Annotated in this window: 47 protein-coding genes (2 of these 47 only partly in view); 21 read left to right on the top strand and 26 right to left on the bottom strand. The window is 54.2% G+C overall.

Annotation, left to right across the window (positions count from 1 at the left end):
- Positions 1-1,196: the 3' portion of an NADH-quinone oxidoreductase subunit NuoN gene (gene nuoN, locus FDW98_RS12240; protein WP_096756378.1), read on the top strand. Its footprint begins 262 nt before the window's first position; only the last 1,196 of its 1,458 coding nucleotides appear in the window; its start codon lies off the left edge, out of view; its stop codon occupies positions 1,194-1,196.
- Between the two features lie 58 nt (positions 1,197-1,254).
- Here nuoN and FDW98_RS12235 read toward each other — a convergent pair whose 3' ends face one another.
- Both FDW98_RS12235 and rbn read right to left on the bottom strand, forming a co-directional pair.
- Positions 1,255-2,259: a chemotaxis protein gene (locus FDW98_RS12235; protein ID WP_096756379.1), complete on the bottom strand. Its 1,005-nt coding sequence runs from the start codon at positions 2,257-2,259 to the stop codon at positions 1,255-1,257.
- A 64-nt stretch (positions 2,260-2,323) separates the two neighbouring features.
- Positions 2,324-3,241: a ribonuclease BN gene (gene rbn / locus FDW98_RS12230; RefSeq protein ID WP_096756380.1), complete on the bottom strand. Its 918-nt coding sequence runs from the start codon at positions 3,239-3,241 to the stop codon at positions 2,324-2,326.
- 67 nt (positions 3,242-3,308) lie between these two features.
- On the opposite strand from rbn, the gene FDW98_RS12225 reads away from it, so the two are divergent.
- The 8 genes from FDW98_RS12225 (at position 3,309) to menE (ending at position 11,285) form a co-directional block, all read left to right on the top strand.
- Positions 3,309-3,770 (top strand): GNAT family N-acetyltransferase, encoded by a 462-nt coding sequence (locus FDW98_RS12225; protein ID WP_096756381.1) that lies wholly within the window; start codon positions 3,309-3,311, stop codon positions 3,768-3,770.
- A gap of 53 nt (positions 3,771-3,823) precedes the next feature.
- Entirely contained in the window at positions 3,824-4,129 is a 306-nt protein-coding gene (gene elaB, locus FDW98_RS12220; protein WP_096756382.1) for a stress response protein ElaB, read from the top strand.
- A 104-nt stretch (positions 4,130-4,233) separates the two neighbouring features.
- Positions 4,234-5,532 carry an isochorismate synthase MenF gene (gene menF / locus FDW98_RS12215; RefSeq protein ID WP_096756383.1) on the top strand — a complete coding sequence of 433 codons (1,299 nt, stop codon included), beginning with the start codon at positions 4,234-4,236 and terminating at the stop codon, positions 5,530-5,532.
- A gap of 84 nt (positions 5,533-5,616) precedes the next feature.
- On the top strand, positions 5,617-7,287 hold the full coding sequence (gene menD / locus FDW98_RS12210) for a 2-succinyl-5-enolpyruvyl-6-hydroxy-3-cyclohexene-1-carboxylic-acid synthase (protein ID WP_096756384.1): 1,671 nt from the start codon (positions 5,617-5,619) through the stop codon (positions 7,285-7,287).
- Positions 7,284-8,042: a 2-succinyl-6-hydroxy-2,4-cyclohexadiene-1-carboxylate synthase gene (menH, locus tag FDW98_RS12205; protein ID WP_096756385.1), complete on the top strand. Its 759-nt coding sequence runs from the start codon at positions 7,284-7,286 to the stop codon at positions 8,040-8,042. The genes menD and menH overlap by 4 nt, the downstream gene beginning before the upstream one ends.
- A gap of 14 nt (positions 8,043-8,056) precedes the next feature.
- On the top strand, positions 8,057-8,914 hold the full coding sequence (gene menB / locus FDW98_RS12200; protein WP_096756386.1) for a 1,4-dihydroxy-2-naphthoyl-CoA synthase: 858 nt from the start codon (positions 8,057-8,059) through the stop codon (positions 8,912-8,914).
- Positions 8,914-9,876, top strand: coding sequence for an o-succinylbenzoate synthase (gene menC / locus FDW98_RS12195; RefSeq protein WP_096756387.1), 963 nt, complete (start codon positions 8,914-8,916; stop codon positions 9,874-9,876). Before menB ends, menC begins: the two co-directional genes overlap by 1 nt.
- Positions 9,873-11,285, top strand: coding sequence for an o-succinylbenzoate--CoA ligase (gene menE, locus FDW98_RS12190; protein WP_096756388.1), 1,413 nt, complete (start codon positions 9,873-9,875; stop codon positions 11,283-11,285). The genes menC and menE overlap by 4 nt, the downstream gene beginning before the upstream one ends.
- On the opposite strand, the gene arnF is transcribed toward menE, so the two are convergent.
- The 8 genes from arnF to nudI form a co-directional block, all read right to left on the bottom strand.
- Positions 11,233-11,631 carry a 4-amino-4-deoxy-L-arabinose-phosphoundecaprenol flippase subunit ArnF gene (gene arnF / locus FDW98_RS12185; protein ID WP_096756389.1) on the bottom strand — a complete coding sequence of 133 codons (399 nt, stop codon included), beginning with the start codon at positions 11,629-11,631 and terminating at the stop codon, positions 11,233-11,235. The genes menE and arnF overlap by 53 nt on opposite strands.
- Positions 11,631-11,966 (bottom strand): 4-amino-4-deoxy-L-arabinose-phosphoundecaprenol flippase subunit ArnE, encoded by a 336-nt coding sequence (gene arnE, locus FDW98_RS12180; protein WP_096756390.1) that lies wholly within the window; start codon positions 11,964-11,966, stop codon positions 11,631-11,633. Before arnE ends, arnF begins: the two co-directional genes overlap by 1 nt.
- Complete coding sequence (arnT, locus tag FDW98_RS12175; RefSeq protein WP_096756391.1) at positions 11,963-13,618, bottom strand: lipid IV(A) 4-amino-4-deoxy-L-arabinosyltransferase; 1,656 nt, start codon at positions 13,616-13,618, stop codon at positions 11,963-11,965. The genes arnE and arnT overlap by 4 nt, the downstream gene beginning before the upstream one ends.
- A complete protein-coding gene (gene arnD / locus FDW98_RS12170; protein WP_096756392.1) occupies positions 13,615-14,517 on the bottom strand; it encodes a 4-deoxy-4-formamido-L-arabinose-phosphoundecaprenol deformylase in 903 nt (300 codons plus the stop codon). Before arnD ends, arnT begins: the two co-directional genes overlap by 4 nt.
- A complete protein-coding gene (gene arnA, locus FDW98_RS12165; RefSeq protein ID WP_096756393.1) occupies positions 14,514-16,496 on the bottom strand; it encodes a bifunctional UDP-4-amino-4-deoxy-L-arabinose formyltransferase/UDP-glucuronic acid oxidase ArnA in 1,983 nt (660 codons plus the stop codon). Before arnA ends, arnD begins: the two co-directional genes overlap by 4 nt.
- Positions 16,493-17,476, bottom strand: coding sequence for an undecaprenyl-phosphate 4-deoxy-4-formamido-L-arabinose transferase (gene arnC / locus FDW98_RS12160; RefSeq protein WP_096756394.1), 984 nt, complete (start codon positions 17,474-17,476; stop codon positions 16,493-16,495). The genes arnA and arnC overlap by 4 nt, the downstream gene beginning before the upstream one ends.
- 2 nt (positions 17,477-17,478) lie before the next feature.
- Positions 17,479-18,618, bottom strand: coding sequence for a UDP-4-amino-4-deoxy-L-arabinose aminotransferase (gene arnB / locus FDW98_RS12155; RefSeq protein ID WP_096756395.1), 1,140 nt, complete (start codon positions 18,616-18,618; stop codon positions 17,479-17,481).
- A 263-nt stretch (positions 18,619-18,881) separates the two neighbouring features.
- Entirely contained in the window at positions 18,882-19,322 is a 441-nt protein-coding gene (gene nudI / locus FDW98_RS12150) for a nucleoside triphosphatase NudI (RefSeq protein WP_096756396.1), read from the bottom strand.
- A 228-nt stretch (positions 19,323-19,550) separates the two neighbouring features.
- Between nudI and FDW98_RS12145 the strand changes: the two genes are divergently transcribed.
- Both FDW98_RS12145 and FDW98_RS12140 read left to right on the top strand, forming a co-directional pair.
- Positions 19,551-20,093: a YfaZ family protein gene (locus FDW98_RS12145; protein WP_096756397.1), complete on the top strand. Its 543-nt coding sequence runs from the start codon at positions 19,551-19,553 to the stop codon at positions 20,091-20,093.
- 124 nt (positions 20,094-20,217) lie between these two features.
- Positions 20,218-21,414 carry a nicotinamide mononucleotide deamidase-related protein YfaY gene (locus FDW98_RS12140; RefSeq protein WP_096756398.1) on the top strand — a complete coding sequence of 399 codons (1,197 nt, stop codon included), beginning with the start codon at positions 20,218-20,220 and terminating at the stop codon, positions 21,412-21,414.
- 125 nt (positions 21,415-21,539) lie between these two features.
- On the opposite strand, the gene glpC is transcribed toward FDW98_RS12140, so the two are convergent.
- The 3 genes from glpC to glpA are packed head-to-tail and all read right to left on the bottom strand — an operon-like array spanning position 21,540 to position 25,604.
- Positions 21,540-22,730 carry an anaerobic glycerol-3-phosphate dehydrogenase subunit GlpC gene (gene glpC / locus FDW98_RS12135; RefSeq protein WP_096756399.1) on the bottom strand — a complete coding sequence of 397 codons (1,191 nt, stop codon included), beginning with the start codon at positions 22,728-22,730 and terminating at the stop codon, positions 21,540-21,542.
- Positions 22,727-23,986 (bottom strand): glycerol-3-phosphate dehydrogenase subunit GlpB, encoded by a 1,260-nt coding sequence (glpB, locus tag FDW98_RS12130; protein ID WP_096756400.1) that lies wholly within the window; start codon positions 23,984-23,986, stop codon positions 22,727-22,729. The genes glpC and glpB overlap by 4 nt, the downstream gene beginning before the upstream one ends.
- Positions 23,976-25,604, bottom strand: coding sequence for an anaerobic glycerol-3-phosphate dehydrogenase subunit A (gene glpA, locus FDW98_RS12125; RefSeq protein ID WP_096756401.1), 1,629 nt, complete (start codon positions 25,602-25,604; stop codon positions 23,976-23,978). The genes glpB and glpA overlap by 11 nt, the downstream gene beginning before the upstream one ends.
- 274 nt (positions 25,605-25,878) lie before the next feature.
- On the opposite strand from glpA, the gene glpT reads away from it, so the two are divergent.
- Both glpT and glpQ read left to right on the top strand, forming a co-directional pair.
- Positions 25,879-27,237: a glycerol-3-phosphate transporter gene (gene glpT, locus FDW98_RS12120; RefSeq protein ID WP_096756402.1), complete on the top strand. Its 1,359-nt coding sequence runs from the start codon at positions 25,879-25,881 to the stop codon at positions 27,235-27,237.
- 3 nt (positions 27,238-27,240) lie between these two features.
- Positions 27,241-28,308, top strand: coding sequence for a glycerophosphodiester phosphodiesterase (gene glpQ, locus FDW98_RS12115; protein ID WP_096756403.1), 1,068 nt, complete (start codon positions 27,241-27,243; stop codon positions 28,306-28,308).
- A 60-nt stretch (positions 28,309-28,368) separates the two neighbouring features.
- On the opposite strand, the gene FDW98_RS12110 is transcribed toward glpQ, so the two are convergent.
- Positions 28,369-29,247 (bottom strand): LysR family transcriptional regulator, encoded by an 879-nt coding sequence (locus FDW98_RS12110; protein ID WP_096756404.1) that lies wholly within the window; start codon positions 29,245-29,247, stop codon positions 28,369-28,371.
- Positions 29,248-29,408: 161 nt separating this feature from the next.
- On the opposite strand from FDW98_RS12110, the gene FDW98_RS12105 reads away from it, so the two are divergent.
- Positions 29,409-30,599, top strand: coding sequence for an MFS transporter (locus FDW98_RS12105; RefSeq protein ID WP_137398853.1), 1,191 nt, complete (start codon positions 29,409-29,411; stop codon positions 30,597-30,599).
- A gap of 3 nt (positions 30,600-30,602) precedes the next feature.
- On the opposite strand, the gene yfaE is transcribed toward FDW98_RS12105, so the two are convergent.
- The 4 genes from yfaE to ubiG all read right to left on the bottom strand — a co-directional run bounded on the left by yfaE (position 30,603) and on the right by ubiG (position 35,483).
- A complete protein-coding gene (yfaE, locus tag FDW98_RS12100) occupies positions 30,603-30,857 on the bottom strand; it encodes a ferredoxin-like diferric-tyrosyl radical cofactor maintenance protein YfaE (RefSeq protein ID WP_096756406.1) in 255 nt (84 codons plus the stop codon).
- Positions 30,857-31,987 carry a class Ia ribonucleoside-diphosphate reductase subunit beta gene (gene nrdB, locus FDW98_RS12095; RefSeq protein WP_096756407.1) on the bottom strand — a complete coding sequence of 377 codons (1,131 nt, stop codon included), beginning with the start codon at positions 31,985-31,987 and terminating at the stop codon, positions 30,857-30,859. Before nrdB ends, yfaE begins: the two co-directional genes overlap by 1 nt.
- 112 nt (positions 31,988-32,099) lie before the next feature.
- A complete protein-coding gene (gene nrdA, locus FDW98_RS12090; protein ID WP_096756408.1) occupies positions 32,100-34,385 on the bottom strand; it encodes a class 1a ribonucleoside-diphosphate reductase subunit alpha in 2,286 nt (761 codons plus the stop codon).
- 369 nt (positions 34,386-34,754) lie between these two features.
- On the bottom strand, positions 34,755-35,483 hold the full coding sequence (ubiG, locus tag FDW98_RS12085; RefSeq protein WP_096756409.1) for a bifunctional 2-polyprenyl-6-hydroxyphenol methylase/3-demethylubiquinol 3-O-methyltransferase UbiG: 729 nt from the start codon (positions 35,481-35,483) through the stop codon (positions 34,755-34,757).
- A gap of 158 nt (positions 35,484-35,641) precedes the next feature.
- Between ubiG and gyrA the strand changes: the two genes are divergently transcribed.
- Positions 35,642-38,278 carry a DNA topoisomerase (ATP-hydrolyzing) subunit A gene (gene gyrA / locus FDW98_RS12080; protein ID WP_096756410.1) on the top strand — a complete coding sequence of 879 codons (2,637 nt, stop codon included), beginning with the start codon at positions 35,642-35,644 and terminating at the stop codon, positions 38,276-38,278.
- 44 nt (positions 38,279-38,322) lie between these two features.
- On the opposite strand, the gene FDW98_RS12075 is transcribed toward gyrA, so the two are convergent.
- The 6 genes from FDW98_RS12075 to atoS all read right to left on the bottom strand — a co-directional run bounded on the left by FDW98_RS12075 (position 38,323) and on the right by atoS (position 45,587).
- Entirely contained in the window at positions 38,323-39,507 is a 1,185-nt protein-coding gene (locus FDW98_RS12075; protein ID WP_096756411.1) for an acetyl-CoA C-acetyltransferase, read from the bottom strand.
- Between the two features lie 30 nt (positions 39,508-39,537).
- Positions 39,538-40,860 (bottom strand): TIGR00366 family protein, encoded by a 1,323-nt coding sequence (locus FDW98_RS12070; RefSeq protein ID WP_096756412.1) that lies wholly within the window; start codon positions 40,858-40,860, stop codon positions 39,538-39,540.
- Positions 40,857-41,507 (bottom strand): 3-oxoacid CoA-transferase subunit B, encoded by a 651-nt coding sequence (locus FDW98_RS12065; protein ID WP_096756413.1) that lies wholly within the window; start codon positions 41,505-41,507, stop codon positions 40,857-40,859. Before FDW98_RS12065 ends, FDW98_RS12070 begins: the two co-directional genes overlap by 4 nt.
- Positions 41,508-41,509: 2 nt before the next feature.
- A complete protein-coding gene (gene atoD, locus FDW98_RS12060; RefSeq protein ID WP_096756414.1) occupies positions 41,510-42,169 on the bottom strand; it encodes an acetate CoA-transferase subunit alpha in 660 nt (219 codons plus the stop codon).
- Positions 42,170-42,366: 197 nt separating this feature from the next.
- A complete protein-coding gene (gene atoC, locus FDW98_RS12055) occupies positions 42,367-43,752 on the bottom strand; it encodes an acetoacetate metabolism transcriptional regulator AtoC (RefSeq protein ID WP_096756415.1) in 1,386 nt (461 codons plus the stop codon).
- Positions 43,749-45,587 carry a two-component system sensor histidine kinase AtoS gene (atoS, locus tag FDW98_RS12050; RefSeq protein ID WP_096756416.1) on the bottom strand — a complete coding sequence of 613 codons (1,839 nt, stop codon included), beginning with the start codon at positions 45,585-45,587 and terminating at the stop codon, positions 43,749-43,751. Before atoS ends, atoC begins: the two co-directional genes overlap by 4 nt.
- 167 nt (positions 45,588-45,754) lie before the next feature.
- Here atoS and rcsC point away from each other — a divergent pair, with 167 nt between their 5' ends.
- Positions 45,755-48,601: a two-component system sensor histidine kinase RcsC gene (gene rcsC / locus FDW98_RS12045; RefSeq protein WP_096756417.1), complete on the top strand. Its 2,847-nt coding sequence runs from the start codon at positions 45,755-45,757 to the stop codon at positions 48,599-48,601.
- A 114-nt stretch (positions 48,602-48,715) separates the two neighbouring features.
- Here rcsC and rcsB read toward each other — a convergent pair whose 3' ends face one another.
- Both rcsB and rcsD read right to left on the bottom strand, forming a co-directional pair.
- Positions 48,716-49,366, bottom strand: coding sequence for a response regulator transcription factor RcsB (gene rcsB, locus FDW98_RS12040; RefSeq protein WP_096756418.1), 651 nt, complete (start codon positions 49,364-49,366; stop codon positions 48,716-48,718).
- Positions 49,367-49,382: 16 nt separating this feature from the next.
- Positions 49,383-52,052 (bottom strand): phosphotransferase RcsD, encoded by a 2,670-nt coding sequence (gene rcsD / locus FDW98_RS12035; RefSeq protein ID WP_096756419.1) that lies wholly within the window; start codon positions 52,050-52,052, stop codon positions 49,383-49,385.
- Between the two features lie 740 nt (positions 52,053-52,792).
- On the opposite strand from rcsD, the gene FDW98_RS12030 reads away from it, so the two are divergent.
- From FDW98_RS12030 to FDW98_RS12005, 5 genes are all read left to right on the top strand, one after another.
- Positions 52,793-53,893, top strand: coding sequence for a porin OmpC (locus FDW98_RS12030; protein ID WP_096756420.1), 1,101 nt, complete (start codon positions 52,793-52,795; stop codon positions 53,891-53,893).
- A gap of 115 nt (positions 53,894-54,008) precedes the next feature.
- A complete protein-coding gene (apbE, locus tag FDW98_RS12020) occupies positions 54,009-55,064 on the top strand; it encodes an FAD:protein FMN transferase ApbE (protein ID WP_096756421.1) in 1,056 nt (351 codons plus the stop codon).
- 79 nt (positions 55,065-55,143) lie between these two features.
- Positions 55,144-56,208, top strand: a complete 1,065-nt coding sequence (gene ada / locus FDW98_RS12015; protein WP_096756422.1) for a bifunctional DNA-binding transcriptional regulator/O6-methylguanine-DNA methyltransferase Ada — start codon at positions 55,144-55,146, stop codon at positions 56,206-56,208.
- Positions 56,208-56,858 carry a DNA oxidative demethylase AlkB gene (gene alkB, locus FDW98_RS12010; protein ID WP_096756423.1) on the top strand — a complete coding sequence of 217 codons (651 nt, stop codon included), beginning with the start codon at positions 56,208-56,210 and terminating at the stop codon, positions 56,856-56,858. The genes ada and alkB overlap by 1 nt, the downstream gene beginning before the upstream one ends.
- Before the next feature lie 75 nt (positions 56,859-56,933).
- Positions 56,934-57,671, top strand: partial view of a multidrug ABC transporter permease/ATP-binding protein gene (locus FDW98_RS12005; protein WP_096756424.1) — the 5' portion only. Its footprint extends 906 nt past the window's final position; only the first 738 of its 1,644 coding nucleotides appear in the window; the start codon lies at positions 56,934-56,936; its stop codon lies beyond the right edge, outside the window.

Here is a 57,671-nt window from a genome sequence, read left to right as displayed (position 1 = left end):
GTACCTTTGCCTACCCATGGCTGGAAGGCTATGACGACAACCGGGAAGAGTTCTACCTGCTGGTGCTGATTGCCGCGCTGGGCGGGATTCTGCTGGCTAACGCTAACCATCTGGCGGCGTTGTTCCTCGGTATCGAACTGATCTCTCTGCCGCTGTTTGGTCTGGTGGGCTATGCGTTTCGTCAGAAACGCTCGCTGGAAGCCAGTATCAAATACACCATTCTGTCTGCCGCAGCGTCTTCATTCCTGCTGTTCGGTATGGCGCTGGTGTACGCGCAGTCCGGCAACCTGTCGTTCGTGGCACTCGGTAAGAGCCTCGGCGACGGTATGCTGAACGAACCGCTGCTGCTGGCAGGCTTCGGGATGATGATCGTCGGTCTGGGCTTTAAGCTCTCTCTGGTGCCGTTCCACCTGTGGACGCCAGACGTCTACCAGGGTGCACCGGCTCCGGTGTCCACCTTCCTGGCGACGGCGAGCAAAATCGCTATCTTCGGCGTGGTGATGCGTCTGTTCCTGTACGCGCCGGTTGGCGACAGCGAAGCGGTACGTATTGTGCTGGGCGTGATTGCCTTTGCCTCTATCATCTTCGGTAACCTGATGGCGCTGAGCCAGACCAACATCAAGCGTCTGCTTGGTTATTCGTCTATCTCTCACCTCGGCTACCTGCTGGTGGCGCTGATTGCCCTGCAAAGTGGCGAGATGTCGATGGAAGCAGTAGGCGTGTACCTGGCCGGTTATCTGTTCAGCAGCCTCGGCGCGTTCGGTGTGGTCAGCCTGATGTCCAGCCCGTATCGTGGTCCGGATGCGGATTCACTGTTCTCCTACCGCGGTCTGTTCTGGCATCGTCCGATCCTCGCGGCTGTGATGACGGTGATGATGCTGTCTCTGGCGGGTATCCCGATGACGCTGGGCTTTATCGGTAAGTTCTACGTACTGGCCGTCGGTGTGCAGGCTAACCTGTGGTGGCTGGTTGCCGCCGTGGTTGTCGGTTCCGCGATTGGTTTGTACTACTACCTGCGCGTTGCCGTGAGCCTGTACCTGAGCGCACCGCAGCAGATGAACCGTGATGCACCGTCTAACTGGCAGTACAGCGCGGGCGGTATCGTGGTGCTGATCTCTGCGCTGTTGGTGCTGGTGCTGGGTATCTACCCGCAACCGCTGATCAGCATCGTGCAGTTAGCGACACCGCTGATGTAAGCGATACGCTAAAACGAAAAAACCCGCCGCGGCGGGTTTTTTTATGTGCTGAGTTCAGTCAGGCTGAAATCTGGCGGCTCACCAGTGGCCCATTAATGTCTTTCGCCGCGCGTTCCATCACTTCCTGGATTACGGAAGACAGCTCGTTGATCTCGAATTTCGCCACGTAGCCATCGGCTTTCACTCTGCGCACGTGATCTTCATTGGCGCTGCCGGAAAGGGACGAGTGGATGACGACCGGGATCTTCTTCAGACGCTCATCGGTCTTAATCTTGCGGGTCAGCGTAAAACCGTCCATCTCCGGCATTTCCAGATCGGTAAGCACCAGCGCAATTTTCTCACTGATGGGCTTGCCTTCCGCCTGCGCTTCCAGGGACAGCTGCTGAATTTTTTCCCACGCGTCTTTGCCGGTGACATGCATCTGGTGCGGAATGTTCATGGCGTTAAGCCCTTTTTCCAGCATCGCACGGGCGACCTTAGAATCTTCTGCCACAATCGCCACAGCACCTGGGGTGATATTGAATTTACTGGTCTCCAGGTGGGTGGCGCGCAGATCGTGGTTTGACGGCACAATGTCATACAGGATCTGTTCGACGTCGAGTACCAGCGCCAGGTTGTTGGTTTCTTTGTTGTCATCCAGACAGGCGATGCTGGTGATATAGCGACCGTTGACGGCTTTCTCGGCGGTATGCACCTGCTGCCAGTCCAGGCGCATAATATTTTCCACTGACTCTACCGCAAACGCCTGCACGCTACGGGCGTATTCGGTGATCAGCAGGATGTTCAGTCCGGTCTCAGGCTTGCATCCGGCAACGGCGGGCAGGTCGATCACCGGGATCACCTGATCGCGAATGTTCACCATGCCCAGCAACGGGGCTTTCATGCCCGCCGGACGCGTAAATGCGGGCATGGGGACAATTTCGCGCAGCTTAAATACGTTGATGCCAAACAGCTCTGATTTCTGCTCATCCAGCGATGTGCCGAGGCGAAACAGCAGCAGTTCAAAGCGGTTAGACAGGGTTAGGTTTGTCCTGTCATCAATGTCTTTCTGAATATTATTCATCCTGTCCTCAGTGTGAACGCCAGCCTTTTCACTGTTATCGGCACTGAGGCGGAAAAATAGAGCGTTAAACTGTGAAAACGGCGAAATCGTGCGCCAGTTCGCTGTCCGCAAACAGCGCCCGGCACTCTTCGAGCAAACGTTGGCAGCCTTTTTCATCATAACGCGAGCTGACGTGAGTCATAATCAATCGGCCCACACCTGCCTCCCGTGCCAGCATCGCAGCCTGGCGGGTGGAGCTGTGTCCCCGACTGTTGGCCTTTTCTTCCATCGAGGCGTCCAGCGTGGTCTCATGTACCATCACATCCACCCCTTTTGCCAGTTCGAGGGCGGAGGCGCACGGCGCGGTATCGCCAAATATCGCCACGGATTTGCCCGGAATCGCCGGGGCGAGAAAATCAGCACCGTTAAGGGAACGACCATCTTCCAGCACGACGGTTTTACCGGCTTTGAGATCCTGGAACCACGGTCCTGGCTTAACGCCGGCTGCCTTCAGCGCGCTGGCGTCAAGCGCACCGGGTTTGTCATGTTCCTCAACGCGAAAACCGTAGCATTCGAGCGGATGCGCCAGCGCGAAAGCCGTCACTTTACGCAAACCGTCGTCGAGAATTTCTCCGGCGGTAATTTCCACAATCTCCAGCGGATAATCGGTCCAGGAGCCGCTCAGGCGTAATGCAGTCTCGGTAAATTCACGTAACCCTTTTGGCCCGTACAGCGTCAACGGCTGGACGTTTCCGGCCATCGAGCGGCTGCACAGCAGTCCCGGCAGGCCAAAAAGGTGATCGCCGTGCAAATGGCTGATAAAAATACGATCGAGTTTTCCCGGATTGAATGGCGTGGTCAGCATCTGGTGCTGCGTTCCTTCGCCGCAATCGAAAAGCCACAATCCCGCCTGCGTAGGGTGTTGCAGATTGAGTAATATTGCCGTTACATTGCGGGAGCGCGTGGGGACTCCCGCAGACGTGCCTAAAAAAATTAATTCCATCTTATTATTACACTTTTCGCCATCAATAAGGCAGGGTGTTCAGGTTATCACAACCAAGGGGCAGACAATGATTCACTGGCAAGATCTCCACCATACAGAACTGACCGTCCAGCAACTGTATGCCATTCTTCAGTTGCGCTGTGCGGTGTTTGTTGTTGAGCAACAGTGTCCGTATCAGGATGTGGACGGCGATGACCTGACGGGTGAAAACCGACACCTTCTGGGATGGCATAATGATCGGCTGGTGGCGTATGCGAGGATTCTGAAAAGCGACGACGATCTCGAACCGGTGGTTATCGGTCGGGTGATTGTCAGCGCTGCGTTACGCGGGGAAAAACTGGGGCAGCAGTTGATGACGCAGACGCTGGCATCCTGTGCTCAGCACTGGCCGCACAAGGCGTTGTATCTGGGCGCGCAAGCGCATCTGCAACCTTTCTACGCGCGCTTTGGTTTCGTTCCAGTGACGGATATCTATGATGAAGATGGCATTCCGCACATCGGCATGGCGCGTGAGGGACATCAAGCGTAAACAGCTCAGGTCGTCTATAGTTAGCGGGTACGTAAATAGAAAGGGAGAAAATAATGTCTTTTCATTCTTATGAATCACGTATTGATGATGACCTGGAATTACTCAGCGAAACGCTGGAAGAAGTGCTGCGCTCGTCGGGTGATCCTGCCGACCAGAAGTACCTGGAGTTAAAAGCGAAAGCCGAACAGGCGTTAGAAGAGGTGAGAAATCGCGTCAGCCACGCTTCGGACAGCTATTATTATCGCGCGAAAAAGGCCGTTTGCCGGGCAGATGACTATGTGCATGATAAACCGTGGCGCGGGATCGGCGTGGGTGCAACGGTCGGTTTAGTGATGGGTTTATTGTTAGCACGGCGATAAATTCGACACCTTCATCGCATTTGTCAGTACTCCCTAAACGGGGGTACTGCTTTTTCTCGTCAGTACCCCGTATAATGAGAGGTTTTTAACAGGGAGAGGTCTGCGTGCATTCAATTACTACTGCGCTGGAAAATCTGATGCGCCTTTTGACGCAAGAGATACCGGCAGCACCTGGCATTCGTATTTACGACATCCCTTTCCCTCTGAATGATGCTTTCGACGCTTTGGGCTGGCTGGCCAGTCAACCCGTCTGGCCGCAGTTTTACTGGCAACAGCGTAACGGTGATGAAGAAGCCGCCGTGCTGGGTGCCGTGGCAACGTTTTCCTCTCTGGCCGTCGCTCAGCAGTTTTTACACCAGCATGGAGACCATCCTGAACTGCGCATCTGGGGCCTGAATGCGTTTGAACCCCAGCGCGGCAGTTTACTGCTACCTCGCCTGGAATGGCGGCGTTGCGCAGGCGTGGCAACCTTACGGTTACACCTGTATAGCGACGTGTCGCTGCAAGACGATGCCGTGCACGCGCGCGCATTCCTTTCAACGCTTGCCAACGTGAAGCCGCTTCCCGCACTGCGCCTGAATTTAACCGCTGAGCAGCACTGGCCGGATAAAGCGGGCTGGACGCGCCTGATTGAACTGGCGACCCAAACCATTGCCGGGGAAGCGCTCGACAAAGTGGTGCTGGCGCGGGCAACCGATTTACAGTTCTCACAGCCGGTGAACGCCGCGTCGGTGATGGCCTCCAGTCGTCGCTTAAACCTTAACTGCTACCATTTCTTTATGGCGTTTTCCGCCGAGTGCGCTTTTTTGGGATCGTCTCCTGAACGTTTGTATCGGCGGCGTGACACGGCGCTGCGTACCGAAGCGCTGGCTGGAACCGTCGCTAATCATCCTGACGACCACCGGGCCTGGCAGCTCGGCGAGTGGCTGATGAAGGACGATAAAAACCAGCGTGAGAATATGCTGGTGGTAGAAGATATTTGTCAGCGACTGCAAAACTGTACGCAAACCCTCGACGTGCTGCCACCGCAGGTGCTCAGACTGCGCAAAGTGCAGCATCTGCGCCGCTGTATCTGGACTGCGCTGAATCAACCGGACGATACGCTTTGCCTGATGCAGCTCCAGCCGACCGCGGCAGTGGCGGGCATTCCGCGTGAACGGGCGCGCGCATTCATCCAGCATAATGAACCTTTTGCACGGGAATGGTATGCCGGCTCTGCCGGATATCTCTCCCTGCGGCAAAGTGAGTTTTGCGTGTCGCTACGTTCGGCGAAAATTAGCGGCAATGTGGTGCGTCTGTACGCTGGGGCCGGGATTGTACGCGGCTCCGATCCCGAACAAGAATGGCAGGAAATAGACAATAAAGCGGCGGGTTTACGTACTTTATTACAGATGGAAGCCTAATGAGTCACACATTATCGACTCATATCAAAAATCCATTTATTCGATTCTTTATACTGTGTCGCAATATTGATACCGGACAATCTTATGTCAGTAAGCGCATTTAACCGACGCTGGGCGGCGGTCATACTGGAAGCACTCACTCGCCACGGCGTCAGGCATGTTTGCATTGCGCCTGGCTCTCGTTCGACGCCATTGACGCTGGCCGCAGCGGAGAATTCTGCCTTTATCCACCATACCCACTTTGACGAGCGCGGGTTGGGGCATCTGGCCTTAGGTCTGGCCAAGGTCAGCCGGCAGCCAGTGGCGGTGATTGTGACCTCCGGTACGGCGGTAGCGAATTTGTATCCGGCGCTTATCGAAGCCGGTCTTACCGGTGAAAAACTGATTTTACTCACGGCGGACAGACCGCCTGAGCTTATCGACTGCGGGGCGAATCAGGCGATTCGTCAGCCGGAAATGTTTGCTTCTCATCCATCGCAAACGCTCTCTTTACCGCGCCCGACGCAGGACATTCCCGCCAGTTGGCTGGTTTCCACCCTCGATAATGCCATGGCTTCACTGCACAGCGGTGCGGTACACATTAACTGCCCGTTTGCGGAGCCGCTGTATGGCGAGATGGACGACACAGGCATTGAGTGGCAGCAGCGGCTGGGTGACTGGTGGCAGGATGATAAACCCTGGCTGCGCGAAGCGCGTCGGCTGGAAAGTGACAAACAGCGCGACTGGTTCTTCTGGCGGCAAAAGCGCGGCGTGGTGATTGCCGGGCGTATGACGGCGGAAGAGGGTAAGAAAGTCGCGCTGTGGGCGCAGACGTTAGGCTGGCCGCTGATTGGCGATGTGCTGTCGCAAACCGGACAGCCGCTGCCGTGTGCCGACCTGTGGTTGGGCAATGCGAAAGCGGTGACCGAATTACAGCAGGCACAGATTGTGGTGCAGTTGGGCAGCAGCCTGACCGGAAAACGTCTGTTGCAATGGCAGGCTACCTGTAACCCGCAAGAATACTGGATTGTCGACAATATCGAAGGACGGCTGGATCCCGCTCATCATCGTGGGCGCAGGTTAGTCGCGAAGGTTAGCGACTGGCTGGATCTGCATCCGGCAGAGAAACGCCAGCCCTGGTGCGTCGATGTTCCACGCCTCGCGGAACAGGCGTGGCAGACGGTGGCAGCGCGTCGCGAGGCGTTTGGTGAAGCGCAGCTGGCGCACCGCATTCGCGAGTATCTGCCTGAACAGGGCCAGCTGTTTGTCGGCAATAGTCTGGTGGTACGTCTGATTGACGCACTGTCTCAGCTTCCGGCAGGGTATCCGGTGTACAGCAATCGCGGGGCCAGCGGTATCGACGGTCTACTGTCAACCGCGGCAGGCGTACAGCGAGCCAGCGCGAAATCGACGCTGGCCATCGTTGGCGACTTATCGGCGCTGTATGATTTGAATGCGCTGGCCTTATTGCGCCAGGTCTCCGCACCGTTTGTCCTGATTGTGGTGAACAATAACGGCGGGCAGATTTTCTCCCTGCTGCCGACGCCGCAAAGTGAGCGTGAACGGTTCTATCTGATGCCGCAGAACGTCCATTTTGATCATGCGGCGGCGATGTTTAACCTCAAATATCACCGCCCGGAAAACTGGGAACAGCTGGAGAGCGCGCTGGCAGGAGCCTGGCGTACTCCGGCCGCCACGGTGATTGAGCTGGTGGTCAATGAGACTGACGGGGCGCAAACCCTGCAGCAGCTGCTGGCGCAGGTGAGTCATCTATGATCCTGCACGCGCAGGCGAACAAGGACCAGGCGGATGCCCCCTGGCTGGTTTTCCTGCACGGCTTCTCCGGCGATTGCCGGGAATGGCAGCCGGTCGGGGAGCAGTTTGCGGACTGTTCACGGCTGTATATTGATTTGCCCGGACACGGCGGTTCTGCAGATATTCACGTCAGCGGATTTGATGACGTCAGCGAACTGCTGCGTAATACTTTATTTAGTTACAACATACTTAACTACTGGCTAGTGGGATATTCTCTTGGCGGCCGAGTGGCGATGATGGCGGCTTGCCAGGGGATGTCAGGGCTTTGCGGCCTGGTGGTCGAAGGCGGGCATCCGGGGCTGCAAAGTGAAGACGAGCGCGCGCAGCGTCGCCTGTCCGACGGTCGCTGGGCCGCACGTTTTCGCCACGAGCCGCTACGTGATGTTTTTAACGACTGGTACCAACAACCGGTTTTTGCCTCGCTAAGCCCTGCGCAACGGCAGGTGCTGGTTGAGCTGCGTAGCCAGAACAATGGCATTACGCTTGCCGCTATGCTGGAGGCCACCTCGCTGGCGGGTCAACCCGATTTACGTGCGCCGCTCACCACGCGCACATTTCCGTTTTATTATTTATGTGGTGAACGTGACGATAAATTCCGCGCTCTGGCGACGGAAATGTCAGTACCGAACCATGTGATTCCTCACGCCGGACACAACGCGCATCGGGACAATCCCGCGGGCGTAGTAGACTGTCTGGCTCAGATTCTGCGTCGCTGACTAAAGGACATTTTATGATCTATCCTGATGAAACAATGCTTTACGCACCGGTAGAATGGCTCGATTGCTCTGAAGGCTATACCGACATTCGCTATGAAAAATCCACCGACGGTATCGCAAAAATCACCATCAATCGTCCGCAGGTACGCAATGCTTTCCGTCCTGTTACCGTCAAAGAGATGATTCAGGCGATGTCTGATGCGCGCTATGACGACAATATCGGCGTGATTATCCTGACCGGCGCAGGCGACAAAGCGTTCTGCGCGGGCGGCGATCAGAAAGTACGCGGCGACTACGGCGGATACCAGGATGACTCCGGCGTACATCACCTGAACGTGCTGGACTTCCAGCGCCAGATCCGTACCTGTCCGAAGCCGGTTGTGGCGATGGTTGCGGGTTATTCCATCGGTGGTGGCCATGTGCTGCACATGATGTGTGACCTGACCATCGCGGCTGAAAACGCCATCTTTGGTCAGACAGGCCCGAAAGTGGGTTCCTTTGACGGCGGTTGGGGTGCGTCTTATATGGCCCGTATCGTCGGTCAGAAGAAAGCGCGTGAAATCTGGTTCCTGTGTCGTCAATACGATGCGAAACAGGCACTGGATATGGGCCTGGTCAACACCGTGGTTCCGCTGGCGGATCTGGAAAAAGAGACCGTGCGCTGGTGTCGTGAAATGCTGCAAAACAGCCCAATGGCGCTGCGCTGCCTGAAAGCAGCGCTGAACGCCGACTGCGATGGTCAGGCGGGGCTGCAGGAGCTGGCCGGTAACGCCACCATGCTGTTCTACATGACGGAAGAAGGTCAGGAAGGCCGTAATGCGTTCAACCAGAAACGTCAGCCTGACTTCAGCAAATTCAAACGGAATCCGTAATGCGTAGCGCGCAGGTATACCGCTGGCAGATCCCCATGGACGCGGGGGTGATTTTGCGTGACAGGCGGTTAAAAACGCGTGATGGGCTGTACGTGTGTCTTCGTGACGGCGAGCGTGAAGGGTGGGGAGAGATCTCCCCCTTGCCGGGCTTCAGCCAGGAAACCTGGGAAGAGGCGCAAACGGCTCTGTTGGCCTGGGTAAACGGCTGGCTGCAGGGGGAAACCTCTTTACCACAGCTGCCTTCGGTGGCCTTTGGTGCTAGCTGCGCACTCGCCGAGCTTGACGGGACATTGCCGGAGGCGGCGAATTATCGCGCCGCGCCATTGTGTACCGGCGACCCTGACGATCTGGTGCTGCAACTGGCGGACATGCCGGGTGAAAAAGTCGCGAAGATCAAAGTTGGCCTGTATGAAGCTGTACGTGACGGCATGGTGGCCAACCTGCTGCTGGAGGCGATCCCCGATCTGCATTTACGTCTTGATGCTAACCGTGCCTGGACGCCACTGAAGGCGCAGCAGTTTGCGAAGTACGTCAATCCGGATTATCGCGGGCGCATTGCCTTCCTCGAAGAGCCGTGCAAAACCCGTGATGATTCTCGCGCCTTTGCGCGGGAAACCGGGATTGCCATTGCCTGGGATGAAAGCCTGCGTGAAGCCGACTTTACCTTTATGGCGGAAGAAGGCGTGAGTGCGGTGATCATCAAGCCTACGCTCACCGGTAGTCTGGATAAGGTTCGCGAGCAGGTTGCAGCCGCGCATGCGCTCGGACTCACTGCGGTAATCAGTTCGTCTATTGAGTCGAGCCTGGGGTTAACCCAACTGGCGCGGATTGCCGCCTGGCTGACGCCGCAGACCATACCGGGTCTGGACACGCTGAGCCTGATGCAGTGCCAGCAGGTTCGCAGCTGGCCTGGCAGTGTGCTGCCATGTATTAACGTGGATGCGCTGGAACGACTGCTATGACCGTGCAGGACATGCCCGATGTCACAAGCATATCGGGTCTGGTGACGGCGTTTACCGACTGGCCGTGGCGTCACTGGCGGCAGGTTCGGGCAGAGGCGCCAGCGTTACGCCTCAATGATGAGGTGCTGAACTGGCGCGAGCTCTGTACGCGCGTCGACGCGCTGGCCACGGGGTTTGCCGCTCAGGGGGTGAAAGAGGGCGACGGCGTGCTGCTGCGCGCCTGGAATCACCCTTCGTCTGCGCTTGCCTGGCTGGCATTGTTGCAGTGCGGGGCGCGGGTGTTACCGGTGAACCCGCAGCTGCCGAAGTCTCTGCTGGATGCGTTGATCCCTGATTTAACGCTGCGTTTTGCGCTGGATCTGCAAAGCAATGACCCCTTTTCGGGGCTGATGACGCTGCAGATCCAGCAACTGTCTGGCGAGCATGCAGCCGACTGGATGCCTCTGCGATTGAGTTCAATGACACTCACATCCGGTTCAACCGGGTTGCCTAAGGCAGCGGTGCATACCTGTCAGGCACATTTGGCGAGTGCGCAGGGGGTGCTGTCATTAATGCCGTTTGGCACAGAGGATGACTGGCTGCTCTCGCTACCGCTGTTTCATGTTTCCGGTCAGGGTATTTTGTGGCGCTGGTTATTGGCCGGTGCGCGCATGACCGTGCGTGACAAGCAACCGCTGGAACAGATGCTGGCGGGCTGCACTCATGCCTCGCTGGTACCGACGCAGCTTTGGCGATTGCTGGTAAACAACGCACCGATCACGTTGAAAGCAGTACTGCTGGGGGGCGCGGCCATTCCGGTTGAGCTGACCGAGCAGGCGCGTGAGCAGGGGATTCGCTGCTGGTGCGGTTACGGGCTGACGGAGTTTGCTTCCACGGTTTGCGCGAAAGAAGCTGATGGCCTGGGCGATGTCGGCTCTGCCTTGCCGGGCAGAGAGGTCAGGATCGTGGATGATGAAGTCTGGCTGCGCGCTGCCAGCATGGCGTCAGGTTACTGGCGCAACGGGCAGCTTATTCCGCTGGTTAATGGCGAAGGCTGGTTTGCTACCCGCGATCGCGGGGTGTTAAACGACGGTAAGCTCACGATTGTCGGTCGCATGGACAACCTGTTCTTTAGCGGCGGGGAAGGTATTCAGCCGGAAGAGGTGGAACGCGTGATCGCCGCCCATCCGCACGTGCTGCAAGCCTTTGTTGTTCCGCTGGAAGACCATGAGTTTGGCCATCGTCCGGTGGCGGTCGTTGAATACGATACCCGTGCGGATGACGCCAATCTTGCTGAATGGGTGAAAGATAAACTGGCCCGTTTTCAACAACCGGTACGCTGGCTGGAATTACCACCAGAGCTGAAAAGTGGCGGTATTAAGGTTTCTCGCCGCGCATTGCTGGACTGGGTCCGAGAAAAATCGTCATAAGCCCTGCCATAATGCACAGCACGCCGATGAGCGCGCGCCATGAAAATGAACCCTGCCAGCCAGGTAAGAACATTGAGGCGAGCCACACCAGTACGTAGCTGAGGCTGAGCAGGGCGTAGGCCTTGCTCAGTGCCAGTCTGTGCAGGGCCTGGTGCCAGCAGATAACCGACAGTAAATACCCCGCCAGTCCCGCGTACAGCGTTAACGTCCCGACGCTTGCGGAAAATATCGCTTCCATAAATCGCAACGGATGCAGTATCGGCGGCAGATTGTCCATCGCGTAGCCGAGACTCAACTGAGCCAGCGAAGTAATCATGACGCTGCACAGCCCCCAGAATATCCCCATTACACCGCGCTCCCGAGAATAAAAATACCGGTGATAATCAGCCCCACGCCCAGCCAATGGCGCTTTGTGACGGGCTCTCGCCAGATTTTCCAGGCTGCCAGCGTGACCCAGACAAAGTTAAGGCTCAGCATCGGATAGGCCAGGCCAACCGGAATATTCTGCAACACTGCCAGCCATAACAGCATCGCCAGACCGAGGCTTGCCAGAGCCAGACTCATCCACCACGCAATGTGGCGTTTGCGCGCGCGGATGGCTAGCGGGCGGGTGGCCTGCTTCTGGCACAGTTGCCCGCCTACGCTGAGCAGACTGGCGAGGACTAACGCCAGCCAGATCATTGGGGCCGGTACTGAATCAAGACCAGACGCCCCTGATTATCAACGTAATCCGCGGGGGGAATGGCAAGTTGAGTTATATCCTGATCCTTCGAAATCGACAGCACCAGCGTAATAATACCTTCCTGGCGATGTTGGGCTAACCAGTCGGGAAAGCCAGTCTGACTGACAAAGCGACCCCGGGCATCGGGATAATTCAGGCCATATTTTAGCTCGCCCATTTGCCCGTACAGGATGATGTCATCGCGTTTCAGGCTCCAGGCCAGACCTGCGGCGACGCCAACGTTGTCCGCAAGCACGTAGCGACTCGGTTGTAACACCTCTTTGGTCATCTCAACAAAAAACTGCGGTTGTTTCGCTTCCATGACCCTGTCGGGTATCGCGTATCCAAACAACAGCACCAGCCCCAATGGGCAGAATGCGGCATATTTCCAGGTTTTTTGGCTATTGGTCAGCGTATACCAGCCAAAAAAAGTCCAGATGAGAAAGATGCCCCACGAATAAAAAACCTTATAAGTTTCGATATGCGTCCACACAGGAGACGGCAGCGGCCCCAGTGTAGACACCACAAAGGTGGCGACAATGCCGATCACCCCAAACAGGATGTTGATCCCGCCATTGACGCGCAGGGCAACGGATCCTTCCTTGGCCGCCTGCACACCGAAACGCGCGATGAGGAGAGCCAGCGGCGCGAAGCAGGAAAGAATATAGGTGGGGAGTTTTCCTTTAGCGATGCTGAAAAACACAATCGGCATGACAATCCAGCCGAGCAGATAGAGTGCGCTACGCGGAGTATCCCGCTCACGCCACCCCGTTTGCAGTGCGCCAGGCAGAAGACCAAGCCAGGGCAAACAGCCTGCGATAAGGACGGGCAGGTAGTACCAGAACGGAGCTTTATGCTGGGCATCCGCCAGTGCGAAACGCTGAATATGTTCGACCCAGAAAAAGTAATGCCAGAAGTCAGGTTCGCGTTGTGCAATGGTGATTCCCCACGGCAACACAATGGCAATGCAACCGACCACCGCCAGCAGACCGTAGAGAAAGAGATCTTTCCATCGTTTTTGTACTAATACCCACGGCAGCACGCTGAGAACCGGGACCGCCAGTGCGAGAAAACCTTTGGTCATCACCCCCATGCCGCAGGCCAGCCCCAACAGCAAAAAGGCGATGATTTTGCCGGTTTTAGTGGTGGCCTGCATGCCTTGCCAAAAACAGCACATGCCCGCCATCAGCCACAGGGCGATGATCGGGTCGAGTACCGCGTAGGTGCCGATGCTGTAAACGGAAAAAAACGTTAAGAAAATTACTGAGGAGAGTACGGCGGTGCGTTTATCCTGCCAGAGTCGCATGGCAAGCCAGGCCACCAGTAACGCGGTGAGTAGGGTGGCAAAAATAGCGCCCGCCCTGACGCCAAAATTGTTTGCACCAAATAACCATTGCCCGATGCTGTTTAACCAGTATCCGGCAATCGGTTTTTCAAAATAGCGTAACCCGAGAAAGTGTGGGACTACCCAGTCGCCCGAGTTGAGCATTTCCCGGCTAATTTCCGCGTAGCGCGTTTCGTCAGGCTGCCACAGCAGGCGGCTATTGATGGGAACAATATAATACAGCGCAATAAAGGCGATAAACGCCACGGTATAACGTAGAGATTTCATCGTGACACACTCACCGGGTACTGACAGCCGAGCCATCCCTCTCTGCCGGGTATTTTGCCGCGAACGACCTGGCCTGTTGGCAGCGTAGTGATATGGTCTGGCAGGAGCTCACCAAGCGGGCAAAACGTAATGCCCGCATCAGCGGCTCGAGTCAGCAAGTCATCAAAATCGTGATGGCAGGCGATCCCTTCAACTTCCGCATGAATGGTGTACACCGGCGTTGCTGTGTTCATCAGCATGTGGGAGAGGATCCAGGCATTGAAGTCGACAGCCTGCACTTCCCGGCCAATCACTTCATCCCATGTCGGTAAGGTGACGGGAATCTGCGGCGTGCCGGCTTTCCCCGTCGCAAGCAGCGGGCGAAATAGTGAAGAGCCCCGACAATCGCTGTTGTAGCGTAGGTTAAAGGCTTCTTTGGCGTGGACGACGCGTTCGTCAGCACGCCATCCGGCCGCGGCTGAGCAGGTGACAGACTGTCCGGTGATGGCCTCAAGCACGGTAATACCTTGAGAAATATCATCAATCAGTTGTTTGTCATTCCAGGTGCCACTTCGCGCCTGCCAGGCATGGTGATCCCAGGCATGCAGGCCGGTTTCGTGAACCCGGGCGGCTTGCGCAATAATGGAGGCATTCGCGTGGCCTATTTCTTTTCCTGGCCACGCGGTCCCGGCCAGTAAAATATCCCACCCGTAGAGAGAGACTGCGTTTGAGCGCAGCATCTTCCACAAAAATTGCGGTTTCACCAGACGCCAGAGATGGCGTCCCATGTTGTCAGGTCCAACGCTAAAGAAAAAACTTGCCCGAACGTTATGTCGGTTTAATGTCTCCAGCAGGCGGGGCACGCCTTCGCGCGTCCCCCTGAAGGTATCGACATCAATGCGCAAGCCCACTTTGGTCATGATGTGTGTTCCGTGATATCCACGCTGCGTAAGAAGAAATCGAGCGTCTCTTCTACCGTTTCCCGCATGTCGATGGTCGGTTCCCAGTTCAGGCAGCGTCGGGCATTAACAATACTCGGTTTACGGTGTTCAACGTCCTGATAACCTTTGCCATAGTAGCTGCTGCTTTCAACGTCACGGAAGCCGGCGAACGGCGGAAAGTGCTGACGCAGTGGATGTTTTTCAAAGCAGCTCAGCAGCATTTCTGCCAGTTCCTGAATGCTGGCTTCGTTATCCGGGTTACCGATGTTGATAATCTCTCCATCACAGCGTCCACCGGCGTTTTCTATGATGCGGAACAGCGCCTCGATACCGTCGCGAATATCAGTAAAGCAACGCTTCTGCTTACCGCCTTCAATCAGCTTAATCGGCGAACCTTCCACCAGATTGAGGATCAACTGAGTAATGGCGCGTGAGCTACCGATACGGGCAGCGTTCAGGCTGTCGAGACGTGGTCCCATCCAGTTAAATGGACGGAACAGCGTGAAGCGCAATCCTTCTTTTTCGCCGTACGCCCAAATAACGCGATCCAGAAGCTGCTTAGAAACGGAATAGATCCAACGCGGCTTATTGACCGGGCCGACGGTAAGGTTTGAGCTGTCTTCATCAAAGACCTTATCGCTACACATGCCGTACACTTCGGACGTTGACGGGAAAATAATGCGTTTCTGGTATTTCACGCAGTAGCGAATGATTTTCAGGTTTTCTTCAAAATCGAGTTCAAAGACGCGCAGCGGGTTGCGGGTGTATTCAATCGGCGTGGCAATCGCCACCAGCGGCAGCACGACGTCGCATTTTTTCACATGGTATTCAATCCATTCAGAATGAATACTGATATCGCCTTCGACAAAATGGAAGCGGGGGTGTGACAAAAAACGTCCAATCGCATCGCTGCCAATATCCAGCCCATAAACCTCGTAGTTTTCTTCTTGCAGCAGGCGTTCGGTCAGGTGGTTACCGATAAAACCGTTAACACCGAGGATCAGAACACGGGTACGACGTTTGCTGGCAGAAACTGGCTGGCCGTTCAGGCGAGACCCCACCACCAGACCCAGAACCTGCGCCAGCTGTGAACCTTGCATGGCAATGCCATCGCCCGCTTGTCCGGTAATAATTTCAAGCGCGCCTTCGGCGCAGGCTATTTGTAGCGGGGACGCAGAGAGCACGGTACCCGGCTGTAAGCCGGTGTTGTTTGCGCACGGGCGTGATGACCAGACGGTAAATTTTTGTGTTCCTGCATAGCTAAACGCGCCTGGCCAGGGAGCGGAGACCGCACGTACCCTGTTATGTAACTGCCCGGCCGGTTTGTTCCAGTCAAGGACGCTGTCGTCCGGCGTGCGGCGACCAAAATAGGTTGCATCGGCTTCCTGCTGGTGGCGCTGCTGAAAGTCAGCCGTTTTGATAGCAGGCAGCGTTTGTTCCAGCATTTGGCGGGCCGTCTGGCACAGTTTATGATGCAACGTTAATGCCACGTCATCGGGTGAAATAGCCACACGCTGTTGGGCGACAATCTCCCCGGCATCTGCGCGTTTGACCATACGATGCAGCGTGACGCCCGTTTCCTTTTCGCCATTGACCAGCACCCAGTTCAGCGGGGCGCGACCGCGATATTTCGGCAGCAGCGAGCCGTGCAGGTTGAATGCGCCCACAGGTGCGAGGCGAAGAATCTCATCGCTGAGTAAATGGCGATAGTAGAACGAAAAAATGACCTCAGGGGCGAGCTGGCTGATGCGCTCAACCCACAACGGATGATTGACGTTGTCCGGGGCATAGACCGGGATCCCTGCGCTGGCCGCAAGCCGGGAAACGGAGCCAAAAAACGCATTTTCACCGGGATTATCGGTGTGTGTGAAAATAGCAGCGATGTCATAACCCGCATCCAGCAAAGCTTGAATTCCCTGACATCCCATATCGTGATAAGCAAATACGACGGCTTTCATGCGTGGTTTTCCTCGGTTGACTGCGTGGTGTGTGGACGAATAACGTGTTGAACAAAGTAGCGGGGGCGGGCGCGGACATCGTTATAGATGCGACCGATATATTCGCCGAGTAAACCCATACCAATGAACTGTGCGCCGATAAACGTAAACAGCACGGCAAACAGCATAAAGACCCCCTCAGCTGCCCACTGCGGACCCAGCGTCAGGCGAAGAACGACCAGCAGAACGGACAGGGTGAAACCCGTGGCGGCAATCACGCTACCCAGCAGGCTCAGCATGCGCAGCGGTGTGGTGGTCAGGCAGGTCACCAGGTCATACATCAGGTTAATCAAACGCATAAAGCTGTACTTAGAGTCGCCAAATTCACGCTCTGCATGGTGCACCGGGATTTCCGTCGCGCGACGGGCAAAGATGTTGGCCAGAATGGGAATGAAGGTGCTGCGCTCCTGGCAATGCAGCATGGCATCAACGATATGACGGCGATAGGCGCGTAGCATGCAGCCATAATCCCCCATCGCTTTACCGGTGGTACGTTGAATCAAATGGTTGATCATCCTCGAGGCCGTCTTACGAAAGATGCTGTCTTGCCTGTTTTGGCGCACCGTTCCGACCACGTCGAAGCCCTGGTCTGCGGTGGCGACAAGACGAGGGATCTCCTCTGGTGGGTTCTGCAAGTCTGCATCCAGCGTGATGACCAAATCACCGGTGACGTGGCTGAAACCGGCCATAATCGCCGAGTGCTGCCCGTAATTGCGATTCAGCAGAATAGAGACAATATGGCTGTTGTGGGCCTGTGAGGCATCCATCATCAACTGTGCGGAATTGTCGCTGCTGCCGTCATCGATCAGCAGGATTTCATAGTCTTTCCCCAGTTTTTCGCAGGCGGCACAGGTACGTCTGATTAACTCCGGCAGGCTTTCCTGTTCGTTAAAAACGGGAATGACTACCGAGACTTTTTTAATCGGTGTGGCTTCAAACATGGTCATTGTCCTGCTATCCGGCGCAGTGCCGTGATGACGCGCTGGGTATCGTCGGCGGTCATGTCGGGAAATAAAGGCAGTGAACAGATGCGGGCGCTATTCCATTCTGTGTTGGGGAGTGACAGGGTGGGGAAGCGTTCGCGATAATACTTTTGCGTGTGCGCCGCGCGAAAATGCAGACCGGTACCGATACCTTCAGCCTTCAGTGCTTCCATTAAGGCGTCCCGGCTCAGGCCGCAGCGTGCCTCGTCAACACGAATAATAAACAGATGCCAGGCGTGAACGTGCGACCACTGCGGCAAGCTCAACGGCTGAAAAGGCGTATCTGCCAGCGCGTGCTGATACTGGTGCGCAATTTCAGCGCGACGTGCATTTATTCGACCCAGTTTATCCAGTTGCACCAGGGCGATGGCAGCATTGATATCGGTCAGGTTGTACTTGTATCCTGGGGCCAGAACTTCCGCCTGCGGTGCCCGACCAAAGGTTTGCCGGTCATAGGCATCCACGCCCAGACCGTGGAATTTCAGACTACGCAGACGTTGCGCGAGCGCACTGTCGTCGGTCACGATCAGTCCACCTTCCGCGCAGGTAACATTTTTGATGGCGTGAAAGGAGAAAATCGCCGTACCGCGGGCGCCAACATGACGGCTCTTGTATAACGTTCCCACCGCATGTGCGGCGTCTTCGATGACCGGGATGCCATAACGTTCGCCGATGGCGTAAATCGCATCAAGATCGGCAGGAGCGCCGGCGTAATGCACCGGAATAATCGCTTTGGTTCGTGGGGTGATGGCCGCTTCGATTTGTTCGGGAGTGACCATCAGCGTATCGCGGTCGACATCAATCATCACCGGCGTCGCACCCAACAGGACAATCATATTGATCGTGGAAACCCACGTCATCGACGGGGTGATCACCTCATCACCTGCGCCTACGTCCAGCGCCATCAGCGTGATGTGCATACCTGCTGTAGCAGAGCAGACGGCAACGGCATGTTGGTTTCCTGTCAGCCGACAGAATGCCTCTTCCAACTGCTGATTTTTAGGGCCGGTGGTTATCCACCCTGAGTCCAGAACGGTTTTGACGGCGGCAAGCTCTTCAGTACCGAAGGCCGGGCGAGAGAAAGGCAAAAAGTCAGACATCATTATTCCTTCAAGCCATTAAACGCCATCGCATATTTATTAGGATAAATAGAGGTGTCGTTAATTATTTCATCAGGCTGCAAAGATTAATGATTGAAGGTTAATTTATCCTTAAGAGCTTAAGGTTGAGGAATAATGTGGGGTGTTTTGAATTTTGCATTTATCTATTTGAAAGTTAACTATTTTTGTTTTTTGTCGCGAGCTGCCGACATTACTCCATTTTATTAAAAAATTAAGCAATGTCGGTACTTATATAGCCCATTTTATTGCGGCGAAGACGACAGCAATCCTTTCAGTTTTAACGTTTTTCGGGTGGCGACGTTTAAGTCGTAATGGGTGAGGTCCTGTGGTTTAACCCAGGCGAAGTCCTGAAACTCTTCGTTAATCTTCACCTCACGATTGGCTGAAACACAATCGAAGATCAGATAAATCATGTAGATCTCTTCCAGGCGACCATCAGCATAGGTTTTGGTGCGGATATCATCGCTAAAGGTCCACGGGGTAATCTCTGTGAGCACCAGCTGCTCGCCCAGCTCTTCGCGTACTTCGCGACGCAGGGCCTCTTCGATACGCTCGCCTGGCTCAACGCCGCCACCTGAAAGCGCCCATTGACCGGGGAACACGCCGCGGTCGTCGGCCATTTTACACAACAGATAACACCCTTCATTTTGAATTAATGGGCAAACAATAGTCCTTTGACGCACGACGATATTCCTTAAATTGAGAGGTGAGAGATAAAGAATACGGGAGCCAGGGCGAGGGTGAAAGTGATTATTATCAGTGCCGGCGTGATGTGCTAAAACCTTGTTGGTTAGTATTTAGTTACAATATGTTATTGCATCGCCTTTTTAGCTCATTGATTCCTCGCCATCAGGCAGTACAATCCAGCGGTTTTGGGGCTATGTTTAGTTTCTTGCTGGAAAGGATAGAAAATGAAAAAAAGTATTTTATTGGGCCTTGCTGGAATGCTGTTTGTTTCTGCGTCGGCGAACGCGATAAGCATCAGCGGCCAGGCCGGTGAAGATTACACCAACCTTGGCTTCGGTTTCGGTACCGAGTCCTCCGGGCTGGCAGCCAGCGGCAACTGGATGCATAACGACGATGATGGTGATGTTGCCGGCGTCGGTCTTGGCCTGAATATCCCGATTGGTCCTCTGCTGGCCACCGTTGGTGGGAAAGGCGTTTATACCAACCCAAACGACGGCGATGAAGGCTATGCGGCGGCGGTTGGTGGTGGCTTGCAGTGGCCGATTGGCGACAGCTTCCGTCTGTTTGGCGAGTACTACTACTCTCCGGATTCGCTTTCCAGCGGTATTGATAGCTACGAAGAAGCCAATGCGGGCGCGCGTCTGACCATTATTCGCCCATTGAGTATCGAAGCCGGTTATCGCTACCTGAACCTGGCGGGTAAAGATGGCAACCGTGACAATGCGATTGCTGACGGCCCGTATGTTGGGGTTAACGCCAGCTTCTGATGTCCCTGGCGCGGCGTTCAGCTGCGCCTGTTTTTCCTTCTCTTACTCATTCTCTTTCCCTCCATCCTCCATGTTCCCTCGCCATTGCGTTATAGTGTTTTGATTGCATAAGCAGGAGAACACAATGTTAAACGTGGAGATGCTATCCACCGGGGATGAAGTGTTGCACGGCCAGATCGTCGACACCAATGCCGCCTGGCTGGCTGATTTTTTCTTCAATCAGGGATTACCGTTAACACGCCGCAACACGGTGGGCGACAATCTCGACGACCTGGTCGCCATTTTGCGCGAACGCAGCGAACATGCCGATGTATTGATTGTGAACGGTGGCTTAGGGCCAACCAGCGATGATTTGAGCGCGCTGGCTGCGGCAACGGCAAAAGGTGAAGAGCTGGTGCTGCACGAGGCATGGCTTGCTCAGATGGAGCATTACTTCCGCGAACGCGGTCGTATTATGGCACCGAGTAACCGTAAGCAAGCTGAATTACCTGCCAGCGCCGAGTTTATCAATAACCCAGTGGGTACCGCCTGTGGATTCGCCGTGAAGCTCAACCGCTGTTTGATGTTCTTTACGCCGGGCGTTCCGTCAGAGTTTAAAGTGATGATCGAACATGAGATCCTACCGCGTCTGCGGGAGCGATTCTCACTCTCCCAACCCCCGCTATGCCTGCGACTAACCACCTTTGGCCGTTCTGAAAGCGAGCTGGCGCAAAGTTTGGATCCGCTGCCTTTGCCTGCCGGGGTCACGATGGGGTATCGCTCATCAATGCCGATTATCGAGTTGAAGCTTACCGGGCCGGATTCCCAACGTGAAGCGATGCTGGCGCTCTGGCCGGAGGTGAAGCGGGTTGCCGGGCAGAATATGATTTTTGAAGGCACGGAAGGGCTGCCCGCGCAAATTGCACGCACGTTGCAGGAACGGCAATACAGCCTGACGCTCAGCGAACAGTTTACCGCGGGCCTGGTCGCTCTCCAGCTTTCTCGCGCCAACGCCCCGCTGTTGGCCAGTGAAGTGGTGCCCTCTCAGGAGGAAACGCTGGCGCAAACCGCGCACTGGATAACCGAGCGACGCGGCAATCATTACGCAGATTTGGCGCTGGCGGTATCGGGTTTCGAAAACGAACATATTAACTTTGCGCTGGCAACGTCTGAGGGCACGCATGCATTACGCGTACGACTTAGCGCTAGTCGCTACAGCTTGCCGGTGCGTCAGGAAGTGTGTGCCATGATGGCTCTGAATATGCTGCGCCGTTGGCTTAACGATCAGGATATTGCCACCGAGCATGGCTGGATTGACGTGGTTGAATCACTGACCGTATAGTTTGTTATTGCCTGATGGCGAAGATTTTGTAGGCCGGATAAGGCGTTTTACGCTGCCATCCGGCAGATGTTTTGCCCGATGGCATTTCGCTTATCGGCCTACAATTGGGATGTAGGCTTGGTTAGTTAGCCTAACGCCTGTGCCAGCAGGGTTATTGGATGCTCACAGCGCTTGCTGGTGGACATCTCAATCTGCCATTTGCAGGTTTCGCAGTCGGTGACGACGATATCGGCTCCGCTTTCTTCGATCTGGCGGAACAGCGGGGCGCCAATGGATTGCGACGTGGGGTAGTTTTCCTTTTTAAAGCCGTAGGTCCCGGCGATGCCGCAGCACTGGGAATCCAGCACCGTCAGTTCCAGACCAGGAATTTGACGCAGCAGCTCCAGCGTGTAGAGCGTCCAGCCCATTTTCTCCATATGGCAGGGGGTATGGTAGACCACCTTCAGCGGCAGTGTTTTTAGCGGCAGCGTTTGCCCGCCGTCCAGTTTGCGCCACAGCCAACGGGTGGCCAGCTCAATATGTTCACGCAGGCCCGTGTTGTCGACATCCAGCACTTCGGGATATTCATCGCGAAGCGCAAAGGTACAGGTTGATGAGGTGGCAAGCACCGGAATACCTTTTCCGTCAATGGCTTCTCTGAGCGAGGCCACGTTGCTGACCGCCTGCTTACGTGCCTTATCGGTAAAACCGTTGGCGATCAGCGGCACGCCGCAGCACTTCTCTTTACTCAGCAACTGTACGCCGGTCCCCATCGCATTCAGCACTTTAATCAGGTCTTTGCCAAGCTGCGGATGGTTATAGTTCACAAAGCAGCCGTGAAAAAAGGCGACCTGATCCTGATACTGCGCCTGCTGTGCGGCAACGCTGCGGTACCAGCGGCGGAAGGTACCAAAGGAGTATTTTGGCAGCGTCCGGCGATGATCGATTTTTAACGCGTAATCGAGCAGCTGACGCACGGGCTTCAGCGAGGTGGCGGTATTGACGATCGGCGCGAACGGCGTGGAAACGCTGCCCATCAAATCGGTATGGCTTAAGACAAAGTTGCGCAGCGACGGGCGGGTGGTGTCATATTTGGCGCGCGCGCGCTGGATGATATCGCCAATTTTAACATCTGACGGGCAGGCGACTTCGCAGCGTTTGCAGTTGATACAGTATTTCAGCGCATCATCGTATAACGCACCGTCTTTTAGACGCAGACGTTCCCCGTCCGGCCCGGCCTGTTTAGGGCCTGGGTAGCTCGGATTGACGCGGCTGACCGGGCAGGCAGTGGTGCATACCGTGCATTTGATACAACTTTCAAAACGTGTGTCGCTCATTGCTGGCCTCCTGCTCGTTTCGCAATATGATGTGCGGCATGCAAGGCGCTGACTGCGCTCACGCCGCCTCCGCAACCCTGGGCGATAGGGTCAAAACCGCCAAGCACCGATCCGATGGCAAACAGGTTCTCTACCGTTTTTCCCGCAAGCGTTGGGCGCAGGGTGTCATCAGTATTCACACCAAATTGTTGCCACGGCTGCGGGTCGAAGACGTCGCGCTGATACCACTGCGCACGGGTCTCTGTTTGCTGGACATCCAGGCCGAGGATCGGCTCGTGGACAGCCTCGCGTGTTGCCACCAGTCCGCTGCTGAAGAAACTGCCGCTGGCGAGCACGGCAAAACGTGGACGCAATGGAATATCAGCATGATTGCGGGTCCACACTTCACTTACCACACCGTCCTGACAGGTGACTTTTTTCACCTCGTCACCGGGCATCCACACGCCGCCCTGGCGTACAAACTGACGCTGTAATTGATTGTGCAGGCGCATGCCGAGAACAGAAGGCGGTAAGGTGGGTAACAGCATCAGCGAGCAGGGCAGACGCTCGTTGAGCCACTGCCAGAGCCGGGAATCGGTGAGACCGAAGCAGGCTGGCATAATAATCATGTCGCAGGTTTTTGCTATTGGCAGCAACGCGTCACAGAGCAGTGGCCATTTATCTTCGTTATCCAGCAGGCGTGCGATGTTAACCGCGCGAAACTCGGTGGGGTTGTCGCGCAGAACATCCAGTTCCGGCAGCTCGATTTCTGCGGTGTCGACGCTGAGGTTACGCTGGCTCAGCGAGGCCGCCGCGAGGTGTGCCTGAAAATCCAGTAGCCCGCTGATGCCCACCACGCAGATACGCTGAGCAGACAGCGGCCAGACCGGTACTTCCGGCGAACTGAGCCAGGTTGAGCGCAAGGTCCCCAGCGGCGTTACGCGCTGATGTATCTGATGTACCTCGCCCTGCAACTGAGCACCGGATTCTTTCAACAGGGTTTGCGCCTGCTGCGCCAGTGACAGGACGTTTTGCGTACCGATAAGGCTATAAGGGTGCAAGGGGGCCTGAGTGCGCAGTGCGTTCAGACCTGCATCGATATCGCTCACCGGCTGTCCATCAGGCAGCGTGCTGAGTAAATCCAGCGAGCCGGAGGAAAAATGCAGGGCGCTTTGGCCACGGGTAACAATCGCGCAGCGTAACCCGCTTTTTTGCAGTTGCAGACCGCACAGCAGTCCGGCGAGACCGCCGCCGATAATGACGGTATCAAATTTCATCCTGGTGCTCCTTTTCCAGACCGCATAACCCCTGATACACCCAGCGCGTGAACTCGCTTTCGCGCAGTGCGTCTCCCCAGGCAATCGGCTGCACGCCTTTCCAGCGTTCGTTGAGAAACTCGGAGAGCTGGGTGATGGACTGCGCGGCGGTGGTAACATTAAAACGTTGCAGTAACCCTGCGGCGCGGCAGGCGCACAGTTCGCCCTGGCATGTCCCCATCCCGACGCGAGTACGGCGGCGCAAGTCCAGCAGGCTGTTGACGGTTAAATTTTCCACGGCGTATTGGACTTCGCCTGCGGTGACCGCCTCGCACTCGCAGACCAGGCTGCGATGCTGACGACCTTCGCTCAGCCAGACTGGGGTGCGATCGCCGTGACGGTAGACTGCCGAGCCGCGTAGTGGTGCGGGCAACGAGATCACGCGCTTAAGCGTATGCTCGGTCGATTCCTGCGAACCTGGCAGCGCGACGTCCGCTGTGGTGCAAGGGCGAGTGTTACCCAGCTTGCGGCAAACAGCGTCGGTGGCCCATTCAGCCATCAAGCGGTAGGTCATCAGTTTGCCGCCGGTAATGGTGATAAAGCCATCCAGACCGTCGCGTTCAGCATGATCGAACAACACAATGCCGCGGCTGACGTTACGACCGCTTGGATCATTGTCGCTGGCCACCAGCGGACGCACGCCGGAGTAGGCGCGTAAAATGCGCGTTTTCGCCATAATCGGCGCCAGCTTCTCCCCTTCACGCAGCAGGACATCCACCTCTTCAGCGGTGACGCGGTTGCTGTCGATATCATCGTAATCAATATGTTGCGAGGTGGTGCCGATCAGCGAGATGGTGTCGCCAGGCACCAGAATGTCGGCATCCGACGGTTTACGGCAGCGGTTGATGACATGCTGGTTAATGCGATGATCCATGATCAACAACGAGCCTTTTGCCGGGAACATGCGGATGCTCAGATCGGCATATTCCGCGATCCGCTGGCCCCAGATCCCGGCAGCGTTCACCACCACCGGCGCATGCAGGGACTGCATCTCGCCGGTGAGATGATTGCGAACGTTCACGCCGCAGACGGTTGCACCTTCACGAATCAGCCCGGTCACTTCATGGGCCGTCAGAATGACCGCGCCATGCTCTCTGGCATCCAGCATGTTGGCAGCGGTTAAACGGAAAGGATCCACGGTACCGTCTGGCACTTTGACTGCGCCAATCAACTGCGGGTTCACCGCGGGCTCGATAATGCGCGCTTGTTGAGGGTCGATCGCTTCTGCACGAATGCCCGCATCTTCGCAGGCACGAATAAAGGTGGCCTGGAAGGAGAGTTCATCTTCCGGCAGTGTGATAAACAGACCGTCCGTAGGCTCTACGCAGTGGCGGGCGATACGTTTCAGAATTTGGTTTTCGCTAATACATTCACGCGCAGATTCTGCGTCAGTGACGGCATAGCGCGCACCGCTGTGCAGCAGGCCGTGGTTACGTCCCGTCGCGCCGGTAGCGATATCGTGGCGTTCTACTAAGATGACGCGCAATCCGCGCAGAGCACAGTCGCGTGCGATCCCGGCACCTGTTGCTCCCCCACCAATGATAATCACGTCACTTGTTTGCGAGTCGCGAGTTTTCATTGTTTTTCCTCACAGTTCGTTTTTTTATCATTTAGCCACATAAAAAACATGGATTGTTTGATTTCGCGCATAATCGCTCATTATTCGAAAATGAAACGTGATTTCGTGCGCCTTTATGAACATTTGTCATAAATCTGTAACAATCTGTGCTGTGTTTCACATTATTGTGCTGAATCTTTCCTTAACATCGCGGCCACACTGGGGGAGGTTGCGTCGTGATGACGTACTTACAGTGTTTCCTTCGAACAAAAGACGGCCACGGAGACTACATACTATGTTGAGCATTTTTAAACCCGCGTCACATACGGCGCGCTTACCTGCAGCGGAAATCGATCCCACCTATCGTCGATTGCGCTGGCAGATTTTCTTGGGGATATTTTTTGGTTATGCGGCGTACTATCTGGTACGTAAGAACTTTGCCCTGGCGATGCCATATCTGGTTGAGCAGGGTTTCTCCCGTGGCGATCTGGGTTTTGCGTTATCCGGTATTTCCATTGCCTATGGTTTTTCGAAATTTATCATGGGGTCCATTTCGGACCGCTCGAATCCGCGCGTTTTCCTGCCTGCCGGTCTGATTCTGGCGGCGGCGGTGATGTTGTTCATGGGCTTTGTGCCGTGGGCGACGTCCAGTATCGCGGTGATGTTTGTGCTGCTGTTCCTGTGTGGCTGGTTCCAGGGGATGGGGTGGCCGCCGTGCGGTCGTACCATGGTGCACTGGTGGTCGCAGAAAGAGCGTGGCGGTATTGTGTCCGTGTGGAATTGCGCGCATAACGTCGGTGGTGGTCTGCCTCCGCTGCTGTTCCTGCTGGGTATGGCCTGGTTTAACGACTGGAAAGCGGCATTGTACATGCCGGCATTCGGTGCGATTGTTGTCGCCCTGATTGCTTTTGCCCTGATGCGCGATACGCCGCAGTCCTGTGGCTTGCCGCCGATTGAAGAGTATAAGAACGACTATCCGGATGATTACAGCGAAAAAGCCGAAGAAGAGCTGACTGCGAAGCAGATCTTCATGCAGTACGTGCTGCCAAACAAACTGCTGTGGTACATCGCGATCGCCAACGTGTTTGTCTATTTACTGCGTTACGGCATCCTCGACTGGTCGCCGACCTACCTGAAAGAAGTGAAGCATTTCGCACTGGATAAATCCTCCTGGGCCTACTTCCTGTATGAATATGCGGGTATCCCGGGCACCCTGCTGTGTGGCTGGATGTCGGATAAAGTCTTCCGTGGCAACCGTGGCGCAACCGGCGTGTTCTTCATGACGCTGGTGACCATTGCAACGATCGTTTACTGGATGAACCCGGCGGGCAATCCGAACGTTGATATGGCATGTATGATTATCATCGGCTTCCTGATCTACGGTCCGGTCATGCTGATTGGTCTGCACGCGCTGGAACTGGCACCGAAAAAAGCGGCGGGTACGGCGGCAGGCTTTACCGGGCTGTTTGGTTACCTGGGCGGCTCTGTGGCAGCGAGCGCCATTGTCGGTTACACCGTTGACTTCTTCGGCTGGGACGGTGGCTTTATGGTGATGATTGGCGGCAGCGTGCTGGCGGTTATTCTGCTGGTGGTCGTCATGTTTGGTGAAAAGCGCCATCACGCAGAGATGGAACTGAAGCGTAACGGGGGATAATAGATGAAAACCACATTGAAAAGTCTTAGCGTCGCGTTAATGCTGACCGGTATGGTGGTCAGCAGCGCAGCCATCGCCGCAGACAAGATTGTGATTGCTCACCGTGGGGCCAGCGGCTATTTACCGGAGCATACGCTGCCGGCAAAAGCGATGGCCTATGCGCAGGGCGCGGACTATCTCGAGCAGGATCTGGTGATGACCAAGGACGACCATCTGGTCGTTCTGCATGACCACTATCTTGACCGGGTCACCGATGTCGCCGAGCGTTTCCCGGATCGCGCCCGTAAAGATGGTCGCTACTACGCTATCGACTTTACGCTGGATGAGATCAAATCGCTGAAATTTACCGAAGGTTTCGATATCGAAAATGGCAAACAGGTGCAGACCTACCCAGGGCGCTTCCCGATGGGTAAATCTGATTTCCGTGTGCATACGTTCGAAGAAGAGATCGAGTTTGTTCAGGGATTAAATCATTCCACCGGTAAGAACATCGGTATCTATCCGGAAATTAAAGCGCCGTGGTTCCATCACCAGGAAGGGAAGGACATTGCTGCGAAGACGCTGGAAGTGCTGAAAAAGTACGGCTACAGCGACAAACAGGATAAGGTCTATCTGCAAAGTTTTGATGTGGCGGAACTCAAGCGCATCAAGAATGAGCTGGAACCCAAAATGGGGATGGACCTCAACCTGGTGCAGCTGATTGCCTATACCGACTGGAATGAAACCCAGGAGAAAAAACCGGACGGCAGTTGGGTTAACTACAACTATGACTGGATGTTTAAACCGGGCGCGATGAAGCAGGTTGCTGAGTACGCGGATGGCATTGGCCCGGACTATCACATGCTGGTCGATGAGAAGTCGAAGAAAGGCAACATCGTGTTGACCGGGATGGTGAAGGATGCGCATCAGAACAAGATGACGGTGCATCCTTATACTGTGCGGGCCGATCAGCTGCCGGACTACGCGACGGATGTGAATCAGCTGTATGACATCCTGTATAACAAGGCGGGCGTTGACGGGTTGTTCACCGACTTCCCCGACAAAGCGGTGATGTTCCTGCATAAGCAGTAACGGTATCAGGCCTGCGATAGCATGATATTGCAGGCCTTTTCACCGGTGCATTCCCGACGGTTAGATCAGACCGTCTGCGGTCAGTGTTTCCATACATGCCTGCAGTAAATATAAAGGGCTGCCATCTACCGGCGGCTCTTTTGCCAGTAATGATATTTGCCGATAAAACGTTGGCTCCAGCGCCACCGAACGTATTTGCCCGCCAACCGCCTTTAATGTGAGCTCCGGTAACAATGCGATCCCCAGCCCCTGACGAATAAAACTGATTGCCGTATCCGGGTGGTTGAACTCGTACTTAATGATTGGTTCAATACCTTGTTCTTTAAATAACGTCATGATGCTTAATTCATAGCGCCCTTTACTGATAATCAGCGGTTCTCCCACCAGTTCTTCTACTGAGATTGTGGCTTTGGCCGCCAGCGGGTGAGCCTCGGGGACAACAACGGTGAATTTGTCCCGATAAACCGGCACGCAGTACATGCCACTGACCGGAAAATGCACAAAACCCGCATCAATGCCTCCACTTTGCAGCGAATCAATAATGGCACTGCTGTTCTCTTCATAGGGAATGATTTTGATGTTGGGGTGATGCTGTTCAAAGTAGCGGATGATACCGGGCAAAATGCAGGCGCAGGCGCTGGGAAAACAGCCGATGTGCAAGGTTCGGGCGGGGTTTTGTTTCTCCTGTTCGGCGATCTCTTTTACGGCATTCGTTTGTCCAATGATGGTCCGTAAATGTGGGAGCAGCCGGATACCTACCGGGGTGAGCTGAATATCTTTGCGCCGCTCGCGGATCAAAATATTAACCCCTAACTCTTCTTCCAGCGCCGAAATAGCCTGACTGACGGCGGACTGGGTGGTGTATAGCCGCTTGCTGGCTTCGGTAAAACCACCGTACTCAAGCACGGCCAGCAGGGCGTGGATCTGGGTTAATGTCATTAGTTATCTCTAATCAATATCATTAAAATGATTAATTTCTCTAATAAATCCAGCCTGATTATACTGGTTTTCTACCGTACTACTCACATTTTGACGCACCTGTCCGTTGTTCAGTCGCTCTGAGCGTTGCCTGCGTGCGCCGTCGGGACAGGTTGCCAAGTATGAAAGAAAAATTATGGACGAAAGATTTTTGGGTCATCACGATTATCAGCTTTATTATCTTTTTTGTTTTTTATGTCCTGCTGACGCTGTTGCCGATTTATATCCTGGAGCGTCTCCATGCGACCCCTGATAAGGCGGGTTTATTAGTCACCTTCTTTTTGGGGGCCGCCATTGTGGTACGTCCGTTTGCCGGACAATGGGTGGGAAAATATTCGAATAAAACGATTCTGGTGCTCTCTTCTCTGGCCTTTTTGGTGGTCACTGCGCTGTATCCTGTCTGCCATTCAATTGAATCACTGCTGTTTATTCGGGTGCTTCATGGTGTCACGTTTGGCGTTATTACTACGGTAAAAGGGACGATTTCCGCGCGGTTGATACCGGCCTCCCGACGTGGGGAGGGCATCAGCTTTTTCTCTTTAGCTATGGGACTGGCGATGGTCGTTGGGCCATGGGTGGGTCTGAACATGGCGCGCTGGGAGGCCTTTACTTCCGCGTTCTGGCTTTGTACAGCGGTAGCAGCGGTGGGCATTGTGCTGTCATTGATTGTTGCCGTGCCGCCGGTGATTCGTCATGCCGATGGCTCGCAGTCTAAGCTGGGGTTTGCCGCCATGTTTGACCGTGCCGCCTTGCCTTTTGCCATGGTGACCTTCTTCATGACCTTTTCCTACGCCGGGGTATCTGCCTTCCTGGCGCTGTATGCACGCGAGCTGGATCTGATGGCCGCCGCCAGTAACTTTCTGCTTTGCTACGCTGTCTGCCTGATGATCTGCCGAACGTTTACCGGCAATATTTGTGATAAAAAAGGGCCGAAATACGTGGTTTACCCGTGCCTGGTCGCCTTTACCGTAGGGCTTGTGGTGCTTGGATATACCCACGGCAGCATCATGATGATTATTGCCGGAGGGCTGATTGGCATTGGCTACGGCTCGGTGACACCGGTGTTCCAGACGCAAATTATTAGCGCGGTGGAGCCGCATAAAATTGGCATCGCCAATTCGCTTTTTTTCAACGCAATGGATGCGGGAATGGCGATTGGGGCATTTATTATGGGGATGATGGTAGAAGGCGTGGGGTATCGGGCGATTTATCTGGTCGGCGCCGTGCTGGTGGTTCTTGCCGGGGCGCTGTACATCATGCAGATGAAAAAACGCGGAGACGTGGTGCTGGTCTCCGCGCATGAAGTTCACTAGGCGTTACATCTCAATCTCAATGTCACCCTTTGCCCGGCAACAGCAGGGCAGTATCTCACCCGGCTGAATAAAGGCCAAAGGCTCTGCAATCCAGTCAACCTGACCCGCTACCAGGCGGGTACGGCAGGAGCCGCAGTAGCCTTCACGACATTGATACTCGACCTCAACATTGTGCGATTCAAGCGCGGCCAGCAGGGAAGGATGTTCATCCTGGCACAGCAGCTGTGTGCCAGAGATGCGCAGGGTAATACGGCCCATCAGAGCTGGAAATTACTCAGATCGTCGGTATCGACTTCGGCATCGATTTGCCCGACCAGATAAGAGCTGACTTCCACTTCCTGCGGTGCAACCTGCACGTTATCGGACACCAGCCAGGTGTTGATCCACGGAATGGGGTTCGAACGCGTCTGGAACGGCAGGTCAAGCCCTACGGCCTGCATACGAATGTTAGTGATGTACTCGACGTACTGGCACAGAATATCTTTGTTCAGACCGATCATTGAACCGTCGCGGAACAGGTAATCAGCCCACTCTTTTTCCTGCACAGCGGCCTGTACGAACAGGTCGTAGCAATCCTGTTTACACTCTTCGGCAATCTCTGCCATTTCCGGATCGTCTACGCCGCTGCGCAACAGGTTCAGCATATGCTGGGTCCCGGTCAGGTGCAGGGCTTCGTCACGGGCGATCAGGCGAATGATTTTCGCGTTGCCTTCCATCAGTTCGCGCTCGGCAAAAGCAAAAGAGCAGGCGAAGCTGACGTAGAAGCGGATCGCTTCCAGTGCGTTAACGCTCATCAGGCACAGATACAGTTTCTTCTTCAGCTCGCGCAGGTTCACGACAACCGTCTTACCATTGACCGTGTGCGTACCTTCGCCCAGCAGATGCCAGTAGCTGGTCATCTCGATTAACTCGTCGTAGTAGCTGGAGATGCCTTCCGCACGCTTCTGAATCTGCTCATTGGTGACGATATCGTCAAACACCACCGCCGGATCGTTAACAATGTTACGGATGATATGGGTGTAAGAGCGTGAGTGAATGGTTTCGGAGAAGGCCCACGTTTCCACCCAGGTTTCTAGCTCAGGGATCGAGATCAGCGGCAACAACGCCACGTTCGGGCTGCGCCCCTGAATGGAGTCCAGTAAGGTCTGGTACTTCAGGTTGCTGATAAAAATGTGTTTTTCATGTTCTGGCAGCGCCTGAAAGTCAATGCGGTCACGAGAAACATCGACCTCTTCCGGACGCCAGAAGAAAGAGAGCTGCTTTTCGATCAGTTTTTCGAAGATGTCATATTTTTGCTGATCATAGCGCGCGACGTTCACCGGCTGGCCGAAGAACATCGGTTCCAGAAGCTGGTCATTTTTCGTCTGTGAAAAAGTGGTGTATGCCATTGATGTGAATCCTTTGTGGGATGAGCGCCGGATGGCGGTGCAAGCACCTTATCCGGCCTACAAACCGTGCAATCGTAGGCCGGGTAAGCGTAGCGCCACCCGGCATTATTCATCAGATCTTACATGCGCCGCTTTCGCAGCCATCGTCCTGGATGGACGGCACCATATCATCCTGAGTATCTTCAGCACCGTCGCGGGTGTTCTGATAATACAGCGTTTTGACACCAAATTTGTAGGCGGTGAGCAGGTCTTTCAGCAATTGCTGCATCGGCACTTTCCCTGACGGGAAGCGGGACGGATCGTAGTTGGTATTGGCTGAAATCGACTGATCGATAAACTTCTGCATCACGCCAACCAGTTGCAGGTAGCCGTCGTTATTGGGCATTTCCCACAGCAGCTCATAGGCATTTTTCAGGTGTTCGTAATCCGGTACTACCTGACGCAGGATGCCATCTTTCGAGGCTTTGATACTCACGTGACCGCGCGGTGGCTCAATGCCGTTGGTGGCGTTGGAGATCTGCGAAGAGGTCTCAGACGGCATCAGAGCAGAGAGTGTGGAGTTACGCAGACCGTGAGTCTTGATCGATTCACGCAACGCTTCCCAGTCGTGGTGCAGCGGTTCGTTGACGATGGCATCCAGATCTTTCTTGTAGGTATCGATCGGCAGAATACCTTTGGCATAGGTGGTTTCGTTAAACCACGGGCACGCGCCTTGCTCTTTAGCCAGCTCATTCGAGGCTTTCAGCAGGTAATACTGAATGGCTTCAAAGGTTTTGTGGGTCAGGTTATTGGCGCTGCCGTCAGAGTAACGTTTACCGTTCTTCGCCAGCCAGTAAGCGTAGTTGATCACGCCAATACCCAGCGTACGGCGACCCATGGCACCGCGTTTAGCTGCCGGGATCGGATAATCCTGATAATCCAGCAGCGCATCCAGTGCACGTACCGCCAGCACGGCCAGCTCTTCCAGTTCGTCGAGGCTGTTGATAGCGCCGAGGTTAAAGGCAGACAGCGTACACAGGGCAATTTCACCGTTTTCGTCGTTAACGTCGGTCAGCGGTTTGGTCGGCAGCGCGATTTCCAGGCACAGGTTGGACTGGCGCACTGGTGCGATAGCAGGATCAAACGGGCTGTGGGTGTTGCAGTGGTCAACGTTCTGAATGTAGATACGACCGGTAGAGGCGCGTTCCTGCATCATCAGCGAGAACAGCTCAACCGCTTTTACGCGTTGTTTACGAATGCTGTCATCGTTTTCGTATTGGGTGTACAGGCGCTCGAATTCGTCCTGATCGGCGAAGAACGCGTCGTACAGGCCCGGAACGTCAGACGGGCTGAACAGGGTGATGTCGCCGCCTTTCAGCAGGCGAGTGTACATCAACTTGTTGATCTGTACGCCGTAGTCCATGTGACGTACGCGGTTGCCCTCGACGCCACGGTTGTTTTTCAGTACCAGCAGGCTTTCAACTTCCAGATGCCACATCGGGTAGAACAGCGTGGCCGCACCGCCGCGTACGCCGCCCTGAGAGCAGGATTTCACCGCAGTCTGGAAGTGCTTATAGAACGGGATACAGCCGGTGTGGAACGCTTCACCGCCGCGAATCGGGCTACCCAGCGCACGAATGCGTCCAGCGTTGATGCCGATACCGGCGCGCTGGGAAACGTATTTCACGATGGCGCTGGAGGTCGCGTTAATGGAGTCCAGGCTGTCGCCGCACTCGATCAGCACGCAAGAGCTGAACTGACGGGTTGGGGTACGCACGCCAGACATGATTGGCGTTGGCAGCGAAATTTTAAACGTCGAAACGGCGTCGTAGAAACGCTTAACGTATTCCAGACGGGTTTCACGCGGGTAGTTCGAGAACAGGCAAGCTGCTACCAGAATATAGAGGAACTGAGCGCTTTCGTAAATTTCACCGGTGACGCGGTTTTGTACCAGATATTTGCCTTCTAACTGCTTCACGGCAGCATAGGAGAAGGTCATATCGCGGTCATGTTCGATGAACGAGTCCATCTGCTTGAACTCTTCTTCCGTGTAGTCTTCCAGCAGATGATTGTCGTATTTGCCCATCTCAACCATTTTAACGACATGGTCATACAGTTTTGGCGGTTCGAACTCACCGTAGGCTTTCTTGCGCAGGTGGAAAATCGCCAGACGAGCGGCCAGATATTGATAATCCGGTGCATCGCGGGAGATCAGATCGGCGGCGGCTTTGATAATCGTTTCGTGAATATCGGAAGTCTTGATGCCGTCATAAAACTGAATGTGGGAGCGAAGCTCGACCTGAGAAATCGATACGTTATTCAGTCCTTCTGCCGCCCAATCCAGAACTCGGTGGATTTTGTCGAGATTGATGCGCTCTGTACTACCATCACGCTTTGTCACCAGCAGACTCTGATTCATGTGGTTTTTTACCTGTCCGTGAAAGAAAAAAATATCCCCCGTATTATCCACAGTGCCATGTTGTGACTAAGTCTGTGGATAAATACTATATGTAGGGGTTGTTTGATAAGATAGACGCTATATGGTGAGTATTCTAGTAGGGATTCTTTTCAGTACAAGAGTTGATTTTGGCGTTAAATTGAGGTTGCAAAAGGGTAATAATCGCTAAGTGCGCGTCTTATAAGGCCTGGCGAGGATGTCAATAATCGAGAAAAAAAATAGAAAATTTGATCGAGTGCTGATTTCTTCATCGAAGAGCGATTACGTTATATGATCTGGCACAGAGTTTGTACGCCTGATAAGCGAAACGTCATCAGGCGTGCAGATAAGTTACTCGGCTTTCGCGGTGGTGTGCACCATATAGTTCACGTCCACGCCTGGACCCAGCTTAAAGGTGTTGGTGATCGGGTTGTAGTGCAGGCCGGTCATGTGGCGCTCTTTTAACACTGTCTGATCAACCCACTGTAACAATTCCGCAGGCTTAATAAATTTTTTCACATCATGCGTGCCTTTGGGCACCATGCGCAGAATGTACTCCGCGCCAACCACTGCCATCAGCCACGACTTGCCGTTGCGATTGAGCGTGGAGAAAAACACCTCGCCGCCAGGTTTCACCAACTGCGCGCAGGCTCTGACCACCGACTGCGGATCCGGTACGTGTTCCAGCATTTCCATGCAGGTCACCACGTCATACTGGTGTGCATGTTTTTCGGCGTGTTGTTCTACAGTTTCTTGTACGTATTCCACCTGAATGCCACTTTCCAGCGCATGCAGTTTTGCCACCTGTAGCGGTTCAAAACCCATATCCAGGCCGGTGACTGTTGCGCCTTCGCGCGCCATGCTTTCAGCCAGAATGCCGCCGCCGCAGCCGACGTCGAGCACTTTTTTACCAAACAGCCCGCCTGAGCGCTCGGTGATATAACCCAGACGCAGCGGGTTAATGCGGTGCAGAGGCTTAAATTCACCTTCAAGATCCCACCAGCGCGACGCGACTGCTTCAAATTTGGCAATTTCTTCATGGTCAACGTTCTGAGTCACCGGGGCTTTTTCGGCATTCATTGGGGCTTCTACTCCTTAATTAGCAATACAAACGAGTATATCAGCCTGGCGGGATGAATAAAGCCTCTCTCAGGGGGAATCCATTTACCTGAATCTGCACGGATGTGTTATAATTTGCGACCTTTGAATCCGGGATACAGTAGAGGGATAGCGGTTAGATGAGCGACCTTGCGAGAGAAATTACACCGGTCAACATTGAGGAAGAGCTGAAGAGCTCGTATCTGGATTATGCGATGTCGGTCATTGTTGGCCGTGCGCTGCCGGACGTCCGAGATGGCCTGAAGCCGGTTCACCGTCGCGTACTTTACGCCATGAACGTATTGGGCAACGACTGGAATAAAGCCTATAAAAAATCTGCCCGTGTCGTTGGTGACGTAATCGGTAAATACCACCCTCATGGTGATACCGCCGTTTACGACACCATTGTTCGTATGGCGCAGCCATTCTCCCTGCGTTACATGCTGGTGGATGGTCAGGGTAACTTTGGTTCTGTCGATGGCGACTCCGCCGCAGCGATGCGTTATACGGAAATCCGTATGTCGAAAATCGCCCACGAGCTGATGGCTGACCTGGAAAAAGAAACGGTTGATTTCGTCGATAACTATGACGGCACCGAACGCATTCCGGACGTCATGCCGACCAAAATTCCTAACCTGCTGGTGAACGGTTCGTCCGGTATCGCGGTAGGTATGGCGACCAACATTCCGCCGCACAACCTGACAGAAGTGATTAACGGTTGTCTGGCCTACATTGACGATGAAGACATCAGCATTGAAGGGCTGATGGAACACATTCCAGGCCCGGACTTCCCGACTGCCGCGATCATCAACGGTCGTCGTGGTATTGAAGAAGCCTATCGTACTGGTCGCGGTAAAGTGTACATCCGCGCTCGCGCGGAAGTTGAAGCTGACGCGAAAACCGGTCGTGAAACCATCATCGTGCACGAAATTCCGTATCAGGTGAACAAAGCGCGCCTGATTGAGAAAATTGCCGAGTTGGTAAAAGACAAACGCGTTGAAGGCATCAGCGCGCTGCGTGACGAGTCTGATAAAGACGGTATGCGCATCGTGATTGAAGTCAAACGTGACGCGGTCGGGGAAGTGGTTCTCAACAACCTTTACTCCCAGACCCAGCTGCAGGTTTCCTTCGGTATTAACATGGTTGCGCTGCACCATGGTCAGCCGAAGATCATGAACCTGAAAGATATTATCGCTGCGTTTGTGCGTCACCGTCGTGAAGTGGTTACTCGCCGTACTATTTTTGAACTGCGTAAAGCCCGCGATCGCGCCCACATCCTTGAAGCGCTGGCGATTGCACTGGCCAACATCGATCCGATCATCGAACTGATCCGTCGTGCTCCGACCCCGGCTGAAGCGAAAGCCGGACTGGTCGCCCGTTCGTGGGAGCTGGGTAACGTGTCGGCGATGCTGGAACGTGCCGGTGATAACGCTGCCCGTCCTGAATGGCTGGAACCTGAGTTTGGCGTGCGTGACGGTCAGTACTACCTGACTGAACAGCAAGCACAGGCGATTTTGGATCTGCGCTTGCAGAAACTGACCGGCCTTGAGCATGAAAAACTGCTCGACGAATACAAAGAGCTGCTGGAGCAGATCGCTGAACTGCTGCACATTCTGGGCAGCGCCGATCGCCTGATGGAAGTGATCCGTGAAGAGATGGAGCTGGTTCGCGAGCAGTTCGGTGATGAGCGTCGCACTGAAATCACCGCCAACAGCGCTGACATCAATATCGAAGATCTGATCACCCAGGAAGATGTTGTCGTGACCTTGTCTCACCAGGGCTACGTTAAATATCAGCCGTTAACCGATTACGAAGCACAACGTCGTGGCGGGAAAGGTAAATCAGCAGCACGAATTAAAGAAGAAGACTTCATCGACCGCCTGCTGGTGGCCAACACCCACGACACGATCCTGTGCTTCTCCAGCCGGGGTCGTCTGTACTGGATGAAGGTCTATCAGCTACCGGAAGCGAGCCGTGGTGCGCGTGGACGTCCAATCGTCAACCTGCTGCCGCTGGAAGCCAACGAACGTATCACCGCGATTCTGCCGGTACGCGAGTACGAAGAGGGCGTGAACGTCTTTATGGCAACCGCTAGCGGTACCGTGAAGAAAACGGCGCTGACCGAGTTCAGCCGTCCACGTTCAGCCGGTATTATTGCGGTTAACCTGAATGAAGGCGACGAACTGATTGGCGTGGATCTGACCTCCGGGTCTGACGAAGCGATGCTGTTCTCTGCCGCGGGTAAAGTGGTGCGCTTCAAAGAAGACGCCGTGCGTGCGATGGGTCGTACTGCGACCGGCGTACGTGGTATCAAACTGGCGGGCGAAGACAAAGTCGTTTCTCTGATTATTCCACGTGGCGAAGGCGCTATCCTGACCGTGACGCAAAACGGTTATGGTAAGCGTACTGCGGCAGAAGAGTATCCGACCAAGTCGCGTGCGACGCAGGGCGTTATCTCCATCAAAGTCACCGAACGCAACGGTTCCGTTGTTGGCGCGGTGCAGGTGACCGATAGCGACCAGATCATGATGATCACCGATGCTGGTACGTTGGTGCGTACTCGCGTGTCGGAAATCAGCGTGGTTGGGCGTAACACCCAGGGCGTTATCCTCATCCGCACGGCGGATGATGAAAACGTGGTGGGTCTGCAACGTGTAGCTGAACCGGTTGATGACGAAGAACTGGATTCTATCGACGGAAGCGCAGCGGAAGGGGACGATGATATCGCGCCTGAAGCAGAAAGCGATGACGATGCGGCGGATGACGCAGAAGAGTAATTAAGTCGTAATGAGAAGGGCCGGAGAAATCCGGCCCTTTTTTTTTAGTTCATCCTTTCCACAATCATTGCGATTCCCTGACCGCCGCCGATGCACAGCGTAGCCAGTCCAAGGGTTTTATCCCGTGCCTGTAGCGCGTGTAGCAGCGTGACCAGAATACGCGCCCCGCTGGCGCCGATAGGATGCCCAAGCGCGATTGCGCCGCCGTTGACATTCACCTTTTGCGCATCAAAGCCCAGCATTTTCCCCACTGCCAGAAACTGTGCGGCAAACGCCTCATTGGCCTCAATCAGGTCGATATCAGACAATTGAAGCCCGCTCAGTTGCAGCGCTTTTTGCGTCGCCGGAACCGGACCCATGCCCATCATTGCAGGTGCGACGCCACCGCTGGCATAGGCCTTGATACGCGCCAGCGGTTTCAGTCCGGCTGCCACCGCTGCCGATTCTTCCATGATAACCAGTGCCGCAGCGCCATCGTTGATCCCCGAAGCATTTCCGGCGGTGACGCTTCCTGTTTTGTCGAAAGCGGGACGTAATGCAGCCAGACCTTCCGCAGTGGTGTCAGCTTTAGGGAATTCATCACGATCAAAGACGATTGTTTTTTTCCGCGATACCACGCTCACAGGGACGATTTCCGTCTGAAACGCGCCCGATTCTATTGCCGATACCGCTTTATGCTGCGACGTCAGCGCCAGTTCATCCTGCATCTCGCGGTTAATACCGTATTCGCGGGCGACATTTTCAGCGGTGATCCCCATATGGTAGCCTTGCTCGGCGCAGATCAGACCGTCGCGCAGGATAACATCGGACAACTGCCCGTCGCCAAGGCGATACCCCCAGCGGGCTTTAGCGTCTAACAAGTACGGTGCCTGACTCATATTTTCCATACCGCCGGCGACAATTGCCTGAGCCTGCCCGGCCTGAATTGCCTGAGCGGCAAGCGCCACGCTTTTGAGGCCCGAGCCGCAGACTTTATTAATGGTAAAGCCGCAAACGGTATCTGAGAGGCCGCTTTTTAACAGCGCCTGGCGTGCCGGATTCTGCCCGAGACCTGCCTGCAGCACGTTACCCATGATCACCTCGTCGACCTGCTGCGGATCAAGGTGGGCGCGCTCAAGTGCGGCTTTAATCACGGTTGCTCCGAGTTCGACGGCGCTGGTGGTGGCCAGTGCGCCATTGAAGCTACCGATTGCGGTACGTGCCGCGCTGACGATGACACAATTTTTCATTTTTCTGTTCCCTTAAATAAGTGGTTGCCGTCAGAACAAGGTCAATCCAATGACGAAAATGACGCCGGAGAAGATCAAGGCGGTGATGCAGTAGCCCATAATGTCGCGAACCCCCAGCCCGGCGATGGCCAGTGCCGGTAGCGCCCAAAACGGTTGCGCCATGTTCATCCACTGCTCGCCGTAGGCGATAGCCATGACGGATTTACCGAGGTCAGCGCCAAGCGCCTGCGCGGCGGGAATAACGAACGGACCCTGAATAACCCAGTGACCGCCGCCCGACGGCACGGCAAAGTTAATCAGTGCTGAACTGAAGAAGGTCATCAGCGGGAAGGTATCTTTGTTGGCAACGTTGATGAAAAACTCGGTAATGAGCCCACCGAGACCGGAGTGCTCCATCATCAACTGAATACCGGCATAGAAGGGGAATTGCACCAGAATTCCGGCGGTGCTTCGGGCGGCGGCGCTGACGGCACGCATATAGGCCATTGGCGTTTTGTGCAGCAGCAGACCGGCAATCATAAACATCAGGTTGACGGTATTAATGGTGATGTTGAAGCCTTTCTCGGCAAAATAGATGCCCAGATAGGCAATCCCTAATGCACCGATGATCAGAGCCAGAATGCGGCTCTCTTCCAGCTTTTCCGATGGCGGCGCGTCTGGTGGCAGCTTCTTCTGAAAATCTGCTTCTTCCAGTAACAGTTTCGGATCGATGCTCACCACATCTGAAGGTTTTGGCGTCATCATGCGAGTGATAAACGGCATGACGACAATCAGCGCCACGGTGATGAAGACATTGAAGCCGGTGAACAGGGTGTCGCCGACAGGAATTAACCCGGCAATATGTTCAACGGGGTTGCCCGGCGTTGCCGCCAGTAGGGGCATTGAGCCGGAGAAGCCGCCGCCCCAGGTCAGAAAGCCGATGTAGGCGCAGGCAATCAGCAACGGATAGTCGGATCCAGGAACCCTACGGGCGACTTCGCGGGCAAACATTGCACCGACCACCAGACCAAAACCCCAGTTAATTACGCAGGCGACTGAACCGAAAAATGTCACCAGCATCACCCCCTGTGCGGGGGTTTTAGCCGCAGATGCCGCCGTACGCAGCAAACTTTTAACCGGCCCTGAACTGGCTAGCGCATGACCGGTGACGATGATCAGCGCCATCTGCATACCAAACGCCAGCAGGTTCCAGAAACCGTCACCCCAAAATCGCACCATGCTGACCGGCGTTTGCGGCGTTAGCCACAGTGCGATGCCGAAGGTCAGTAACGTTAGCAGCATGGCAAAAATTAGCGGGTCGGGTAGCCAGCGGCTGACCACGCGCGTCATAAAGCGAGAGAGGCGACCAATCATGCGTCACCCCGCTGGATAACCAGATCGGCAGCAACATCGAATTGTGCGTCGGTTTTTTCACGTAGGGTGGCGATATCGCAGCCTTCCGCGATTTCTGTCAGCCACATTTTACCGTCGATGAAGCGGAAAACGGCGAGTTCAGTGACCAGCATATGTACCGCATGCTGGGCCGTCAGCGGCATGGTGCAGTGACGGAGAATTTTTGCTGAACCGTCTTTTGCGCAATGCTCCATGGCGATTATTACTTTACGTGCGCCGGTGACCAGATCCATCGCACCGCCCATGCCGGGCACCATCTTACCGGGAACCACCCAGTTGGCGAGGTTGGCCTGTTCATCAACCTGTAACCCGCCGAGGACGCAGGCATCTACATGGCCGCCGCGAATCAATGCGAATGACATGGCGCTATCAAACATGGCTGCGCCGGGCAAAATGCCGCACGGCTGCCCACCGGCGTTCACCAGATCGGGATGGGCAGTGGTGACGGGCCCCAGACCAAGGAAACCATTCTCGGACTGCAGGGTGATGTGAATATCGGCTGGCAGGTAGTTGGCGACCATCGTCGGTAGGCCGATGCCTAAGTTCACCACGTCGCCGTCGCGAAGCTCTTGCGCCACGCGGCGCGCAATACGTTGTTTAGCATCCATGATTAGCTCTCCTGTGGAATGACGATATGGTCGATGACGGCGCCGGGGGTGACTATCTGGTCAGGGAGAAGCTCACCGGTTTCGACTATTTCATCCGGCTCTACCAGCGTGATATCGGCGGCAAGGGCGATCAGTGGGTTGAAATTTCTCGCGCTGAGTTGATAGGTGAGGTTGCCAAGCATGTCTGCGCGGTGCGCACGAATCAGCGCCAGGTCTGCACGCAATGGGCGTTCAAGCAGCCAGGTTTTGCCATCAAGCGTCAGGGTCTGCTTGCCGTCTTCGACAATGGTGCCAACGCCGGTAGGCGTCAGAAAACCGCCAAGCCCCGCGCCGCCGCAGCGGATTTGCTCTATCAGGGTACCTTGCGGCACCAGTTGAACCTCCATTTCACCGGCAATCATGCGTCGACCGGTTTCAGGATTGGTGCCAATGTGCGAAGCAATCACTTTGCTCACACGGCCATTGACGATCAGTGGCCCGATACCGGTATCAATAAAGGCGGTATCGTTGGCGATAAGCGTCAGATCTCTGACGCCAGATTCAAGTAAGGTCTGGACAAGGCGAGGCGGGGTACCAACCCCCATAAAACCCCCGACCATGATGGTCATGCCGTCACGAAAGAAGCCTGCGGCGTCTTGTAAGGTAATCAGTTTTGTTTTCATTATGTTTCCCTTTTGCATACTCCATTTTGGGTACGCTCAGGGAATTGCAAGCGGAATGCCAGGATGCCTGAATAGATGATTTAAACTTTAACGTGTTGAATTTAATTATTTATTTTAAAGTGTTTTACGTGGGGAGGGAGAGAGGGCTATGCAGAGTTTTGCGCACTGTGCAAAATTCTGCATAGCAAATTTGTGCATCAAGAGCCTGACGGATCGATACCATATTCCTGTAATTTATACATCAGAGCGCGTCGGCTGATGCCCAACATCAGCGCCGTGCGGGTACGGTTGCCGTCCTGCTGTTCGAGGACCTCGACGATGATTCTTTTTTCCTCGCGCTTCATCTCTTCTTTCAGATTTCGCTCGCCGGAGAATGCAGGCTTTACCTCAGTCGTCACGCTGACCGGGTGGCGGAATTGGGCGGGCAGGTCGTCGGCAAAAATTACCGCGCCGGTACTCATTACCACCGCACGCTCAATGACATTAGATAGTTCGCGAATATTACCCGGCCACGGCCAGGTGGTGAGTATAGATATCGCCGTTGGGTCAATTTCGATAATATCGCGCTGGTTTTCGGAACTGAATTTCTGTAAAAAATGGTTGGCCAGCAGGGCGATGTCTTCACGGCGTTCGCGTAACGGCGGTAACGTCAGATGAATGACGTTCAATCGATAAAACAAGTCTTCGCGGAAGGTGCCTTCCTTCACCATCGTTTGCAGGCATCGGTTGGTAGCGGCAATAATGCGAATATCAACGCGAATGGTTTGATGCCCGCCGATACGCTCAAATTCTCTCTCTTGCAGAATACGCAGCAGCTTTGCCTGCAGACCCTGCGGCATTTCGCCAATTTCATCGAGCAAGAGTGTCCCCTGATGGGCACGCTCGAATAAGCCCTGACGCAGCGTTTGCGCCCCGGTAAACGCCCCTTTCTCATGGCCAAACAGTTCGCTTTCCAGCAATGATTCTGGCAGGGCGGCGCAGTTGATTTTGATAAAAGGACCGTTGGCGCGTCGGCTGTTGTAATGGATAGCCCTGGCGATCAGCTCTTTTCCGGTGCCGCTCTCACCGCTTACCAACACGCTGGCCTGCGAGAGGGCGATTTTCGCCGTATCTTTACAGATATCCTGCATTAGCGGGCTGTTGGTCAGGATATGCCCCCATTGCCAGCTGGTGCTCAGCGCTTTATGCAGGTTGCGGATCTCCTGCTTCATCGCCTGTAGCTGCAACGCGCGCTGGATAACCAGGTTGAGTTCATCCAGATCAAAGGGTTTTATCACATAATCAAACGCGCCGCTGCGTAAGGCTTCTACCGCCGTTTCGACTTCAGCGTAGGCAGTCATCAGAATGACAGGGATCCGTGGTTGCTGAGTGCGCATGACTTTCAGTGCCTCAATGCCGTCCATCTCAGGCATGCGGATGTCCATCAGTACCACGTCGGGCTGTGAGTCAGCAAACAGGGCCAGCGCGGCTTTACCGTCGCTGGCGCAGTGGGTTTCATGCCCTTGCAGGGAAAATGCGGTGGCAAGCATACGGCGAACATTCTCTTCATCATCAACGATGAGAATACGGTAGGTCGTTTTCATTCTGACGGGTTTCTCTGCGGGTTGAGCGGTAAAATAAGCGTGAAGGTTGCGCCGCAGCCCGGCATGCTGGCGACGTGAATATCGCCCTGATGCGCGTTGATAATGCGCTGGCTTAGCGCCAGCCCCAGACCTGTGCCTGACGCCTTTGTAGTGAAGAATGGGTCAAATATTTTTTTCTGTATGGCAGCATCAATACCGCTGCCATTATCCTCAATCATCACCGCCTGCTGCGATGCCGTGTACTGCCAGGTGCGGATGCGAATGTTGCCCCGCGCGCCTATTGCCTGCACCGCATTAATTAAAATATTCAGGATCACCTGCTTGAGGAGTTCGCGATCGGCGACGATTGCTGGCAGGTGGGTATCTAATTCGGTGGTAAAGGTAATACGCGCCTGAATACCGGAGGTTTGCACCAGGATTAGCGTCTCTTCAATTAACGCATTGAGCTGCACTTGCTGCCACTGGCTTTGTCGCGGGCGTGAGAAATCCAACAGTTGTTGGATAACTTTATTGATTGAATCAATTTCATTCAGCACTACGGATAAGTATTCCTGATGCTCCGGCAACGACGTTTGCTGACGGATGATCTGGACATAGCCGCGAATTGCCGTCAGCGGATTTCTCACTTCATGAGCCACTCCGGCCATCAGTTCACCGAGGGTGGCAAGCCGTTCCGTTTGTGCCAGTCGACGCTGGGTCTCTTTACGGGCGGTTAAATCGGAGAAGATAACCAGCGCGCCGATCAGCTCGCCATGTGCGTTATGGATCCGGCTGGTGGTGACGCTTATCTCAATGGTACGCCCACGTCCCGGAAAACTGACCTCCTGGGCAACATGCTCGGTACCATATTCGAGGGTATCCAGTACCGGGCTATAGAACTGGGTATTGGCAAACAATTTCGCATAGGGTTGCCCAACCAGCTCATGCAGTTTATAGCCCGTTATTTGCTCCGCCGCCGGGTTCATTGTGGTGACGTCGCCCTGTCTGTCGATGGCAATCACGCCGTCCGCTGCGTTTTCAATAATCAGATCGTTTAGCGTTTTGGTTTCCCGCAGTGTTTGTGCCAGCGCATTGACGCTGCGGCTGATTTGCCCCAGCTCGCCCGGCAGATCGGGCAGTCGGGCGGGTGTTTTTTGCGCCAGCGTTGAGAGTCCGTCAGTGATGATGTCGATATTGGCGCTGAGCCGACGTGAAAAGAGGATGATAAGTAGCAGGCTGCTGATTAATCCTGCCGCCAGCACCGCAATGATTCTTACGTCCATTTTCCAGGCCTGCTGGCGAATATCTTCCGTCAGCTCGTTGGCCCAGATATAACCGATGACGTCACCCTGTCGCGCTATTGGGATCATGGAGTTGAGGATGTCACCGCGCACCTGTCGTCCGGAATAGACGACGGGAGTGTTACTGTCCATCACTTCACGTCCGGGGTGATCGGCGGCGATGGTGATGCCAACATTACTTTGATAAAACGCCGAGGGCGCGTAGGTGATAATGGCATCCAGTGCTTTGTTGTAATACCCCGCGCCTACGCCTGGAAATGCGCGCGTAATACGCTCTGTGAGAGGACTTAACTCGGCATTAAGTGCGCGAATACGCGCCTCGCGCGGCAGAGTTGCGTAGTGGCTAAAGCGATCGCCCAGCGCATCGTTAAGTAAATGCACGACCGCCGACAGTTTTTTCTCTTTTTCAGATAAGACTGCTGAACGGCCTTCGGTTTCTACGATATAACCAATGGATATCGTCGGTACTATCACCATCAGAATGGCCATCATGATCATTTGGTTGCGTAAACGTCGCGGGGTAAAACGACGTGTCAGCCATTTCAGGTCGGGCATTCTGACATCCGTACAAGGTATTAAAGTCAAACGACGATTATCAGGGGTTAAGATAATGTTTTCTCAGCGGTGTATCATATTCCCGTAAAGAGAGGGCATTGCGACGCCGGGCATTTACCGCTACCTTAACCACACTTATTCATACCCTGAGGCGGAGCTTCGCCCCTTTGAAATACCTTGCTTCTGTTCATGCAACCCTAAAAGTCTCACGCTACCTGTTCAGAGCGCTGGCGCTGCTGGTCTGGCTTCTGATTGCTTTTGCGAGTGTGTTCTACATTGTGAATGCGCTGCATCAGCGAGAATCGGAGATCCGTCAGGAGTTTACGCTTAGCTCCGATCAGGCGCAGCGCTACATTCAGCGCACGTCTGATGTGATCAAAGAGCTGAAATATATTGCAGAGAACCGCTTAACAGCGGAAAACGGCGTGATGTCGCTGCGGGCGCGGGATGACAAAACCGTTGTGCCCAATTTTGAGCCGCTGTTTGCTGATTCCGACTGTGCGGTGATGGGCAACGCCTGGCGTGGTTCGCTGGAATCACTGGCGTGGTTTATGCGCTACTGGCGCGACAATTTCTCCGCTGCCTATGACTTAAACCGCGTGTTTCTGATCGGTAGCGATAACCTGTGTATGGCCAACTTTGGTCTGCGTGATATGCCCGTTGAACGCGATGAGGCGTTGAAAGCGTTGCATGAACGCATCGTTAAGTACCGCAATGCGCCGCAGGACGAAAACGGCAATAACCTGTTCTGGATAAGCCAGGGGCCGCGTCCGGGCGTGGGCTATTTTTATGCGCTGACGCCGGTGTATCTGGCGAATCGCCTGCAGGCGCTGCTTGGCGTTGAGCAGCCGATTCGTATGGAAAACTTCTTCACGCCGGGTAATCTGCCGATGGGCGTGACTATCCTTGATGAAAATGGTCACGCGCTGATTTCGCTGGCTGGCCCTGAGGGGGCGATCAAAGCTGAACCGCGTTGGATGCAGGAGCGTTCCTGGTTTGGTTATACGCCGGGTTTTCGCGAGCTGGTGCTGAAGAAAAATCTGCCGCCATCATCGCTCAGTATTGTGTATTCCGTACCGGTCGATCTGGTGCTGGAACGTATTCGCCTGTTGATCCTCAACGCTATTTTGTTGAATGTGCTGGTGGGCGCGGCGTTGTTTATGCTGGCACGTATGTATGAGCGACGTATTTTTATCCCTGCGGAAAGCGATGCCCAGCGTCTGGAAGAACATGAACAGTTTAACCGTAAAATTGTTGCCTCTGCGCCAGTCGGTATTTGTATTCTGCGCACTATCGACGGTATTAACATCCTGAGTAACGAGTTGGCGCATACCTATCTGAATATGTTGACCCACGAGGACAGGCAGCGGCTAACACAGATCATCTGCGGTCAGCAGGTTAATTTCGTTGATGTGCTCACCAGCAACAATACCAATCTGCAAATCAGCTTTGTGCATTCGCGCTATCGCAATGAAAACGTGGCGATTTGCGTACTGGTTGATGTTAGCGCCCGTGTCAAAATGGAAGAGTCGCTGCAGGAGATGGCGCAGGCAGCGGAGCAGGCTAGCCAGTCTAAATCGATGTTCCTCGCCACGGTCAGCCATGAGCTGCGTACGCCGCTGTACGGCATTATCGGCAACCTGGATTTGCTGCAAACCAAAGAGTTGCCGAGTGGTGTCGATCGGTTGGTCACGGCGATGAACAACTCCTCCAGCCTGCTGCTGAAAATTATCAGCGATATTCTCGACTTCTCAAAAATTGAATCTGAACAGCTTAAGATTGAGCCAAGTGAGTTTTCACCGCGCGAGGTGATGAACCACATTACGGCCAACTATCTGCCGCTGGTGGTACGTAAGCAGCTGGGATTGTACTGTTTCATCGAACCGGACGTGCCGGTGGCGTTGAATGGCGATCCCATGCGCTTGCAGCAGGTGATCTCTAATCTGTTGAGCAATGCGATTAAGTTCACCGATACCGGCTGCATTGTGCTGCATGTGCAGCGTCATGGTGATTATCTCAGTATTCGCGTACGTGATACCGGCGTGGGTATTCCGGCCAAAGAAGTCGTGCGTCTGTTCGATCCGTTCTTTCAGGTCGGCACCGGGGTTCAGCGTAATTTCCAGGGGACCGGATTGGGGCTGGCGATTTGTGAAAAACTGATCAGCATGATGGATGGCGATATAGCCGTCGATTCCGAACCCGGAATGGGTAGCCAGTTTACGCTGCGTATTCCACTGTATGGTGCGCAGTATCCGCTGAAGAAAAGTGTGGAAGGGCTGGCCAATACCCGCTGCTGGCTGGCGGTACGTAATGCTTCATTGTATCGCTTTATCGAAGCCAGCCTGACGCGTAACGGGATGACGGTGCTGCGCTATGAAGGTCAGCAACCCGATGCTGATGACGTGCTGATTGCCGATGATGTGCAGGAACAGGCATGGCAGGGACGCGCCGCGGTGATTTTCTGTCGCCGACATATCGGCATTCCGCAGGAGAGAGCGCCGGGTGAGTGGGTGCACAGCGTGGCCTCACCGCACGAGCTGCCTGCGCTGCTGGCGCATATATATCGCGTTGAGCTGGAGGATGAAAATCTCTCCAGCGCGCTGCCTGCCCCGGATAAAATCGGCAGTACCCACGATGACATGATGATTCTGGTGGTTGACGATCATCCGATCAACCGCCGCTTGTTGGCCGATCAGTTGGGATCGTTGGGGTATCAGTGCAAAACCGCCAATGACGGTGTGGATGCGCTCAATGTGTTGAGCAAAAATCATATCGATATCGTGTTGAGCGACGTCAACATGCCGAATATGGACGGTTACCGCCTGACGCAACGCATTCGTCAGCTGGGGCTCACACTGCCGGTGGTTGGCGTAACGGCGAACGCACTGGCAGAAGAGAAGCAGCGTTGTCTGGAGTCAGGGATGGATAGTTGCTTATCCAAGCCGGTGACGTTGGATGTGCTGAAGCAGACGCTGACGGTGTATGCGGAAAGAGTGAGAAAAACGCGGGGATAAAAAATGCCGGATGGCGGCGTTTGCCTTATCAGGCCTACGGAACATACCTCAATGAGGTATCGTTCGTAGGCCTGATAAACGTAGCGCCATCAGGCATGTTGATGGTAAAAGGAATCAGTCTTTGTCGGACGGGCTTAGCGTCACGGACGAGAGATAATTCAGCAGGGCGATATCGTTTTCAACGCCCAGTTTCATCATCGCGGATTTTTTCTGGCTACTGATGGTTTTAATGCTGCGGTTGAGCTTTTTGGCGATTTCAGTGACCAGGAAACCTTCCGCGAACAGGCGCAGAACTTCGCTCTCTTTCGGTGAAAGACGTTTGTCACCATACCCGCTGGCACTGATTTTCTCCAGCAAACGAGAAACGCTTTCTGGGGTAAATTTCTTGCCTTTTTGCAGCGACGCCAGTGCTTTTGGCAGATCCGTTGGCGCACCCTGTTTCAGCACGATCCCTTCAATGTCGAGATCCAGCACCGCGCTGAGGATCGCCGGGTTGTTGTTCATGGTCAGGACGATGATCGACAGGCTCGGGAAATGGCGTTTGATGTACTTAATTAACGTGATCCCGTCACCGTATTTATCTCCCGGCATTGAGAGATCGGTTATCAACACATGCGCGTCTAATTTCGGCAAATTGTTGATCAGTGCAGTGGAGTCTTCAAATTCGCCGACAACGTTCACCCATTCGATTTGCTCAAGTGATTTACGAATACCGAACAGTACAATCGGATGATCATCGGCAATAATTACGTTCATAGTGTTCATGTATTGGGCTACCTTGCTACAGCAAGCTCTTGACGTAAGTGTCAATGTCGCTGATGTACTTTTCTATACCTGGAGCATCTTTTTCTTGAATAAGATGTTCCAGCGCTTCACATAACTGCTTGCCGGGTACCAGATTAAGCATGGCAAACACGCCTTTCAGGCGATGGGCGGTTTGGGCTAACGCAGCGAAATCGCTGGTTTCCGCCTCAGTATACAACCTCTTAACATCATCCGGTACTGTGTCTACAAAGAGTGCATAGTAACCACTGGCATGAAGTTCGGCGTTTTCATCTCCGCCGAGGGGGATTTCCTGGATCTCTTCCTGCGCCAGCTGCTCTTCTATTAGCTCGAGGACAGCTTCCTGCATAGCATTGCTCATATTAAAGTTGACGCGCAGCTGGCCAGGGCCAATTTTGCGTACGCCAGACTCATCATCGCTTAAAAGCAAGCCCGAGGCAGTAAGATTAGACGGATTATCAGTTAAAAAGAGATCATATTCTTGACTACTCAACCGTTCATCGGGCGTGATGCAGGTGGCTCCCCAGTTTTCTAGCTGACGTAATACGATGCTACGTACCTCACTGGAGGTGACATCAACCATCACGCAGACGTCATCCAACAGGCGCTCTTCAATGTCAGCATGTTGGTCATGCAGCGGCATTTTAACATGGACGATATAACGCGTTCCAAGTTCTTCACGCGCTTTGATATTCAGGTGCCCGCCCAGTTTACGGGCCAGCTGATCGCATAGCCAAAAGGTCAGCGGGTTGGCTTTGCCATAGCGATCGCCCTGCGTTTCATTGATGAACGGAAAGTGTAGATTATCAATTTCATTCAACGTTACGCCTTCACCAGTATCCAGAATACGGAAGGTCAGGCGCTCTGCCTCTGATTCATCCTGGTCAACTTCGAGGGTAATTTTCCCAATTTGCGTGGTGGTTACAGCGTATTGAATCAACAGCAGCAGAATACGGCGCAGGGCGTCACGGTCGCCGCGGCGTTCATCGCTGGCGCTGAGATTATTTTTAATCAGCAACTGCAGGCCTTTGCGTTTAATGACCGGCAGAACGTCAGGCACCACTTCATCAATTAACGTTTGAACGGAGAACAGCGTGGACTCGCTTTTCCAGCTGTCGCTCTCGAGAATATTGGCCAACTGAATTTCATCAACCATTCGCACCAGCACATCGGCCTGATTTGCCAGTTTTTGACTGTCAGGCGTATTGAGTGCGGCGGCATTAACGGCCAGTGTTCTGGCCGGATCTTTCAGGGCACTGCCGATATTCTGCATAAACGCGGCACGGGCCTGCTGATTTTTCTCATACAGGCGCTGGGCTTGTTTCAGTTTTTTATTCACCAGCACTTCTTTGTCCTGGTCGCGAATAATAAAGATCTGCGTACGCGGTGATATCTGGCTACGGAACAGTCGGATTTCATACAGTTCATTATTAATGGTGGCCTGGATCACGCCCTGATGCTGCTCAGCCATGCTGGTTATGTTTTGCAAATTCAAATGCGGCAGCAGGTGGTCGGCAATTTTATTGCTGATGACCGTACGGTTTGCCTCCTGGTCGTGTACCAATAAGCCCAGCGGAAGCAGTGAAACAATCTCTTCGTTGATTGCTCGCAAAACGCGTAATTCATTATTGGCGGCAAGGTTTGGCGCCACGTCGGTCGAGCGGGCAGGGAGGTGGCGAAAGGTGGTATAGCCAAACAACGCCAGTGCCAGCAATGCGATGTTCAGCAACAGCGGCAGCAGGATATTTTGCAAGGTGTCGAGCAGCAATGAACCGAACGGAACCTGCCAGACCAGTCGCATATCCGTTGAGTTTAGCGCCGATGAAATCTCAATTTTGGCGTTATTGAAGCTGATACTGACGCTGTCAGGCGACTCTTTTTCATTACTGTGCTCGACCGTTGAGGTGGCATCAGGTTCCAGATGAAAACTGTCCAGCGGCATGCCTGGCGGGATCAGATCATTAATGGGCAGGTCAAACGCCACCACGGTGGCCAGATGTCCCGGCTGATTAAAGGTGGTACGCAGCGTGAAGTAATGGCCGTTTTGCCAGACCAGGCGGCGCAGCGAGGAGAAGCTTTCACGTTCATCCAGCGCATTGGCCTGCTGTAGCATTTCTGCGCGGCGCGAATCGACGATATTACCAATCGTCGACTCTTTAAAGCCGGAGGTCAGATCTTTCAGTGGCAACGTCGAAATCAGGATCAGGCTGTTGTCCTGACCATTGAGATAATACATTGACCACGGGACATTCTCGGCTCCCCACAGGGTATCCAGGTAGGTTGAGATACGCTGGGTCATCTCCAGCGTTGAGCTGTCATGCGAGCCAAAAATAAGCGCTTCGGTCTTTCTGCGCGGTTTCTCAAGATAGTAGATATCTTGTTTCAAACGGGTTTCTTGTAGTCCATCCGCTGTGGCAGATTGCGGGGTGGCGGCAATATTGTCATAAATTTGCCACGTGACGTACCGCCAGGTATCTACTCGTTTATGGATGGCATGCGTGATATCGACAATCTGATAGCTCTTATCTTTTAGCCAGGTGTTGACCGCGCTCTGGACCATCACGCCCATCATCACTAACAGCACAACGATCAGTAATAAGAAGAAACGGGTAATACTTCCCGGAAGTAGGGAGAATCGGGTAGAAGCCGTTGTGTCTGACTGACTCATTCGTGTTTAAGACCTGTTAGAACGATGCTTAAGATGAAGGGGCAGTATAAAGGGTAATGGATGAATTGCCATACTCTCGCAGCACCGGACGCATGGCATGTGTTTACCGCACATCTTGCTTCGTCACGCCGTGGTCAATCTGTACAGTCCACAGTGTCAGGTACAAATAGAAATTTTGAACCTAAGAAATTAGCATTAAATAACAAGAAATTATTAGATAAGCTTAGATGTGATTAATGCATAGAGAAATAGTTAATAATTGTTATAGTTTTTGGTTGGTAGCACAGGACTGTCAGTTTTGTGTAAATTAGGGTAAAAAAAAACCGAACGCAGAGCATTCGGTTGAAATAGGGGTAAACAGACATTCAAGAATGAATGACGGTAATAAATAAAGTTAATGATGATAGCAGTGCTATTTTAGTTGCGAGTGAAGATTTTGTTTTGTCATTCAGTGCTATGAGTTTTTCGAATGCAATTAATTGATTTATATCGTTATTTGTATGTTTCTTGACTATTCGTGCTTATTTTGCTCATTTTTTGATTTTTAAAAAGTTCCCTGATATTAACATTTTGAAACATCTATATGGATAAATGAAACACCTTTAAAGTTTTAGTATCATATTCGTGTTGGATTATTCTGTGTTTTTGCGGAGAATGAAGTTGCCGACTGGTTAATGAACGTAATCAGTATGCAGTGGCATAAAAAAAGCAATAAAGGCATATAACAGAGGGTTAATAACATGAAAGTCAAAGTACTGTCCCTCCTGGTCCCAGCTCTGCTGGTGGCAGGTACCGCAAATGCGGCTGAAATTTATAACAAAGACGGCAACAAATTAGACCTGTACGGTAAAGTCGATGGTCTGCACTATTTCTCTGATGACTCTACTAAAGATGGTGATCAGACCTATATGCGTATCGGCTTCAAAGGCGAAACTCAGGTCAACGACCAACTGACCGGTTACGGCCAGTGGGAATACCAGATTCAGGGTAACTCCTCTGAAAACGAAAACAACTCCTGGACCCGTGTGGCATTTGCAGGTCTGAAATTCGCTGATGCCGGTTCTTTCGACTACGGTCGTAACTACGGCGTGGTTTACGATGTAACGTCCTGGACCGACGTTCTGCCAGAATTCGGCGGCGACACCTACGGTTCTGACAACTTCATGCAGCAGCGTGGTAACGGCTTCGCGACCTACCGTAACACCGATTTCTTCGGTCTGGTTGATGGTCTGAACTTTGCCATTCAGTACCAGGGTAAAAACGGTAGCCCGGAAGGCGAAGGCATGACGGGAGTGACCGGCAACGGTCGTGATGCACTGCGTCAGAATGGCGACGGTGTTGGCGGATCGATCACGTATGATATCGGTGAAGGCTTCGCGCTGGGTACCGCAGTCACCAGCTCCAAACGTACTGACGAGCAGAACCGTTTGAACTTCGGTACTGGCGATCGTGCTGAAACCTACACCGGTGGTCTGAAATACGACGCGAACAACGTGTACCTGGCAGCACAGTACACCCAGACCTACAACGCAACGCGTGCAGGTGATTTAGGCTGGGCTAACAAAGCGCAGAACTTCGAAGCCGTTGCACAGTACCAGTTCGACTTCGGTCTGCGTCCGTCCGTGGCTTACCTGCAGTCCAAAGGTAAAGACCTGGGTCGTGGTTATGGCGACCAGGACATCCTGAAATATGTTGATGTTGGCGCGACTTACTACTTCAACAAAAACATGTCTACCTATGTTGATTACAAAATCAACCTGCTGGATGACAACAACTTCACCCGTGATGCGGGTATCTCTACCGATGATATCGTAGCGCTGGGTCTGGTTTACCAGTTCTAATCTGCGTTCATTGTTATTAAAAGGCCCTGCGGGGCCTTTTTTAATGCCGTTATCCGGCGTACAGGCAACTCTTTTTGGTGTACTCTTGCGTCCGTTCGCATGAGGATAATCGCGTATGGGTATGAATTTTTGCCGCGCAGCCCTGTTGGCTGTGACGATCTTTTTTGTCGGCTGCGATAACGCACCAAAGCCGGTTCAGACCACACCGCCTGCGGCCACCGTACTGGAAGGCAAAACGATGGGCACCTTCTGGCGGGTTAGCGTGGTGAACGTTGATGCTAAACGCGCCGAAGAACTGCGGGTCAAGATCCAGACGCAGCTTGATGCTGACGATCAGCTGCTCTCTACCTATAAAAACGATTCTGCGCTGATGCGTTTTAACTTGTCGAAAAGCCTGTCGCCCTGGCCGGTCAACGATGCCATGGCGGATATCATCACCTCGGCGCTGCGTATTGGCGCGAAAACCGATGGCGCGATGGACATCACCGTCGGCCCGTTGGTTAACCTGTGGGGATTTGGTCCGGACAGGCAGCCGCTGCATATCCCCACGCAGGCACAAATTGATGCCGCAAAAGCACAAACCGGGCTGCAGCACCTGAGCGTAATCAATGACACGCGGCAGAACTATCTGCAGAAAGATCTACCGGATCTGTATGTCGATCTCTCTACCGTTGGTGAAGGTTATGCCGCCGATCATCTGGCCCGACTGATGGAGCAGGAGGGGATCGCCCGTTATCTGGTGTCCGTTGGTGGGGCGCTGAACAGCCGGGGGATGAACGCCGAGGGACGTCCGTGGCGAGTAGCGATCCAGAAACCCACCGATCGGGAAAACGCGGTGCAGGCGGTTGTTGATATTAACGGTCATGGCATCAGCACGTCCGGCAGTTATCGCAATTATTACGAACTGGACGGAAAGCGTCTGTCGCATGTTATCGATCCGCAAACCGGTCGGCCAATTGAGCATAATCTGGTCTCGGTGACGGTGATTGCGCCTACGGCACTGGAAGCCGACGGCTGGGATACCGGCCTGATGGTGCTCGGCACGGATAAAGCCAAAGAGGTGGTGCGTCGTGAAGGGCTGGCGGTTTATATGATTGTCAAAGAAGGCGAGGGGTTTAAAACCTGGATGTCGCCGCAGTTCGAAAGCTTTCTGGTCAGCGATAAAAATTAAAAAGCAAGATTGCAGGTTTTTATGCCCTGCAATGCGGACACACTGAGGCTAAGCACTATGCTTAACAAAGGAGTCCATTATGAATAATCTTCAACGCGTAACCGATGAGGACCGCTGGCAGTCTGTGTTACAGCGTGATGCGGACGCTGACGGTCAGTTTGTTTTTGCCGTACAGACCACGGGTATCTTTTGTCGACCGTCCTGCCGGGCTAAACATGCGCTGCGTAAAAATGTCCGTTTCTTTGCCGATGCCGGGCAGGCGTTAGCGGCAGGATTTCGTCCCTGCAAACGCTGTCAGCCGGATAAAGCCAACGCGCAGCAGCAGCGGCTGGAGAAGATTAGCCTGGCGTGCCAGCTGTTAGAGCAGGAGTCGCCGCTCACGCTGGAGGCTTTAGCCCAGCAGGTGGCGATGAGCCCGTTTCATCTACATCGTCTGTTTAAAGCTACGACGGGCATGACGCCGAAAGCGTGGCAGCAGTCCTGGCGCGTCAGGCGTTTGCGTGACGCGCTGGCGAAAGGCGCACCGGTGACCCAGGCGATTTTGAATGCCGGCTTCCCCGACAGCAGCAGCTATTACCGTAAAGCGGATGGCGCGCTGGGCATGACGGCAAAGCAGTTTCGTCAAGGCGGCGATAAGCTGGCGATTCGCTATACCGTGGCGGACTGCGCACTGGGCCGCTGCCTGGTAGCGGAAAGTGAACGCGGTATCTGCGCAATTTTACTCGGCGACGACGATGCTACGCTGGTATCTGAGCTGCATGAACTGTTTCCTGCAGCACGTGGTGTGCCTGCGGATCCCGATTTTCAACAGCGTGTGCGCGAAGTGATCGCGGTCATTAACTCACGTAATACCCCATTGTCGCTGTCGCTGGATATTCGGGGAACCGCGTTTCAGCAGCAGGTGTGGCAGGCGCTGCGTGACATTCCCTGTGGCGAAACGGTGAGCTACCAGCAGCTGGCGAATGCCGTGGGGAAACCGAAAGCGGTGCGCGCTGTGGCGAGTGCCTGCGGAGCAAATAAGCTGGCGATTGTGATCCCGTGTCATCGGGTGATCCGCGGCGATGGTGCGCTTTCGGGTTATCGCTGGGGCGTCGCCCGCAAGGCGCAATTGCTGCAACGTGAAACCACAGGTGAGGACAGATAATGCTCGATCTCTTTGCGCAGGCAAAACCCTGGCAGGAGCCGCTGGCGTCCGGTGCGGTCATTTTGCGCCGTTTTGCGTTTGATGCCGCACCTTCTTTATTACAGGAAATGGCGGTTGTCGTCAGACAATCGCCGTTTCGCCAGATGGTGACCCCCGGCGGATATACGATGTCGGTGGCGATGACCAACTGTGGTCAATTGGGGTGGACGACCGATCAGCATGGCTACCTCTATTCTCCGGTCGATCCGTTGACCGGTAGTGCCTGGCCGCGTTTACCTGACGTTTTTGCCGAACTGTGTCAACAGGCGGCAACCGCTGCGGGCTATCCCGATTTCCGACCAGATGCTTGTTTGATCAACCGCTATACGCCAGGGGCAAAACTGTCTTTGCATCAGGATAAAGACGAACCCGACCTGCAAGCGCCCATTGTTTCTGTCTCGCTGGGCCTGCCGGCAATCTTTCAGTTCGGTGGTCTGAAGCGCAACGATCCGTTAAAGCGGCTACTTCTGGAACACGGTGATGTGGTGGTGTGGGGCGGGAAATCGCGCTTGTTTTATCATGGTATACAGCCGCTTAAGACTGGCTACCATCCGTTGACAACGGACTGCCGTTACAATCTGACTTTTCGCCGGGCGAGTAAAGAAGAATAAAAATAAGAATTATTATTGCTGTCGGCGAAGAGATGTTTAAACTGCGGGCTGTTATTACTTGTCCGGGTTGAACACATGGAACTTTTACTTCTTGTCTGGCGGCAGTATCGCTGGCCATTTATCAGCGTCATGGCGCTCAGCCTTGCCAGTGCTGCGTTGGGGATTGGGCTGATTGCGTTTATCAACCAGCGCCTGATTGAAACGGTCGACACTACGCTTATGGTGCTGCCGGAGTTTCTCGGCCTGCTGCTGTTGCTGATGATCGTGACCCTTGGTTCACAGCTGGCGTTGACCACGCTGGGACACCACTTTGTCTACCGTCTGCGTAGCGAATTTATCAAACGTATTCTGGATACCCACGTCGAACGTATCGAGCAGCTCGGTAGCGCCGCGTTGCTGGCTGGCTTAACCAGCGATATCCGCAATATCACCATCGCCTTTGTCCGCCTGCCGGAGCTGGTGCAGGGGATTATATTGACCGTCGGGTCTGCGGCATATCTGGCGATGCTGTCGACCAAAATGTTGCTGGTGACGGCAATCTGGATGGCGATCACCATCTGGGGTGGATTCGTGCTGGTGGCGCGGGTGTACAAACACATGGCCACGTTGCGTGAAACCGAAGACAAGCTGTACAACGATTACCAGACGGTGCTGGAAGGGCGCAAAGAGCTGACCCTTAACCGTGAACGCGCTGAGCATATTTTTAATCAACTGTACGTCCCGGATGCCAAAGAGTACCGCCACCATATTATTCGTGCCGATACCTTCCACCTGAGCGCGGTCAACTGGTCGAATATTATGATGTTGGGTGCC

The organism is Citrobacter sp. wls711 (genome assembly GCF_005281055.1).
GTDB classification, from domain to species: Bacteria; Pseudomonadota; Gammaproteobacteria; order Enterobacterales; family Enterobacteriaceae; genus Citrobacter; species Citrobacter gillenii.
Note: the sequence above shows the minus strand (reverse complement) of the source record. Positions and strands in the feature narration are given on the sequence as shown.

What these genes read in the sequence shown, in the direction of transcription:
- FDW98_RS12235 (WP_096756379.1), bottom strand. Translation starts at nt 2,259, where the DNA reads ATGAATAATATTCAGAAAGACATTGATGACAGGACAAACCTAACCCTG.
- rbn (WP_096756380.1), bottom strand. Translation starts at nt 3,241, where the DNA reads ATGGAATTAATTTTTTTAGGCACGTCTGCGGGAGTCCCCACGCGCTCC.
- FDW98_RS12225 (WP_096756381.1), top strand. Translation starts at nt 3,309, where the DNA reads ATGATTCACTGGCAAGATCTCCACCATACAGAACTGACCGTCCAGCAA.
- elaB (WP_096756382.1), top strand. Translation starts at nt 3,824, where the DNA reads ATGTCTTTTCATTCTTATGAATCACGTATTGATGATGACCTGGAATTA.
- menD (WP_096756384.1), top strand. Translation starts at nt 5,617, where the DNA reads ATGTCAGTAAGCGCATTTAACCGACGCTGGGCGGCGGTCATACTGGAA.
- menH (WP_096756385.1), top strand. Translation starts at nt 7,284, where the DNA reads ATGATCCTGCACGCGCAGGCGAACAAGGACCAGGCGGATGCCCCCTGG.
- menB (WP_096756386.1), top strand. Translation starts at nt 8,057, where the DNA reads ATGATCTATCCTGATGAAACAATGCTTTACGCACCGGTAGAATGGCTC.
- menC (WP_096756387.1), top strand. Translation starts at nt 8,914, where the DNA reads ATGCGTAGCGCGCAGGTATACCGCTGGCAGATCCCCATGGACGCGGGG.
- menE (WP_096756388.1), top strand. Translation starts at nt 9,873, where the DNA reads ATGACCGTGCAGGACATGCCCGATGTCACAAGCATATCGGGTCTGGTG.
- arnF (WP_096756389.1), bottom strand. Translation starts at nt 11,631, where the DNA reads ATGGGGATATTCTGGGGGCTGTGCAGCGTCATGATTACTTCGCTGGCT.
- arnE (WP_096756390.1), bottom strand. Translation starts at nt 11,966, where the DNA reads ATGATCTGGCTGGCGTTAGTCCTCGCCAGTCTGCTCAGCGTAGGCGGG.
- arnT (WP_096756391.1), bottom strand. Translation starts at nt 13,618, where the DNA reads ATGAAATCTCTACGTTATACCGTGGCGTTTATCGCCTTTATTGCGCTG.
- arnD (WP_096756392.1), bottom strand. Translation starts at nt 14,517, where the DNA reads ATGACCAAAGTGGGCTTGCGCATTGATGTCGATACCTTCAGGGGGACG.
- arnA (WP_096756393.1), bottom strand. Translation starts at nt 16,496, where the DNA reads ATGAAAGCCGTCGTATTTGCTTATCACGATATGGGATGTCAGGGAATT.
- arnC (WP_096756394.1), bottom strand. Translation starts at nt 17,476, where the DNA reads ATGTTTGAAGCCACACCGATTAAAAAAGTCTCGGTAGTCATTCCCGTT.
- arnB (WP_096756395.1), bottom strand. Translation starts at nt 18,618, where the DNA reads ATGTCTGACTTTTTGCCTTTCTCTCGCCCGGCCTTCGGTACTGAAGAG.
- FDW98_RS12145 (WP_096756397.1), top strand. Translation starts at nt 19,551, where the DNA reads ATGAAAAAAAGTATTTTATTGGGCCTTGCTGGAATGCTGTTTGTTTCT.
- FDW98_RS12140 (WP_096756398.1), top strand. Translation starts at nt 20,218, where the DNA reads ATGTTAAACGTGGAGATGCTATCCACCGGGGATGAAGTGTTGCACGGC.
- glpC (WP_096756399.1), bottom strand. Translation starts at nt 22,730, where the DNA reads ATGAGCGACACACGTTTTGAAAGTTGTATCAAATGCACGGTATGCACC.
- glpB (WP_096756400.1), bottom strand. Translation starts at nt 23,986, where the DNA reads ATGAAATTTGATACCGTCATTATCGGCGGCGGTCTCGCCGGACTGCTG.
- glpA (WP_096756401.1), bottom strand. Translation starts at nt 25,604, where the DNA reads ATGAAAACTCGCGACTCGCAAACAAGTGACGTGATTATCATTGGTGGG.
- glpT (WP_096756402.1), top strand. Translation starts at nt 25,879, where the DNA reads ATGTTGAGCATTTTTAAACCCGCGTCACATACGGCGCGCTTACCTGCA.
- glpQ (WP_096756403.1), top strand. Translation starts at nt 27,241, where the DNA reads ATGAAAACCACATTGAAAAGTCTTAGCGTCGCGTTAATGCTGACCGGT.
- FDW98_RS12110 (WP_096756404.1), bottom strand. Translation starts at nt 29,247, where the DNA reads ATGACATTAACCCAGATCCACGCCCTGCTGGCCGTGCTTGAGTACGGT.
- FDW98_RS12105 (WP_137398853.1), top strand. Translation starts at nt 29,409, where the DNA reads ATGAAAGAAAAATTATGGACGAAAGATTTTTGGGTCATCACGATTATC.
- yfaE (WP_096756406.1), bottom strand. Translation starts at nt 30,857, where the DNA reads ATGGGCCGTATTACCCTGCGCATCTCTGGCACACAGCTGCTGTGCCAG.
- nrdB (WP_096756407.1), bottom strand. Translation starts at nt 31,987, where the DNA reads ATGGCATACACCACTTTTTCACAGACGAAAAATGACCAGCTTCTGGAA.
- nrdA (WP_096756408.1), bottom strand. Translation starts at nt 34,385, where the DNA reads ATGAATCAGAGTCTGCTGGTGACAAAGCGTGATGGTAGTACAGAGCGC.
- ubiG (WP_096756409.1), bottom strand. Translation starts at nt 35,483, where the DNA reads ATGAATGCCGAAAAAGCCCCGGTGACTCAGAACGTTGACCATGAAGAA.
- gyrA (WP_096756410.1), top strand. Translation starts at nt 35,642, where the DNA reads ATGAGCGACCTTGCGAGAGAAATTACACCGGTCAACATTGAGGAAGAG.
- FDW98_RS12075 (WP_096756411.1), bottom strand. Translation starts at nt 39,507, where the DNA reads ATGAAAAATTGTGTCATCGTCAGCGCGGCACGTACCGCAATCGGTAGC.
- FDW98_RS12070 (WP_096756412.1), bottom strand. Translation starts at nt 40,860, where the DNA reads ATGATTGGTCGCCTCTCTCGCTTTATGACGCGCGTGGTCAGCCGCTGG.
- FDW98_RS12065 (WP_096756413.1), bottom strand. Translation starts at nt 41,507, where the DNA reads ATGGATGCTAAACAACGTATTGCGCGCCGCGTGGCGCAAGAGCTTCGC.
- atoD (WP_096756414.1), bottom strand. Translation starts at nt 42,169, where the DNA reads ATGAAAACAAAACTGATTACCTTACAAGACGCCGCAGGCTTCTTTCGT.
- atoC (WP_096756415.1), bottom strand. Translation starts at nt 43,752, where the DNA reads ATGAAAACGACCTACCGTATTCTCATCGTTGATGATGAAGAGAATGTT.
- atoS (WP_096756416.1), bottom strand. Translation starts at nt 45,587, where the DNA reads ATGCCCGACCTGAAATGGCTGACACGTCGTTTTACCCCGCGACGTTTA.
- rcsB (WP_096756418.1), bottom strand. Translation starts at nt 49,366, where the DNA reads ATGAACACTATGAACGTAATTATTGCCGATGATCATCCGATTGTACTG.
- rcsD (WP_096756419.1), bottom strand. Translation starts at nt 52,052, where the DNA reads ATGAGTCAGTCAGACACAACGGCTTCTACCCGATTCTCCCTACTTCCG.
- FDW98_RS12030 (WP_096756420.1), top strand. Translation starts at nt 52,793, where the DNA reads ATGAAAGTCAAAGTACTGTCCCTCCTGGTCCCAGCTCTGCTGGTGGCA.
- apbE (WP_096756421.1), top strand. Translation starts at nt 54,009, where the DNA reads ATGGGTATGAATTTTTGCCGCGCAGCCCTGTTGGCTGTGACGATCTTT.
- ada (WP_096756422.1), top strand. Translation starts at nt 55,144, where the DNA reads ATGAATAATCTTCAACGCGTAACCGATGAGGACCGCTGGCAGTCTGTG.
- alkB (WP_096756423.1), top strand. Translation starts at nt 56,208, where the DNA reads ATGCTCGATCTCTTTGCGCAGGCAAAACCCTGGCAGGAGCCGCTGGCG.